Genomic DNA, 57671 nt, shown 5'->3' on the forward strand with positions numbered 1-57671 from the left:
GTGGTATGCCGTACATAGTTTAATGCTTTATATTGATAGTTTAGAAAAAATTTATTACTGCCCTTTAAAAAATAATCGGTTAGTTGATGATACATTTGCCAAAGAAAAATATAAACGTATTGAATTATTAGAATGGAGTTCTGAAGAGTTAGAATGTGGTAAAATCATAAAAATTAAAGGGTTTCCTGCTCAGAAAAAAGTGAAACTATTCCGGGTTACTGTTTCTACCAACAGAACGGATTATATCGTCACTAACGATTTATCTCAAAGCTCCACGGATGTTGTACAAGAGGTGTGTAAAATTCGTTGGAAAATCGAGGAGTTTCACCGAGAGATTAAACAACTAACAGGCATTGAATCTTGTCAGTGTCGTAAAGCTAGGCTTCAAAGAAATCATATTGCTTGTGCAATGTTGGTTTGGATTAGATTAAAGAATTTAGCCTATACCACTGGTCAAACTGTTTATCAAATCAAGCATAATTTGCTTTCTAATTATTTAATTCAGCAACTAAAACGCCCAAGTATTCTTATGTGCTTGGTTTGATTTAAATTGTCGTGTGGCAGGACTATACCCCGCCCGCTATTTGTGCCAGTTGCGTAAGTCCTGTTCAACTAAGTTTGGTATGCTCTGTTCTTAACCAATGGAAGAGGATGCCTATTTTGTAACAGAGCAAACAATAGCATGACCTCTACATTAAGAATAATTCTGCACTCGACGGATGAATGTATATCTAAATATAGTTCTGTGATTTATGGAAAAACAGTTTAACTGTAATATCTTTCGATTTCTAAACTAAAAATACCAGCTAAACTATTGTTCCATCTGTTGAAGGCGATTGCTACGACATGACTGATTCAATAGCCATAAAACTTCCTGTGTTTGGATTGTTCAACGGGCATCAACAAACGCTTACAATGCTTGTGCTCCTGAAAACACTACTTGTTAGCTTCGATCTCTACTTTATCACCCTGACCTTCACAAATTCGTTTGATGGATTCGAGGGTTTTAGCAATGCCTTCATTCATGGCAGACTCAAAGCTGTGTCCCGGCGAGCGCTCTGCCATCTTTTGTGCCATTTCAGGTCTAGGGGCAAAGTGAATATGCACCGTCACCTGAGACTGTGAATCTCCATTGCTTTGTACTTTCATCCATCCACCATAATCATTCTCACCATCAGACCCCCATTCGAGATGGTGTTCTGCCTGGTTGACTCGGAAGTGACCATCAGAGTCATAGGAATGATCTCCCGATTGTCCTTGAGTACGAATCCGATCGCCCTGTTGTGATTGAGCATTTGTTACAGTTGGCAAATACTGCGGCACATTTCTCACATCTGCCAAGAAATCAAAGATGCGATCAGCGGGTGCAGCAACAGTAATCGATTGTTCAAATTCAGTCGTTTTGACTGATTCTCTAGCTGAAGTCATGACTTGGGTTTAATAACAACGTACACACTCACGGTAGCGAACCTTAGACTGATACTGTTCTGTCGGAAGGCTGAAATCTAGATGTATTAAGGGTTACATGGAATGCCGTTACTTAACCAATACCGTAGCCAATTTCCGAGGGCGAATTGATGGTGCTTGAACTATTAACTCTCTTTTCTGTGAGACTTGGTAAAACTGGCGAGCGATCGCCCCAGTTTATAAGTCACCATTATCAGTGTGCAACGCTTTTAGTATCGCACCAACAGACCTAGTAGCTACTGATATAGTGTACCGCGATTACGTTGGTGAAACCTACTTAATAACCTATAACCCAACACATCAATGGTTCTACTTCCCCCAAATGCAACCCTCGGAAGCACTATTGTTTAAGTGCTTTGACTCGGCTATTGACGAACGGGCGAGGTTTGCTGCTCATACTGGGTTTGATGACCCAACAAGCCCACCAGATGCCCCAGCTAGAGAAAGTATTGAATTGCGGACGCTGGTTTTCTATCCTACATAAGAATGATGACGGCTGCTATCCTCAATTACAGATGCACTATTATCTGAGGCTGGGGCGAGGGCATTTTGCTAATCGTGACGTTAAACGACCTCTCGCCAATGGTTGAGGCTCTTGAAAATTCGATTTGTCAACCAGACTTTAACAAAGGACAGGTTTATCACTGCTTCACTTACTTATGAATCACACTCAGGCGCTTTGATGAAAAAAACTATTAATTACTTCATTTAAACCCGCAGTGTATAATCCAATATGTGTCTTTTTTCGCATTCCCTAAGTAATGCAAAAGTTATATTTTAAATTTACATACGTGTTTCATGCCTCGAAAAACTACAGTTTCATCGCAATCAATTAAAGTAACTCCGCTAGCTCTGTCTCAATTACATATCCGCTTAGAGTTTCTAGAAAAAGAACATCAATCACTACTCAAACAGATCAAGAGAAAGCGCACAGAACTGAAGAACTTTGTTGAACAGATGCGTTCTTTTGGCACAGAATTTCTCAATAAAGCTAGTCCCGGTTTCCGAAAAATGGCTGAGTTAGACCAGGAAATCCATGCTCTGTTTGAGGAGATTTTTACTACTAGAAAGTTCGGTAAACAAACCCTCAAAAATATACAAGCAGTTTACCGTAACCTACAGGTAACTGGAGCCATCAGTCTAAAACCCAACAGCCAACAGTTAGATACATTAGACGAATCGTTTGACAATGAAGATTCCCAATCAGATTTTTCAAAGGAAACTAGTGAAGAACAGCATCAATATTGGCAAGGACAACAGTCTGTAGACTCTGCCTCTGTAGCCAGAACAGATGATCAAAGAAAAATTCGTCAAACATTTCTGAAATTAGCTGAAATCTTTCACCCTGATAAAGCTAGAGACAGTGAAACACAAAAGTCTCACACAGAAATCATGAAAGAAATCAATAAAGCTTACCAAGAGGGGGATTTAGCAAGACTTATTGAAATTGAACGAAGTCAACAACCCTTAGAAATTATTGACAATAATAACGAGGATGATTTAACCCGTAGATGCCGAACCCTAGAACAACACAATCAAATTCTCCTGGCTCAATATGAAAAATTGAAACAGGAACTGCGTTTGACAAAAAATACTCCAGAAGGGACGATGGTTTGCGATTCTCGAAAAGCTACTAAAAAAGGCATTGACGCTATGGCTGCGATAGTAGAAACAATGGAATCTCAAATTAACGTCGTTTCTAAAATTCGGGATTTTGTTAAAGATTTTAGAGAACAGAAAATCACTATTAAAGAATTTCTAGCTGGTCCAACACCTCTGCACTCCTTAGATGAAGAAACTATAGAAGATATTTTGGAGCAGATGTTGTCAGAATTAATGAGATAGTAGTTTTTTTGAAAAAGTTTTCGCTTTATTTGTGAATGCTCTGCTCAACTTAAAATAATTTTACAGAACTATGCCAATTAAAAAACACATTAATCTGAATCTTGGAAGTTTCCTTAATCCCGTAGATAAAAAGATAGTTGTCAATTTAGCTACCGAAGATATTTTAACTTTAATCACGCAAGAATTAAAAACTCGTTACTCCCCAGAAACTCAAAAACAATTACTTGAGGAGAGTTCCCAGTTGTTGCCTGATTTCGTGCTACAAGAATTATTAAAGCGCCAAGAGCAGGTAGTAAACCTTAACCCCGATACATTAATAGTGGTTAACTGTCAAATAGCAGAGGTAGAGATCGATGACTTGGGATTTGATTTAAATGTCGAAGCATATTTTGTCATTGCAGACACAACAGGTCAAAATCATTTTCGGGCTAACAAGATAGTCCTTTGGTCGGATATATGGGGGGATGAACAACGGCTTTTCGATTTAGAAAATGAACTAGGTGACCAATTCTGGACAAATTATCAAATCCAGTTACTTTTTGATGAAAAAAATCAGCAAACAATTGAACTATCAGTATCTCAAACAGATGATTATACAGCGAGGTTAGAATTTTATCCATCCCTGAAAAGCTTTTTACCATCCATTGTTCCCTTTACTGATAATGACTTTTAAAATCAGCAATTAAACCAGAATGCGCCTAGCAATTCGGGCAGTAGCTTCTGGAACTGATGCGACCGGATATAGGTAATATTCGAGTCACAAAACTTCGTATTCTTTGGCAAGCTTCAGATTGCAATTAGTATTTGTTCTAATTTCGCGCACTTACTATCTTCTCACTTGATTCTGCGTTCCTTGTCCAGGAGTAATGAACAACATTGAACTTGGTCTATCAACTTTAACTGTATGCCATATTCCACGAGGGATAAGCACATAAGCGCCGGGAGTACTCAGACATATCCTATTTTCCGCTTCATCTTGCTCCAAGATTAAATCGACCTGACCCCAAAGCAGACAAACAAACTCTTCTCCAGCAGGGTGCATTTCCCAAGTATCCCAGTCTTCAGTAAACGTAAAGTGTGAAACTAACCGCTTTCCCTTGAAGTCACCAAATTTATTTTCCAAATCTGCAAAAAAGCGATCGCTTACTGGGATTGGAGTACTATCACCATTTTCTCCAAGAACAAGATAGGTAGAATCTATGCTAAATTGAGCAACTTTACTAGTCATTGGTTATTGCCTGGCATTGTGCTACTGCTTCGGTCGATAGTTTACTTTTTGGTTAGCAGACTACTAGGAACCGCGTGAAATGATGGAAATTTCAGATTTAATAGTATATAAATACTATCAGGTCTTGGCTGATTAAGGTTTTTAACTGACAAATCGACGCAAATGTTCTGTTTTGCTGGCTCTGCCCTACCGCAATGCAATAGCACTTTTAAATCCAATCTGCTCGGAGAAGGTATCGCTCTTAGCTCAAAACGGAAAATCACCCCGCTATATCTTTACCACTCTTGTAAGTCATAGCTCTAGGTTTTCTCTTCTTGAGAGGGACTACTGATTTCTTAGGTGCTTGTGGCGGACGGCATATTTCACAGTAAAGCGGTCGAACTCCAAAGGTTTCTCGTTGTGTGGGTTGTTCGCATTGCTTACATACGAAGTTGAAAACGCGAGTGTGAATTTCCCGCTTGTGCGCTCTGACGGTGTACTCTCGGACATCGATTGTTTTGCTGGGCATTGCTTATTGCAATTAGTAACTTTTTGGATCTTAGCCTTTGCTAAGAAGATTTCAATGCTCTGGGTAAACATAATCACCCGATTTGTGAATGGGAATTTTCATGGCTACGCCAAAGCCAGAATGAGAGTTGCAACGACCAAACCCAACTGCAACACCTCACTACATTGAAAAATCACAAACATTTGGAGTTAAGCATGGATATCCAAGCTACTCTCACCTTGACGATCCAAGCAGTCGTTATGAGCTTTGTTGCGCTGATGGTTTTCGATTTCATTGATGGTTTGTGGGTTGTACCCTTGCCGCCAATCGAATGGGAGCCATCAGTTATTGAACAGCCCACAGTTTCCGCAACTTCCCCACAACCTACTCTACAACAGGAAATTCAACAAGCCACTCCGAGGGCGATCGCATTTGAGAAGATTCCCGACTCTTGGACTTTAGAACCACAATCCCCTGATCATTCTGTTCCCACGCCAGCAGTTATAATCCCTTTGCCCAGACTCCGACTACTCCCACCTGCCTTTCTTTACAACCGACAAACCTAAGTGGGCTAAAGCAAAATCGTCCACGTCTAAGAAATTCGCCTCAACTAGTACTAAGCGCCAGTCCATCAAGCCACGCAAGATAACTGGAAAGTACCAAAAAAATTATAGTTAACCCGTCCCCACGGTCAAACAATTGTAGATTGCCGAGAAGATTTGAGATTGACGATAGCGACGCGGAAAGCGACTGTGCGTCGCGTCTTTTAGATTTATTCCACCCACTTTCTTGCTGGGTTTGTACCAAAAACATTCAATCTCCAATCTGCCCTATTCAATCTCCAATCTTCTCGGTCAAACGGCTACGCCAAAGCGAAAGTGATGTATTCATATATATAGATATGGTCAGCCTTATAGCCACGCAAGGAACTCTGTTTGACCTAGAAACAGTTCTGGATTATGGGCAATCAATCCTCAACGTTGCTCAAGAACTCACCAAATCACTGATCGAGCAACGGACTATCTCCACCAGGACAATCCAAGCCCAGATGAATCGCCACTTTCATGGCACGGCAGCAGAGGGCGCATGGCAGTGGAAAGATGCTTACGAATCAGTAGAAGTGGCGCAAATTTTATATCTGCGCCAAAAAGATTATAAACTTTTATTAGAGTCGCCGCTAACAGTATTATTGGAATTGCAGAAGTTAGTAGCCCTCTGCCCGACGCATACTCGCCGTAGTGAAGAGTCAGTACAGCTTCAGCAATTCTCCACCCCTTTGCCGCTTGCTTATCTGGTAGCCAAAGCAGGATTTATACAAGCTACTGATTTGGTGCTGGAGCCAAGTGCCGGAACTGGTTTGTTAGCACAAATGGCTAAACTGCACAGTGCAAGTCTGATGCTCAACGAGCTTGCACCCGATAGATCGAAGATTCTGCGTCGGTTGTTTCCAGGTACACCGCTATTCTCTGTAAACGCGGAACAAATTAACGACTATCTGGTTGGCAAGACTCAGCCCTCAGTTGTGCTGATGAATCCGCCTTTCTCCGCATCTCCCAAAATTAACAGTCGCAATCCCGATGCAACAAAGAGGCATATCAACTCGGCATTGCAAAGACTGGCTGACGGTGGACGGCTGGTAACAATCACAGCCAACTGGTTCTCTCCGGCTAACCCAAGCTGGCGTGAGACTTTTGTTAGGTGGCACTCGGAAGCACGAGTTTTAATGTCAGTCGGGGTTAACGGCAAGGTTTACTCAAAACATGGGACAACTATCGACACTCGGATTACAGTGATCGACAAAGTTCCGGCTGATAATCCCGGCAACATCCCCTGTATTCCCGAAACCTTGGACTTGCCCGAACTGCTGGCGTTGATTGAGCAGTTGCCACAGCGATCTTCGTGGGAACGCTCAGATATCAAAGCTACTGCGGCGAAGGCAATTGTTGTTCAATTGCCAAAACGCTCTGTGGTAGCTCAAGCAGAAACACTTTCTTCAATTCCAGATGTGGTTATTCTGGAATACGAAGTCGTCGAATGGTCTGCAAATGATGGACTCAAAGATACTTTATATGAAACCTATCGCCCACAACGAATCAGAATTAAAGATGCTTTACCTCATCCCTCGCTGCTTTGCGAAAGTGCAGCCCTAGCGCTTGTCTCGCCACCACCACCCACTTACAAACCGCATCTCCCGCGAAACATTGTCTCACAAGGATTGTTATCTGAAGCACAACTTGAAAGCGTTATTTACGCAGGTCAGGCGCACGGTGAATTTCTTTCTGGGTCTTATATTGTGGATGATTCATGGGATAATGTGACTGTAGCGGCAACTGGCGAAGAAAATGCCGTAAAATTTCGGCGTGGCTGGTTTCTTGGCGATGGGACGGGAGCGGGTAAGGGTAGACAATGTGCAGGAATCATCCTCGACAACTGGTGTCAGGAACGAAGAAAAGCAATCTGGGTATCAAAGAGTTCTGCCCTAATTGAGGATGCCCGTAGAGACTGGTGTGCGCTCGAAGGTAGTGAAAAAGACATTATCGACCTGAGCAACATCAAACTTGGCGACCCCATCCCTTTCACCCAAGGCATTCTGTTCTGCACCTACTCGACTCTGCGCTCTCAAAAGAACGGCAAAAGTCGGCTTAAGCAAATCGTTGAGTGGGCAGGCAAGGACTTTGAGGGAGCGATCACTTTCGACGAGTGCCACAGCATGGGCAATGCAATGGCACAAGAGGGCAAACTTGGTATGGTTGCAGCATCCCAGCAAGGTATTGTTGGGCTGCGGTTGCAAAACGCACTGCCATCAGCACGGGTTATCTATGTTTCTGCAACTGGTGCTACTATTGTCTCAAATCTCTCATACGCCAATCGTCTGGGGCTTTGGCAGACGGGCGACTTTCCGTTTACCTCCCGTGAGGATTTTGTGGAATCCATTGAGGGCGGTGGTATTGCAGCGATGGAAGTGGTCGCCAGGGATCTCAAGGCTTTGGGACTGTATCTGGCGCGATCGCTTTCCTTCGATGGTGTGGAGTATGAGATGTTAGAAATCGAACTCACTCCTACTCAAGAACGTATCTATGACAGTTATGCAGACGCTTTTCAAATTATCCATAATAACTTGCATAAAGCTTTAGAAGCCTGCAACATCACTGGTGCGAAAACATACAATCGTGCTGCCAAAATGTCTGCCATGTCTCAGTTTGAATCGCATAAGCAAAGATTCTTCAATCATTTATTAACTAGCATGAAATGCCCACAGTTAATTAAAGCAATTGAGAATGATTTAGCCCAAGGCAATGCTGTTGTAATTCAAATAGTTTCCACCAATGAAGAATTACTCAAACGCCGACTCAATGAAGTTGCGCCCGAAGAATGGCAGGATTTGAACCTTGATTTAACACCACGGGAGTATGTTCTTGACTACTTAGTAAGTGCCTTTCCGGTACATCTGCATTCCATTCACTCAGGCGTTGATGGAGACGAACGCTCCGAACCAGCCTTTGATGCCGATGGTTCACCGATTGTTTCATCTGAAGCTGTGGCTTTGAGAGATGCCTTAGTAGACAAACTCGCCAGCCTTTCACCAATTCCTGGTGCATTAGAACAACTGCTGTGGCATTTCGGTAACAAGCAAGTAGCTGAAGTTACTGGACGCAGCAAACGAGTATTGAAAGACGAAGCCGGACGCTTGTTTGTGGATTCACGGGGTAGTGGTGCCAATATTGCTGAGACTAACGCATTCATGGCGGGAGATAAGCAAATACTCATCTTCAGTGATGCAGGTGGTACAGGCAGAAGTTATCATGCTGACTTAAATGCTGTAAATCGTAGAAGGCGATCGCACTATTTACTCGAAGCTGGTTGGCGTGCTGACAACGCAATTCAAGGCGTTGGGCGCACTCACCGTACCAACCAAGCTTCTGCACCAGTCTTCCGTCCTGTGACTACTAACGTGCGCGGTGAACGCCGATTCATCAGCACGATTGCTAGACGGCTGGACAGCTTGGGCGCACTCACCCGTGGTCAGAGGCAAACTGGCGGTAACGGTATGTTTGATGCCAAAGACAATCTAGAATCGAACTATGCTGAATATGCTTTATACGAGTTGTTTAAGCAGATTTTTCAAGGTCGATTTTATCAAGTTCCTCTGGGGAAGTTTGAACAGATGACAGGACTCTCGCTCACTTCCACTGAAGGTGGAATGAAGATAGACCTCCCACCCTTGCGACAGTTCCTCAATCGCCTGCTGGCTTTGACAATCGGGATGCAAAATACGATTTTCGAGCGTTTCGAGTTGCTATTAAGTCAACAAATCGAGACTGCGATCGCAAATGGTGTGTTTGAAGTTGGAGTAGAAACACTTCGGGCAAGTCTATTTAGTATTGAAAGCTGTGAATCAGTTTATACTCATCCTCAAACTGGTAGCGTGACCAATTACTTAAAGATTGAGCGTGTCCAAAAGAACAACATCAAAACGGCTGATGAAATGCTTGAGTTTGTTGTTAAGTATCAAGGGCAACTCATGAGCAATGAGAAATCTGGTAATGCGGCTGTGATTGAAATCTTGGGATAAGTCAAATGATGTATCTAATAAATACATCAGCTTATTTTTGTGCCCTATTAAATTAAAAAGGTAGTAACAGATGCACTACAGCCTCATTTTCATTCTTAGGGCAATGCTTAATTTACACGACTTTCAGCCTTAACTGAACCATATTGGAAAATAAGGGGCTGTAATTTTTCTGTGTTTCCAAAAAAGGGCGGATGTTACCCGCCCCTGTGTAACTTGAATTAGGCTGCAACGAAATCGATCGCTGTAACTACGTTTGTTTGAACGCCGTTTAGGGTCGCCAGTAGCTCGTTGGTTTCTGTAACGCGGATTAGGGTGTTGTTGGCATTTCCCGCGATCGTCAGTTGACCGAAAGTTAGACCACCTGATAGAGCAATCAAATCTGCGCCGTCCTTGAAGTCCTGAATCGTATCTGAGCCTGCGCCTGCTACTAACACAAAGCGATCGTTGCCATTAGCGCCAAGCAGTGTATCCTTTCCTTGACCGCCATTGAGCAGGTCATCGCCATTGCCACCGTTAAGGATGTCGTTGCTGACTTGACCCAGCAAAATGTCGTTGCCATTATCACCGTTGAGAGTATCGTTACCATTGCCACCATTGAGGATGTCGGTGTCATTGCGTCCATTGAGTTCGTCTCTGCCAGAAGTGCCATTGAGTGTATCTTTGCCGTTGCTGCCGTTAAATACGCTCAGGTTACTCGCTAATTGGGCACCTATTAGCACAGGATCGTGATCTGAGGAGCGATAGGGCGTTGGCTCATACAGTCCAGGGGGGTTAAATTCTTGGTTGTAATCTAGAATTAGGGGTTCGTCAGCGTTGATATGCCATTCGGTAGCTCCCGTCACCTGGGCACTGAGGCTGGAAGTGCTTAGGGCATGATCCAATCGTCCAGATTGCCCATCAAAGACAAAGGAGTAGGGGTTTTCCATATATCTGCCGAGTTCATCTATTAATCCACCATTTCGCAACACATCAATCGGATCTTCTTCGCCATAGGCATTTAAATCTCCAAGGACTAATACATCGCTATCGCCTGTAGTCGTCTTCAACTCCTTAACAAAGCCAAGCAAGGCTTCTGCCTGCTGAACCCGCGTGAAGTTAAAAGCTCCTTGTCCATCACCCTGGTCTGCGTCTGCACCTGTGCCCGTACCACTTTTTGACTTGAAATGGTTAATCACAGGGGTAAAAGTTTCGCCGTTGGAGTTGAGTAGAAAGGTTTGAGCGACGGGTTGGCGATTGTAAACAGCGTCAGGATCGCTGAGGGAAGCACCAACTGGGGTTACTATTCCTGGCTTGTAGATGAAGGCGACTTTTATTTCGTCAGTTCCTACCCCTGTAGCAGGATCGCGAATATAGTCATAGATTTCTGCGCCTAAAAATGTATTTAGCCGATCTACCAGTTCTGCGATCGCCGACTCAGCACCATCGCCATCATTCTCAACTTCAATCAGACCCACTACATCGGCATCCAGGGCTGAGATCGCGCTGACAATCTTAGCACTTTGCCGCTCAAACTCTGTTACATTGTCCGCTCCCCGCGAAGTCGGGAAGCCACCACCCATGCCGTCGCCATTGAAGTAGTTCAGCACGTTAAAGCTCGCAACCTTAACGTTACCGCCCACCTGTTCGGGTGCAGCCGTCCGGGGATTAGAATCGACAAAATTGGGTGTTGCAGTAGGTTGCAGTCGGTAGCTGCCAAACCCGAACCCCAGCACACCTGTAAGAGATGTAACTGTGCTACCCACGCGCAATGTGCCATCCTCATTCAAAAAGGGAACTGTAGCGGGATTTTGGGTATTGCTGCCATCGTCAAGTAAAATCTGGCGCAGGTTGTTTGCGTTCTGCTGTGCTGTCACTGCGGCAACATTGTTTTCGTCGTTCTCGGTTTCAGTAGTCGGAATATCCGTCGGGTCAATGAAGTTTGTGGGGTTAAACAACCGTCCCTCTGAAGACAGCAACACCTCACCAAATCGACCGAGATTAAAGTTTTCAGTGACCGTCAAGGTTTCGGGAAAGGTGACTAACATTCCCTCATAGCGTTCCAAGTCTGTAGTTGCAGCCAAGGGCAGGTCAACAGCTATAGGGGCGATCGCTTCTGAACCCACCACGCTCAGTCCACTAATGTTGCTGAGTTGAGTTTGAGTAAAGTTTTCTCCAACTGTTCCAGTCAGGCGTACCGTTTGACCTACACTCACGTCTATGCTGTTAGGCGCAAAGATAAAAATACCGTCTGAGGTTGCGGCATTACCATCTCCAACTGCCTCCTGCACACAAAATCCATTCAAGCGACTGCTGCCTTGAAAGTCGCCAACCACAACTGCTTCAATTGTCACCGTCTGCCCAACAAGCGGACTGTCTGCACCACTCCCCTGAATTTCATAAACCTCTCTGAGAGCAACATCATTGTCAATTATATTGACGTTGAGGTTAGGAATCGGTGTGAGTGTGTTAGAGTATGCCGGGTCAGCACTGCTGGCGATCGAATGCGTAATTACTCCTGTATGAGGAGATCCTTCTACATCCAAGTCGTTTACTGCTCTAACGGTAATCGTCTTGGGGTTAGTATCCGTCAAGCTTAAAGTGACGGAGTTAAAAAAGTTTCTTCCATCAGTACTCAATTGAGTTTCGCCATCTGCGGCGATCGCTAGATTTACTCCACCCGTTGGTATAGTCGTGAGAGCGATCGTGTAGGTATCAGTTGTTTCACCCTGCTCATTCACATCGGTACTGTTGCCAGATTGAACGATAATTACTCCGGCTCCTGTTCCTGGAGCAGCAGTATAGCTTCCTAATCCGTCAAAGGTATCAGTAGCAAAGCCGTCCCACTGCACACTTGGATCAAACCCATCGTTGGGATTGGCATCACCACTAGTGATATTACTTTTGCGGCGCAAGGTATTGTCTGCTGTGCTGGTCAAACCAGTTCCCCATTCAGTGCCGGGGTCAACGCCAATCTGACCAATTGAATCAAGGATCGTCCCACTTGCACCACCCTGGCGTAGCACAATCGCATCATCTCCGTTATAGAAAGCAGCAGCACTTGTTTGATCGGCCTGGGCAAGAATGGTTGAATTGGCATTACTTGAGGCAAAGACAAACACATCTCCAGCTGCCACTGTACCTGTCAGGCTAAAATTGGTGGGACTACTGCTGCCATTGAAGTAAAACTGAACCACATAATTTCCAGCAGTTAAATCGATTGCTGAACCTGTGCTGTTGTATATCTCCAGGGCTTTATTGTTGCTGCTGCTTTCAATATATTCCGAGAAAAATAATGCCATTGAAATCTCCATAAAAGCTGCAAATTTCAGTACAAATATCACGGTATTATTAAGGGATTTATATCTCTGGTTTAAACAATACTTTTGCTAATAAGAGGCACATACAAAATGGTAAATACTATTGGGAGTTTGTCTACAGCTGGATGACTCCAGAAGAAAAAGCCAAGCTCGATATCGTTAATCCAATTTTGCCTAACGGGAGGAGAAAGTACAAAATACATCAAATGCTGTCGAAAGAAACAAAGGAAAGGTTATCTCCCCACGTGATATCAGTCCTGGTTCTGATGAAGTCGGCTAACTCGGTGGCAGAACTGAGACGGCTGGTGCAGGGGCAGTACGGAATAGATCAGCCAAAGAAAGTTTGATGGTTGGGAAATCAAGTAGTTAGCGTGAATTTGCGGTAAGCTGAAAATACCTTACCGCAACCAAGTTGCACGATAATGTGATTGAAGCATCTGTATCCGGCTATGTTCAGAAGACATCTATCGCTCCTTCTGCTCTGTTGGTAACTTTAGCTAGCAACCATCTAATATCTAGCAATAGCTCAACCCACCTCACTATTTTTAGTTAGGAGTAAGTGTTAATTCTTCACGCTTGTTATAGTTAAACTATGTTACAAAACCCAATGTAGTTAATCAAGCTTTCATCGTAGCATGGTTAAAAATAGCGTTAATAAAAAGCCAGATAAAACAATTAAAAAGCGGCATCGATTTTTTCTCAATCCTTATAGTGATTGTGCGTTCACTAAATGCCCCAAATGCGATACTAAAACTAGGTTACGCAAGTTCCCTTTGGTAATCCACATTGAACCTAAACAGCTATTTTTACTAAATAAACAATGTAAATATTGCCCAAGCTGCGACTTAATTATTGCTAAAAAACAGGAAATTGAGCCATTGATGGCTGCTACTTTTGTCCAAACAAATCCTCAAATTGTAGGTAATAACTATGTAGTCATGGGAACAGTTGATAAAAAAGATTGGAAGTCAGGCGACAAAAATTTGCTTTCCCCATCAGAAATGATCGGACGCATATACGTCTTCAAAGATGTTTGGAATTTTGAAGTTATTCCGGCAGGTTGGTATCCTAACGAAGAAAAATAATTCCAAAAAATTCTAAGTTTTTTATCATTATTAGTGAAGTTCAAAAAATTTTGCTAAGATTGATGACTCATTTCTTTTTAGAACGATTTTTTCTCCGAGATTGCTTTTGCATTTTTTTCTTATCCCTAGCTTTATTTTTAGATTTTTCAGATGTTCCAAGGCTAAATCCTTCTGGAATAAAAATATTATATGATGGCTCTCTCTCTTGTGGTTGGAAACAACTCCAACTCTCCATTTCTAAGATTATATCTTTAATAAAAGAATACTTTGTATTGTTACGTAGTCTATTTAAAGCTTCTTCTCTCTCTACTACTAGATAAGTGCTTACATCTTCTCGATCAATAAAAAACAAATCAACCAATTCTTCTTCAAATGCCCGATCTATTTGTTCTTGCAGTTCGACTGCACAAAGCTGTGCGCTATTGGTTACTAAAGTAGTTTGGATATAATAATCTTCTTTATCTAAAGTAAAGAACAGCTTGGCATAATATTGTATCACCTGTTCTCTAGTAAGGACTTCTTGAGCTATTAAAACCAATAATGCTTCTAATGCAGCACCCCTTACATATTCATTTGCTTTTGGATTTTCTATAAGTTGCTTTATTGGCTCAATATTTGAACCACTAACGGAAGCAAGTATTCTGCATAAATCTTCAGTTACTATATCTCCAGTTACATCTAATGCCACATCCCCAGGAACTGAAAAAAACTTGATAATTGTAGGATATGCTGCTACTTCTCTAAATTGTGCCAGTAAATATAAAGCATGGATATGTAAAATATAGTCTGATTTTTCTAGTAGCTCTTCTAAATTGTTACTCAGTTTGTCTAAAATTTCTATTAATATAGCTGTAATGGCTTCTCGCTCTTCAATGGCTTTTTCTAACGCTAAACGAGGAAATTCCTTAGTGTTATTTTCTAGTTGGGCTAAAATTTCTTCTATTTGCATCTGACTAAAGTTAATACTATTACTACTAATTAACTTGCTGATATTCTACATTCATGTTGATCAAATCAGCTGCAACAACCTCTGCCACAACCGTGTATATCTCTGCTGGTCATCTGTAGTCCGCATAGCCAAGGATATCGCTTTCTTCGAGCCAACCACAATGGCTAATTTTCTGGCACGAGTCAAACCTGTATAAAATAAGTTACGTGACAGCATCATATAATATTACATATACAAAGGCATAATTACTACAGGATATTCGCTGCTCTGGGACTTATGGACTGAAATAGACCACGCCAGCGTAATCTCATTCAAGTCAGCATAGTCGTAAACTACAGGGCGACCACCATAGTCAACTGTCACCTCTTGCTCCTCAGTATCAATCCCAGAGATAGTTACTAAGTCTCCATTAAACACTTCGCGGTCGTAATCATTAGTCTGCTGGATAACGCGATCTCCCACCCGCAGAGTCATCCCACCTCTAGCAATCTCTGCTTTATCGGGACTAGGACGTATTCATCCCGCTTCTAACTACCTTGTAACCTCGTAAATTGGCAGAGCTATTGAAGTTAACAAGTATGATTTTAAACATTCGTTTTTCTGCATCTTTAATCGCGACTGTGCAACCTTCTTGTTTAATCTAAGCATCAACTATCATCTCGAAACCGCCGTAGATCATACGTTTTGCATCGAAAGGCATTTCAGCAGTTGGATTGGTTTCTGGTTTCATACGTGGATCTGCCATGACTTGCTCCATAGCTTCGTCTCTAATTTGGCGTGAAGGCCAAACAATCCAAGAGAAACAGACAGTCTCATCTTCTTTTCACTTAACTGCCATAGGAAATGAACTAATTTCGCCTTCTGGAACATCATCGCCCCAACACTCAACCAACTTTAATGCAGCATATTCTTAAAACACAATAGCCGCAGCTTCTGCGTGTTGCTTGTAAATTTCTTTGTTGGCTGTAGGTACAGCTACAACAAAACCATCGACATAAGGCATTAAATTTAACCTTCCAGGTTTAGCTTAAACAAGTTGTCATGCTTCACGAAAATTGACTCTCTAGAATCGGCAACTTCCAACCACACTCAATATTTTGGGAGAGCGAGTTGTGATTAATCATCTGCTTCCAAAAGCTTGCCGAGAGCTTCGACCGACTGCCGCCATCCGCTTTCCATGCCGCTGGCAACCATGCCGTCACGGTCTGACTGGCTCATTGCTGTGCTATGCGTGCGAATCTCAGTTGTATGTTCGTCAATTGCTACAAACTCAGCTTTTTCCAGCATCACATGGCCACGTTCCGGCATCCCCAAGAATTCAAATGTCTGCACGATCCGTTCATGGGGAGCGACTTCATGAAAACAGCCCCTAAACTCATACTCGTTACCATCTTCTGATTGTTCAGCAATGTGCCAACTGCCGCCGTCTTGACAATCAAAGTCATACACTTTCATTGAATTACCGCGACACCACCACAGGGCAAACAGTTCTTCTTTGGTATATGCTTCAAATACCTTTTCTAATGGAGCGTTAATTGTGACAGTACCCAGGATATTTTGTGAATTTTCTGGAACTGTTACTGTAAGATGTGCCATACTTCCCTCCTCCTACTTTGTTATTTATCTTCTAGTAGCTTTTCCAAAGTATCGAAGCGGGCGTTCCAGATTTTTTCATACTCGCCCAGATATGCTGCGGCTACTTTGATATTTTTTGGCTGAATCTGGATAACTTTCTCCTTCCCACTTCGACGCTTGGTAATGAGTCCGGCTTTCTCCAACACACTGATGTGCTTGGCGATCGCTGCCAAGGACATCGCATAAAATTGTGCTAATTCGCTGATAGTATGTTCTGCTGTTGATATTCGTTCAAGAATGTCTCGACGTGTCACATCAGCAAGCGCACCAAAAATTTTATCAAGAGCTAAATTTGATTCAACCATTTGGTTGAATGATAGATGAAGATACAGATCATGTCAAGTGTCCTGAGCTTCTGAGGGATGATATTACTAAAACTCATGTGGCTAATACACGACGCTGATTAAGGTTTCGTAGTAGAAGGGGCGTATGCCGTAAGTCTCACGGCTGGTGGTTTGATCGCATTGCTTACAAACGAAATTAAAGGCTACCCAAAATGTTAGTAGTGGGTTTGTCACAGTGCGTTACAATTGCTCGATACTGCCTGAGTTTATTGCTCTTGTCTTACTACTAAGTCCACTTCTGTTTTCAATTTTTAACAATCGCTTCAAGCTGACTAAGCAGATTCTCTAGCTGTTGAGTTTTTTTCGGATCACTCCAAAGCATCTTGTTTTTCTTTGCCACCTCAATCGTGTTAGTTAAGCGTTGTTTCAGGCTTACAGGTTCGGACTCGGACAGTGCTTTTTTACTACCATTCAATGCTTTAACTCGTTGCTTGATTTCAGAAAGACTAAGGGAATTATTGATAGCTTCTTCTAAAACTTTTTGCCTGCTATCTTTGTCTTTGACACTAGCAATCATAATTCCTTTAGTGTAATGAATTTTACCTTGACGAATAGCATTCAATATCTCTACTGGTTTTTTAAATAAGGGAAGTCGAGTTGCAACGAATGATTGCCAAGTAATTCGCCCGAATGAATTAAATACCTGTTGAACAAGTTCAGCTTCTTGACTAACCAAAACGTTTTGGTTAACAGTATTTTTTGTCGCGTTGTTCATTCGGTAAAGAAAACTAACAACTTGCTCAGTTTCGTAGCCCAGTTGAATTTCAAGCACTCGCAAAGTGTTGTCTAATTCCTCTAAAGCACTGAAGTCACGGCGATTTGTATTTTCTGATATCGCAGCATAAAAAGCGGTTTGATCGTCCCAATCAAAAACCTTGACTGGTATGTCTTCCAATTTTAGTATCGCTGCTGCTTTTAATCGCCGAAGTCCTGCAACCAACTCATATTTTCCAGATTGAGTGGGATGGGGACGTACCCATAGAGGAGAACGAATTCCATTGGGTAGAATATCATTTAGCGCCCATTGTTGTAGCTCTTCTAAATCATAGTAATGCCGAACTGGTTTGCCATCTGGAATAAATGTGAATGTACAAACAATTGCGTTGTGCGGAATGATTTGTTCTTGAGCTATTTCCGCTATTTGTACAATTTCCTGAGTAGTGGCTTGTCCAAAGACAAAGTTCAGTTCTTCATTGTTAGCAATATTATCTTTGAGTTTTCGTCGAGTCATGATTCTGATTCAAATAACTTCAAAGCTTCTGTTAGGATTTTGACGTAAGCACTTGCCGCCGCTTTAGGAGCTTCTCCCTTCATCCGAAATACTGTACTACCTTGTCCAGGTGCATCCTTGATACATTGACGGTCAGGAAGGGTAGTATTAAGTAAAGGTATAATACCGCTTTGCAAAGCTTCTCTAGCTTCTCGTAACAAAATAGTATTGTCTTTTACTGCATTTAGATAAAGCGCTGCTATCGGCAGCCCTCCTCGAATTTCCTTTGCTTGACGCACAAATTGTACAATTTTACCTGTACTTGCTAAATCGATCATGGAGTCCCTGCAAGGAATAAGTACTAAATTAGAACGGATTAAAATTGCTTTTGTCACCTCACTTGCATTTCCTGGACCATCAACAATTACAACATCATAAGACTCTGCTAACTTTGGAAGTTCGTCAAATAAAACCTCTGGATCACCAATGACCTTACAAGGCAAGTTCAGATCCTTCAACCAACTTGATGAGCTTTCCTGCCCATCTGCATCAACTAGGATAGTGGAATGCCCCATCTGGGTAAACCAATCAACAGCATGAACTGCTCCTGTTGATTTCCCTGCTCCACCTTTCTGGTTAGCAAATGCCAAAATTTTAGGAAGCTTTTCAGATTTGGTCGTAGTCTTCGTAGGCTTGGATTTTACCATAGGAGCAATTCTCACTTTGCAACAATTGTATTAGTCTTTATCAAAACCTCTGGGTCTGAAACCCCGTCCTTACAGGACGGCTTTACAATTAATTTGCTATACGCCACGAGTTATAAGACAAAAACTTACAATCTGTGGGTAATGCATTTTGGGTTAACCGCTGTTCAGTCTTAATGGCTAGACACTGTTTTAGTCTTGTATTAAGAGATTGGTGAGTTCTCCTCTTACAAGCCCCATGCCTTTAGGCTGGGGTTTGTGACAGAATTATCATTTCTCAGATAATTTTCAAGTATTCTTTTAGAACAGATTCAGCAGAGTATCTATTATCAAATAAGTCAATTAACCCAAATATATGGCTTGATGTTATCACTGATTCAAAATAAAGAATAAAAATAAAGTTAACCAAAACGTTTTGGTTAAATAAAACGAATATAAATAACCCCCCTGACAGAAAGACTAATGAAATCTACTGAGCGTCCATCTAAAACACCAGAGAAACAAGAGCCAAAGCTCAACGGTCAAATTTCCAAATTTAGCCCTATCCCGGCTGATGACAAGTTGCCGGAAGAACTCACAACTGACCAAAAGCCTGGCATCCCCCTGTCGAGGAAAAACCCCTAGAGCCGCCAAAAGTTAAGCCGCAGGTGACTGGCAAGCGCAACAAGAAAAAAATAGATTCACCACCAGCAACCAAACCTTATATACCCTTCCAAGACCGGAACGAAGAACCAGAATTACCACCAGAACCCTGTCAGCACATGCAATTCCTGGATTGCAACTCGGAGTAGGGCGTGTGATATTCGAGTGCTATCATTGCCAGCAGGGGATAATCAGCGAGTACACCGGAGAACCCGTAATGGGCGAGTACAAAGGACGACCTTCAGTAATTTTCACAAAGGTAAAATGCCCTAACTGTGAGCAAACAGCGATTAGGCTGCAAGCAAGGGAAATGCTTTCGACGACAGCGATTCCTTCTCCTTGGCAGCAGCAATGATGGCATACACCAAGAGCAAGAGTGATTATTGAAAGATATTCATCATTGATAATGCAAAAGCTGAAAATTTTACCCTCAATAACTGCACTAATGGCACTGTTAACTAGTTGCAGCACTACTACTGCTGAACAGTATGAAGCTACAGCACTCACCAGTTACTCCTGGCAAGTCAAGTATGCGAATAACCTAACAAATCAACCACAGCCACGTATTGAAATCTTTGCGAATACTTCAGTGTTGAATCGGAATGGATTGAAACCGCCAGGAGCAGTTGTTGGCCCAGATGACCGAGGCTTATGGTGGCCTACTTTACCGCCACGACCAAGTGTTGATGAAGTTGAACAACGTAAAAGACCTCAAGAAGAGATAGGAAAACCTGAATTAGTGAAAGATGTAAAGTACAAGCTGACTTATGGAGTGGGTAATTCTCAGCAGACACTACCTACTAATTATGATGTTTATCGGCAAGTAGTAAAAGCTTACCCCCAAAAAACTCCTTTGGAATTGACTTTGGGTGTGAATGATAATTCAGTAGAAAAAGCTGAACCTGTAAGCAAGTAGTAACCCACTCGTTACGTAGTCAGCAAGAAGTTAAAGATCAAGAAGACATCTCTGAAAAAGAATTGTTTTGACGTAGCATTAGTACGTCTCTACAAGGGTTCTGGGTAACGCATATTTAATTTCTGGAGATGTTTAGACTGAATTGCTTTTCAACTGCCAGTATTGAACTTGCAAGCCCTCTCGACAATCTCAAGTTTTACAATCCCCTCGGAAAGCAACCAATTTTTCCTAGTAAATTCCAATTGAATAAGTGCTAGGGCTACATCTTGCGGGGAAGTAATTTGTTAATAAAAAGAATAAAAAAAACAGTCAACGATCTAATTTAATTTCTGCTACGTTGATAAAAAAAATTTCAAAAAATCCTGTTGGGGGCTATATGGGGGCTATATATACCCCAACAATAGTTCAAGACTTTAGTGACATTTTGACTCCTATATAGGGTATATATAGGTGCTAAATGGGGTACATTTAACTAGCTAAGATTTTGTACCCCACTTAGCCCCCAAGGGGTTATGATAAGCTCTTGAGTCTAGAGAAAAAAAGGGTGAAGTTATTTTATTCTTCTTTCTCTTGCTCTTGCAGATCACTTCAACAGATAATTTTCACGCATCAAAGTGTATTACCTTTGTATTTATGTCAAACATTCACACCTTACAAAAAATTTTTCCGGCGGGTTTCGATAACGGTTACGGAAGTCTCAAACTTTTAGTCGATGGCTTTGAAGTAGTTCGCGTGCCCAGCTATATAACAAATGCCGAGATGGAAGATGTACCAGGGCGTGTAGTTTTTAACGGTAGTGCTTACACAGTCGGAGAATCAGCTTTCCGTACAGGAAATTATTTTGACCGAAACACTGATAACAATGAAAACAAAGTCAACAACGCATTATTGACTTTATTGGGTGCATTGGCACATCTGCCACACCGTAAGGCTTGGCACTTAAAATTAGTCGTCAGTTTACATGATATTGGTCTGGCTGAAGAACTTCAAAAAGTACTCAATGGAGAATATAAGCCTTTACTTGCTGGCAAACAATCAGATGTAAAAGTAGAAGTCATCAAAGTTGTGCTAGAGGGTATGGGTGCATTGTTTGGGCATCCACTACCCAAAAAATTAACCATTTTAGACTTTGGCAATGGGACGACCCTGTATTCTCGTTACAACCGGGGTCAGCGAGAAGTTCACACTGCCTACCCTATCGGTGTAGAAGTTCTCATCGATGATATCTCCCAAAAAATGAAACATTTGAATGGTGGAAAAATCGGAGACCCATCAAAAATCCGATTTTGTTTGGAAATGGGGCATACCCGATACAGCCGTGACATCGATATCAAAGATATATACACCGCTTGTTTAAAAGATTGGTATGAAAAATACTTGAAGAAAATGGTGAATCTAACACTTGATGCCAAGCACCAAGGGGATGAAATCTGGGCGATTGGTGGAGGCTGTCTGTTACCAGGATTTAAAAAATTGTTAGAAAAGAATGGGTTCAAAATCCTGGACAATCCAGTAGAAGCCAATGTCTTTGGGCTTTTAGAGATGGCAAAGACCATCAGCAGTAAGAATCCAGCATCTACATCTATTAAGTAATCGCAATGGCAGACAAACTTGACTTAACCCCAGAAAAAGTTCGGATCAAAGATAGCTACCGAGAACGGATATTTGCCGAATCACAGCAACTAGGTAAAAGTTACCTAGAGACGCTTTACTTTATCATTGATTGTTATTTTGCTTTCAGAAAGGGTGCATTTCCCACACAACAAGTAGCTTTCACCCCGATTAATACTGAAGATAACAAACTCTCTTCAAGGACTCAAGAGCCATCTATTATCGAAAACCAAGAGGATTCTGATGACCAAACCTTCACTCTTGATTTTGAGTTGTAAGGGAAGTATAGGACTGCTGCCTCTATAGTGTGTAAGTCAAGCGATCGCACGATAGCGTCATCGCTTTCTTTTGCATAAAGAAGATAATTCTAGCACCTCTGTTTGCTAAAGTAATTCTAAGGCGCGTGAATTTTCTAACAATCCAGAGGCATTATAACTATGAGAATACTTCATGGCACCTGGATACCAAACGAGGAAACTGACTTTATTCAGTCAGGGTCTTTTTACTTGTGGGTAGAAACTCAATTATCCCAAAAAAGTCACACCAATACTCAACAAATTCATCCTGGACATTTGGTTAAATCCGAATTAATCGCCTTTTTAGTACAGGAATTGGGAATTAAAGAAGACAATACTCAATTTGTCCAACGCATATCTCCTAAATACTTTGCCTTACCAACGACCAATAATCAGCCCCTACCTTCACCAGAATTAACCAAGTATTTAGAAATTGAGTTGACTGATAGCTATGAAGAATTCCAATATTGGCAGGTAGATTGTTATGAAACAGTAGTATCTACCAAAAATGTCACAGCACTTAATATTATCAAACTACTTCAAGATATCCATTTTTTAGCAATATATAATGCCGAGAAATTTCAAATTGGTTCAGATTTATTATTTTGGTATCATTACACTCAAAGTTTTAAACAAGTAATCCTCAAAGACCAATTTATTCCCGCCCTAAAATATCGACAGTTATCATCGGAAAATCCGAAGAAAAAAGGCAAAAGCAAGATTGATAAAGTAGCATTTGAAATCTATGCCACCTGGGAAATTATTTCGGAACAATATGAAGCAAATATTCTGAAATATATTGACTATATGCCACTAATATGTGTGGCAGGTAAAGCAACAGTTAGCTATCCTATTGAGTTTTTTGATCGAGAAACACTATTGCGTCATTTTTCCGAATATGTACTTGATGATTTAGTGACTCACACCCCATCTACAGCCGCTTTTGACAAACAAATTGCTGATTCTCTAATTGAATCTTGCTTTTATCCTCGTCAGCATAACCCACTCACAACAAATACTGCCCTTGAGGAATATCAGCAATGGTTAGTATGGAAAACCAAAATTACTCGTACTCAATCTGATTCACCTTTTCATCTGTGCTTCCAGTTACATTCTCCTGATAATGAACAAATAGACAATTGGCAAATTCAATTTCTAGTAGCCAGTAAACAAGACCCTTCTTTGAAGTTAGCATTAGCAGACTACTGGACAATGAATCAATTTTCCAAAGCTGCTGTACATAAAGATTTTGGGAAAGATTTTGAAACAAATTTACTCCTGAATCTGGGGTATGCAGCCAGGATGTATCCCAAACTATGGCTTGGGTTGGAAACAGCGAGTCCAATCGCAATGCAAATTACCTTAGATGAAGCATTTGACTTCCTTACTGAAAGTGCTTGGGTACTGGAAGACTCAGGATTCAAAGTAATTGTACCTGCTTGGTATACTCCTACTGGTCGTCGTCGCGCCAAAATTCGCCTCAAAGCATCGGGTAGCAAACTTGCTGCAACGAAAGGGGAAACAAAAAGCTATTTCGGCTTAGACTCACTGGTGGAGTATCAGTATGAGTTAGCGATTGGGGAGCAAACTGTCACACCTATTGAATGGGAACAACTGATTAATGCTAAAACTCCCCTAGTGCATTTTCGCGGTCAATGGATGGAATTAGACCGGGATAAAATGCAGCAGTTACTCGAATTTTGGCAGTCCCACGGTAACGAACAACCCCAGATGACGTTACTGGAGTTTCTACAACGCAGTGCTGAATTGGGGTCAGAATGGGAAATTGAACATGACGAAGCTTTGTCAGAGATGATAGCAAAGCTACAAGATAAAAGTCGCCTAGAGCCAATTTCTGAACTTGATAATCTGCAAGGCACGCTCCGAGAATATCAAAAGCGTGGTGTTTCCTGGCTACAATATCTAGAAAACTTGGGATTAAATGGCTGTTTAGCAGACGATATGGGTTTAGGTAAATCCGTGCAGGTGATTGCCCGATTAGTGCAAGAGAAGAAGTTACATGAAGCGCTGAAAGTAGGGGAAAAAATTACTGACTTATCTCCATTACCAACATTATTAATTGCCCCGACTTCTGTTGTCGGCAACTGGCAGAAGGAAATTGCCAAATTTGCACCTCATTTAAAAACTCTGGTGCATCATGGTAGCACTAGGCTGCAAAATCTAGCTGATTTCAAAGCTGCTTGTGAACAAAACGATGTGATAATTAGCTCCTTTACCCTAGTCCGCAAAGATGAAAAGTTATTGAGCGGCATCGAGTGGCAACGTTTAGTACTGGATGAGGCACAAAATATTAAAAATCCGAAAGCTGCCCAAACTAAAGCTATTTTAAAATTAAGAGCTAAACATCGGCTGGCGTTAACAGGAACTCCTGTAGAAAACCGCTTACTGGATTTGTGGTCAATTTTTAACTTTCTCAATCCTGGTTACTTGGGTAAAGAAGCCCAGTTTCGGAAAATCTTCGAGATTCCGATTCAAAAAGACAATGACCGTGTGAAATCTGTTACCTTGAAAAAACTGGTAGAACCTCTAATTCTGCGAAGGTTAAAAACTGACCAATCTATTATTAATGACTTGCCAGATAAAGTGGAACAAAAACTCTACACCAACCTGACCAAAGAGCAAGCGTCGCTTTATGAAGTGGTGGTACTAGATGTAGAAAAAGAATTGCAATCAGCAGAGGGAATTCAACGCAAAGGATTGATTCTTTCAACCCTGATGAAATTGAAACAGATTTGTAATCACCCAGCCCAATTTCTGCAAGATGGGAGCGAATTTTCACCACTGCGTTCGCACAAACTCAGTCGGTTAGCGGAGATGGTTGAGGAGGCAGTTGATGAAGGAGAAAGTTTACTCATTTTTAGCCAATTTACGGAAGTGGGTGAAAAGATTGAAAAACATCTCAAACATAGTCTGCATTGCAATACTTACTATTTGCATGGTGGCACTAGTCGCCCACGCCGGGAACAAATGATTACCGAATTTCAAGACCCAAATACAGAACCATCGGTTTTTATCCTTTCCTTGAAGGCAGGGGGCGTAGGTATCACCCTCACGAAAGCCAACCATGTTTTTCACTTTGATCGTTGGTGGAACCCAGCAGTTGAAGACCAAGCAACTGATCGTGCTTTCCGTATTGGTCAAAAAAAGAATGTCTTTGTGCATAAATTTGTTGCTATTGGAACTCTAGAAGAGAGAATTGACCAAATGATTGAAGATAAGAAAAAACTTTCTAATGCTGTTGTTGGTAGCGATGAATCTTGGCTCACCGAATTAGATAATGAAGCCTTTAAGCGGTTGATTTCATTGAACAAGAGTGCAATTTTGGAGTAGATATTATGGCTAAATTTAGTCGAACTTGGTGGGGAGATCGCTTTATTCAAGCACTAGAAGCTTTTACAGATGATAACCGACTCAAAAGAGGACGTTCTTACGCTAGCGGTGGTAAAGTCAAAAGCTTTGAGATTGACTTAAATAAAATTACTGCCAAAGTCAGAGGCTCGGTTAATCCCTATTTTGGAGTCTACAAAGAACCAACTTATAATATAGAGATTCAGATTACACCTATTGCTAAAACCCGTTGTCATGAAGCTATCCAAAAGCTTTCTTCTAAAGCCAGTATTATTTCTCGATTGCTTCTAAATGAAGTCCCGGAAAATATTGAAGATACTTTCTCTCATTTGGGACTACATTTATTGCCCCATAGTAGTAAGGATTTCAAAACTAAATGCTCTTGCCCAGATTATGCTAATCCCTGTAAGCACATTGCTGGAGTTTACTATTTAGTGGCTTCTCAATTAGATAATAATCCCTGGTTGTTATTTGAATTACGGGGATTATCGAAAGCAGAACTTCAAGCCAAACTAGCTGATTCTCCTTTGGGAAAAGCTCTATTGTCAGAATTGAATACTAAGGAAATTCCTTTAGAACTTTCTAATTCGCTGTACACTAAGTTAGAAAAGCAATCTCTTAATCAAATGCCAAATGCCAGAGAATTTTGGTTAGGTACCAAGCGATTACCACAAACTATTGAAGTGGCGGCTCCAAGTAGTATCTGTGCAATTTTGATTAAGAAACAAGGAGATTTTCCTGATTTCTGGCACAATGATGCTTCCTTTATTGAAACAATGGAAGAACTGTATCAGCGAGTCAAAACCAAAAATCATCAGTTCTGATTTCAGGGCTGTTGAAGAAGAATTCAGCTATTCTGAATTAAGACGCTCTCTACGAAACGCTAAAAGCGTAGCTTGCAACTCTTACAGAGTACGTAGACTCGCTTTCCGCTTCGCTTACAAAGAAAGGCAGAAGTACGAAGGCAGGGGGCAGAAGGAAAGAAGTATTAACAAAAACTTTAGTTGTGGGTATAAAGCCCACTTTAAAAGAAATAATTATACCGAGTGGAGAGTGCAACAAGGTATAAAGCGTCCTTGTTTCAATCCCACCCTTTTAAGAGTGGGTTCCTTCTGCCTTCTGCCTCCTGCCCTCTGCCTTCTGAAAGTCGGGGATTCAGATCCGCAACTTTCTTGTTGACCAGTTAACTCAGAAAAATTATGCAAAAAATTCATATTTATGCACAGCAGGGAGATATTGCAGGAGTCGCACGTAAAATAGCCAATGGGGTTGATATTGAGCGCCTAGACGAGTATTCTCAGCAAACACCATTAATGTGTGCGGTTAGTAGCCCTAATGCAGGTATTGATATGATTCGCTTCCTCTTGGAACATGGCGCGAATGTGAATGCTGTTCAACAAGAATCTCAAAATACCGTACTTGGGTTGGCTGTGCAGTCAGGAAATCTAGATAAAATCCAATTGATTCTGGATGCTGGAGCAGATATTAACTATCAAAGCCCAGATGGATATGATGTCTTAATCAATGCTATGTATGGTCGAGATATCTTGCAAGATCAAAACTTAATATCAACTTTGAATTTACTCATTTCTAGAGGTGCTGCTGTCAATGGCATCAGTAGCTATGGTGAGTCTGCAATCAAAGTAGCTGCTCATCTTGGGAGATTTGATGCTGTCAAATTATTATTGAACGCGGGTGCTAACCCAGAGCAACTGGGATGGACAGAATTAATGCACGCTATAGTTTTTGGGAGCTTAGAGTTAGTATTGTTATTGCTAGAGCAAGGAGCAGATCGAGATGTGCGTGATTGTTGGCATAGAACCCCTTGGTTATTGAGTATTCAGGTGGGTGAACTACCTAAAGCCAAATTACTCCTAGCTGCAAGAGCAAATCACAACGATGTGGGAAACTGCGGAAAAACAGCCTTAATGTATGCAATAGAAAATAATAGGCTCGAAGTCCTACAGTGGCTAATTGCAGAGGGATTTGATATTGAAGCCACTGATGACTTTAGTAACACTGCGTTAATAATCGCAGCAGAGCATGGTGCTACTGATTGCGTCAAAATTTTACTAGAAGCTGGCGCAAACCCTAGCAGAATCAATAATTGCGATGACAAAGCCATCAAGATAGCTACAAACAAGGAAATTGTTAGAATGTTAATTGCAGCTGGCGAAGATGTGAGCAATATTAACGATGATATGCGGCGATCGCTCACTGGAATTGCCAACAGCAAATTTTCACTATCACAATTATCGCCGGAGCAATATTTTGCTGGCAAACATCCGCGCTTTGGTAAAGCCAATCCAGAATTGATGAAAATCCCTTTTTGGCAGGCGATGATTTGTGAAGGTTGTTCTGCTTATACAGCCAAAAATCTTTTTAACGATAGAGAGAATTGGCAAGAAAAAGCATGGTGCTATGAGCGATTTGGTAGAACAATTACACAATTACCAGATGGCAGAATTGTCGAAATTGCTGGTGAACATGAAGACTACTATGACCCGGATTTTTGTATCTATAACGATGTTGTAGTTTATCAAGGTGATGGGAATTTTCAGATTTTCGGTTATCCCAAAAATATTTTTCCGCCAACTGATTTTCATTCGGCTACATTAGTTGGAAAATATATATATATTATTGGTAATTTAGGATATACCGATGCAAGAATTTATAATAAAATTCCAGTTTATAGATTAGATTGGCATACATTTAAAATAGAAAAATTATCAACAACTGGTAATAAACCAGGATGGATTAGTCATCACAAAGCTTACTACAAAGAACAAAATAAAATTTATATTACTGGTGGTAAATTATGTGTAATGGGTAATGAAAAATCAGAAGATTATATAGAGAACTCGGATGATTACGTTTTAGATTTAGTTAACTTAACTTGGAGTCGCGCTACTATTTAAATATAAATCTATCTCTGACTACTGGAATTCATTTAATTTGGTGATATAAAGATTTCCAGAGAAGGAATTATCATTGCCTCAAACCTTCCAGATGTTGGCTAGGTGTTTGCTATTATCTAAGGCTTTCACACTTTCCTACATCCTTAACGCTTTTAAAGTCCCTATTGATTAGCTCTTTGTTCACTAGCTCGATTAACTCGCTGCCACAGTTCACGGTCTTCTCGATAAATAGCTAACGCTGCAATCGCATCTTTTGCATCAATGTCTTTTCCTTGAGCCACTAGTGAAATCAGGAAATCTATTGCTTTATCTTGTCGCAGCATCCCAATTGCTAGTAACAATGTGCGGCGAAGTTCTACGTTCCTTGTTTGCCCCCAGCAATTTCTGAGAAGATCGAATGCTTTCTCTAATCGTGATTCACCCAACGTCAATGCTGCTAACTCACAAATTTGCTCCTTTGGGTCAAAAAGAAAACCAGCAACTATTGCAAATGAATCAGCCGGAGCTAGTTGTAACAAAGCACTGAAGCACTCCGAAATCACCTCTGGTGCTCGATCGCCGATGCGGGTTTTTAAACGAAGTAAAGGTACACCTTGGGGATTTCCTGTGTAGGCGATCGCCTTTGCAGCAGCAACTCTTGCTTCTGGCTTGGGGTCAGCTAGTAGATCAGCTAATTCGTTCATTACGTCTGAGTAGTTCATTCTCACCAGACCTAAAGCACATATACCCCGAAGATGGGCAGCAGTATCTTCAGCTCCTCCCCATACTGGCTCCATCTGAACATGTCGAATCCCTTGCAGAAAAAGGTTTTCATCGCTGTATTCTAAGTGATACAGTGTTTGTGCTATCTCTTTCTTGGCAAGACAATTTTGGTCTACTTGTGCGGGTTTGACCATCATTCGAGCAAAAGCTTCTACAAGATCACCAACTAACTCAGTAATAGTGGATTCGCCGACTATCTTGGCTGCTTGAGCAACAGCTATAGAATATTTACTCTTAAGGCCTTGACGTAAAATTATGATCCCTTCTTCACTTGTCGGATGCCGTCGAATTCGGGCAAGAATAGATAAAGTTTCTTCTAGCTTTTGTGATTTTGGCATATACCATCCTACAACTAGGCGCTCTGTTTTGAATTAGAATTTGCCAAAGCGCATTCCTCACTTTTTAACTACGAATTATTAATAAATATTACTGCCCTAAATAACCACAAAGCTCTTGATAGTTCGCTTGTACTATAATACCATTAACCATTTCATTTTTTAACAAAGTTTGAGGGTTTAACTTCCCTGCTTCTATCAAGCAGCTCGTTTTGATGCTTAAGCTAAATCCCCGTTACTTTCACATAATTGCAAATTGTTTTAATGTCCTTGTGAATGGATGATTCAATGAGAGGGCAAATGCTTAGGTCTTAGCTGATAAACTAATGGATTATTCAATTGCGATTACAACTCTCAAGTATTCAGATCCTATCTTGGCAAGGCTAATAGAAATTATTGGAGATTGCAAACTCTATCAAGTACAACAAACTGGAGACTTGCTCTTTTCCCTATCTCGGTCAATTCTTTACCAGCAAATTTCCGGCAAGGCTGCTGGGAGCATTCATAGCAAATTTTTGCAACTTTATCCTCATAGCCCTTTCCCAACAGCTTTAGATATCCTCAACACCCCAGATGACGTTTTGCGAAAAGCAGGTATTTCACGACCCAAAGTTTTGTATTTGAAAGACCTTGCCCAAAAAGTTCTAGATGGATTGCCTACACTAAATCAATTGCAGGCAATGGAAGATGAATCAATTATCGAAGCTTTAACGCCAATAAAAGGCGTTGGGCGTTGGACGGTGCAGATGCTGCTTATGTTTCGTTTACATCGGCTTGATATTCTACCTGTTGATGACTTAGGTATTCGTGCAGGGATTCGTAGAGTTTATAATTTAGCAGAGCTTCCTAATAAAAAGACTGTAGAAGATTTAGGACAAATGTGGAAACCCTATCGTTCTATTGCCTGTTGGTATCTGTGGCAAGGTTTAGAGATAAAAAATAACTAAAATAGCAACAATAATCCACTGTTCCACAGATTTCCTCGCTCAACGTCCCTACTAAGCATAAAATTAAATTGTCAAGGGTTAAGAATTATGGGGTTGTACTCGCGAGTTATCTTTCCACGTCTTCTCGACTGGAGTTTGTCAGTTCCAAACTTAGCTAAATATCGTCAGGAATTGTTAGCTGATGTAACAGGAGAAGTTCTGGAAATTGGTTTTGGAACTGGATTAAATTTGCCTTACTATCCTTGTGGAATTCGCAAAATCACTACAGTTGACGTGAATCCTGGAATGAATGCTTTGGCAAGAAAGCGCATCAGTGACTCTGGCATTACAGTTGAACAACTCCTGCTATCAAGTGAAAATCTCCCGATGTCAGACAATACATTTGATAGTGTAGTCAGCACTTGGACTTTGTGCAGTATTGCAAATGTACAGCAAGCACTCCAAGAGGTTTATCGAGTACTAAAACCGGGTGGTAGGTTCTTTTTCGTGGAACATGGGTTGAGTGATAAGCCTAGCGTACAGGTTTGGCAGCATCGCTTGACACCAATTCAAAAAGTCGTAGCCGATGGATGTCACCTGAATCGAGATATTCAAAAATTGATAGAACAGCATTTTGACCATGTAGAGCTAAAGCAGTTCACACCTGAAAATTTTTCAGATTTGATAGCTCATCTCTACTTTGGATGTGCAACTAAGAAAGCATTGTAAATTTTTAACAGTTAGGCAATATCTAATAATTAGTTATGAAAGCCATTAATGCAATTCTATTATTTCTGTGACTTCGTGCCAGATTTTCCATCAACACTGCACTCCAATAACCCACATCAGCAGGGCTTTCGCCAATAAGAGAGAGAATCGATATGTAAGATCACATCAGACCCTACGTGAGAACGCAATTTAATACTTTGCATTACTGTTTTCCCCTACTTGCCGATTCATTGGAATTATCTAGTACATCATTAAGTTAAGGGCGAGACTGGTAAGTTTGTATCAATCTCAATCAAGGTAACTTTGGCATTTTCAACTACGGTATTTCCCAGCAGTGTGTCCTGCATTGCTTCAAATTTAGACTCTGCTATCCCAATCCGTTCATAATGTAAAATCACATGATAATGCTTTTGTATTACTTCTCCTGACTCAGAACGCTCTACTGCAAGCCAATCTTTATTTTGGCTTTGGCTCTCTTCGGCAATCTGACGATATTTACTGGCTAACTGCTCCAATGCAATGGCTATAGCGTGTTCTCTGGTTTGCTCAGAGCAACGAATTTCATCTGTGGGCTGGTCAACAGAAGACGATAATTGACAAACATACTGGTCATTGTCATCAGTTTCAACATTAATCGTAACTGTTTCGGTGATTGAACTCATACTTAGTTTTTTAAAAAAATAATTAGTCTTAAACTTCAAGACTGATACAATATTTGTTTTAAACACCTAACATCATAACTACCATATCCTGGCAATATTTTGGATGCTTAACTATTACTATACGCTCAAATCCAAATCTTTTATAATACTTCTCTAGGCTAGGATTATCAATAACACAATCTAAATATATTTTAGAAATATGATTATCAATAGCAGCTTGAATTATTTTTTTTATAACCTTCTTCCCTAGAAAAGTTAATTCTTGTAATTTTGTACATAAGCTTTTAACAATCCAAATATTTGTTTCTGTCTTTAGATATTCAGGATAATAGTCGGGTAGTTTTTCAGAAATAGCAAAAGTGCATAGTAAAACACCATTTTCACTTTTAATAATAAAAGTCTCTTTTTGAATGATATTATAATATATTTTCTCTAGATCATAGCCTTGATTCCATTGTTTAATTCCCTTAGTTCTATAGTAATCAGCAGCAGATTCAAAAAGCTTACATATTTCAAAGAAATCAGAAACTGTTCCTTGAACTGCAAACTCCCCAAAGAGATAAGTAAAACTATAGCTTGTGCTCGAAATTTCACAAGAACTAAATATCTTCATTGTATTAAAAATATAGTCTTGCTTTCATTTTTCCCGCAGTAACAGCTTTTCTACCAAAAGGATATGCAAAACCAATCTTAAAACCAAATTTTCTACTAGATCATACATAACTCCAATTACCTATACTCGGTGAATAACACCGATGCCTACGGCGGCAAGCTACGCATCGCTTTAAGCTTAGGAAAAACCAATATTGAACTCTGTTTACATAACTTGAAAAAAATCCCTAAGAAATGTTCAGTGCGGAAAAGAATTGTAATTTCTTATACTGCAACAACAGATGTAGCAACATGAAGCCATTGTGGAGAACTACCATAATCTTAACTGCGTAGTTTACCGCCGCAGGCATCGCTGGAGCTACCATCAGCGCTATCTCGATTTTCCAAAGAACTAAGCAGCCATCCATCGCGCTTACCGAAGAATGGATCGCTACCCAAGTAGCAGATGGGGACAGCATCACAGTTCGTCTTTCCTGATGGCAGCCAAATGTCAGTCGAGCTTTGTGGCATCGATGCCCCGGAACTGAAACAGGGTAAAACCCCAGGATAACCACTGGCCAATGAAGCAAAACAGAAACTAACTCTTGCTAATCGCGACTGCCCATAACCAACTGATGATCGTTCCAGTAGCAATTTTCAAAAATATACAAGACGAAGAGACGTTTGTAATTCATATTAGGCATTATTTATTAATGAAGAGAGGCGTTACGCTTGATGTAAGGAAATAAACTTAGTTAAGATCCCGAAATGTCCTCACCACAAATCCAATCCTACGATTATAACAACTCTCAAGACCAGCCTTTATCCACTCTGCCGTCGTGGAAAATCAAACTGCTGTATGACGGTCAATGTCCCTTGTGTCTGCGTGAGGTTAACTTTTTGAAGAAGCGGGACGCGGGTCGAGGGCTGGTGGCGTTTGTAGATATTGCAACTGATGACTACAACCCCCAAGCACATGGCGGTGTTAACTATGAAACTGCAATGGGGCGTATTCATGCTGTGTTGCCAGACGGAACGCTAGTTAAAGATGTTGAGGTTTTCCGTCGCATTTACGAAATTCTAGGGATGGGTTGGGTCTATGCTGCAACTTCCTTACCAGTTATCGGTACTATTGCCAACTTCCTATATGGGATTTGGGCTGATTGGCGACTTTTCTTAACAGGACGACCAGATTTAGCGACTATTGTACGAGAGCGTTCTTCTCGACTTGCTTGCAAGACCCAAAGCCGTTGTCGTTTAATGGATGGAGATAACTAAGCCTAGTTTCACAATAAGCGATATCTTACTAAAACTGAAACCATTTTCTCTTCCCCACACTTTTTTTCGTTCACCCATTACAATCAGTTGATTGTAAACCACCAAATCGAAAATTTGGCAAAAGCTTGCATTTCGATCTGGCTAATCTTTTTCCCTCTATTGGTTGCTAGAGGAACTTGAAGTAGAGGCTGCCGAAGTGCTGATTGCAGCGATCATTGCCGTTTGAGCAGTGGCGATGATTTGTGAGACAGCCTTACCCACTAATTCACCATTCGCGATCGCTTGAATCCGCAATCGCGCCTCTCGCTATTCTTCGGATGTAAAGACGGTATTGGTGAGATGACAGGTTTTCATCAAGCTGATTAGCACAGCTGTGCGGGAATCCAGTCGGATATTTTCTAAGACAGCTGCACGCACTTGATTAACAATCGCGCGTTGGATTGATTCATCGGTTAGAAAGTACCGCTGAACAGGAAAAAGCCAGAGTACGGTATGTTCTTGTTGCACCAAAACACCCAGATCAACTAAGGAATGCAACACCACCTTTGGAAAACTTGAATATTTTCGGCTCCAATGGCTAATCCAGAACTTCACGGTTCGACTCCGAGGAGCCGCCACAACTTCATTAAGACATTGATCCAAAAATTCATCGCCTGTTGTACTAGCATTCGCTACCATCAGATGATTGTTATCTATCGTGAGTTTGCCTTGCAGTACTAAATCCAATAGCACTGTACCTATTAAACTGTAGCGTAGAGCAGATGATGCAGCAAAGTGAATTTTTCCAGTTTGAGGATTGAGTGCAAGGAGCATTAAATCTTGTGCAAGATATTGCATGATTAATCTCTACTCTATCTATATTTCAAGATGGCTTTGTTCAACAGAATTACTAGACTCAAGTAGTCATTTACCAATATGGCATAAGGATTTAAACAGTTATCTCGTCCAAAAGTTGGAAATCAATGCTTAATCCTCATCACTGAAACTTTTGGTAGCTCCCATCTCCAAGTTAGTGCTACAAACTTTAGTTACTCTTAGAAATTGACATTGAATTGTATATATGGAATGTAATTATCAAACAAAATTCAGGAATCAGGAGCCAGAATAAGAAATTGAATTCTGTGCAAAGCCGCGGATCGTTCACAGGAGCGTTATCAAATTCATTGACGCTAAATCTGCATCTGTTAACGGGACATTACGTTTGAGAGGAGCGATCGCTATATGATTCTCATGTTCCCGGATGTATGCCTCTACTTCTTGCGGTACTGGTAAGGGCTGAAACTAGTTTTTTAGTCAAGCAGTCAATAGCTAGTTAGCAAAATAATTACAAATAAAGTTTCGCTCTCTTTGCGAAATCCACAACACTGATATTGTAATAATTATTACAACAACAAAGAGCTAATACAAAGCACAAATATTTCTCAATAATAGACTATGTTGAGTTTTTTTCACAAGCATTTGACTACCTGGACAGTAGGGGCTGCTAGTTTACTATCTGGATATATACTCTATCAAATTCCAGTATTTGCAAACACACCCAATACTAATAGGGTCTTACTTACCGCCCAGCCTAAGAAAGACCCTATCTATCGCGTCAAGTTTGCACCGGGCAGTTCATCTACTGTTATCAAAAGTTCAGTACGCTTTGGAAAAAAAGATACTTATGTTTTTCATGCGCGTAAAGGGCAAACAATTATTGCATTGGTAACTTGGAATGGCCAACGTGCTGATGGTAACAACGACGAGCAAGGGCTTTCCGGTTTCACCTTCGTCCCACCGAGTGGTGAGGCAATTGTAGACCCACAAGACGATCGCTTCACTGCCACATCTACAGGTGATTACAAAGTGATTGTTGCACAACCTTATCGGCTGACTAGTCCCAAATATACGTTTGAACTGGCTATTCGCTGAACTTTCGCTAACAAAGAAAATAGGCGACAATGGCTGTGAATTGATTAAGCCAACGCCATTGTCACGCCCACTCTCAAAGTTATACTCAAAGCACTACACCTAACAGATGTATTTCTAATTAAGAGTTCTATGCTAAAGCTACATTCTTCGATTAAAGTTTCTGCTTTTGCAATCTTATCAGCAATTCTCATTTGGCAGCATCCAGCTTATGCTTGGAATAAGGCAGGTCACATGGTATCAGGAGCGATCGCTTACAGTGAACTTCAGCAGAATCATCCACAAGTAATTGAGAAAATTGCGGCGATTTTAACAGAGCATCCTGAATACTCTAAATTTGAACAACAGTGGAATTCTCTCCAGCAATCTAATATTTCTGCTAAAGATAAAAATCTATACTTATTCATGTGGGCGGCAAAATGGCCGGATGAAGCTCGTGATAATCCCGCATTTAATCACCCAACTTGGCATTACATTAACTTTCCTTACCAACCAAGCAGTTCTTCAAACTCAATCCCTCGTGAAATTCCAGGTGAAGAAAATATTCTGTACGCTTTTCAAAAGAATTTCGATATTGTTCAAAGCAATGCCAGCAATAGTGAAAAAGCAGTTGCAATATGTTGGCTGTTCCATTTAACAGGAGATGTGCATCAACCATTGCACACTACTAAACTAGTAACTAATCAGTACCCACAGCCAGAAGGCGATCGAGGCGGAACACGTTTTTACATCAGGGTTAAACCTGATAGTCAAACGATTAGTTTGCATAAATTATGGGACGATCTAATTTTGGGAAGTGAAAGGTTTCAGACAGTTCGTAACACTGCTACTCGCCTGAGAGCATCCTATCAACGTAATAGATTACCCGAATTAAGAGAAACGAAATTTAATAACTGGGCAAAGTTGGAGAGTTTTAAAATCGCAAAACAACAAGCATATATCAATGGAAAACTTTCTGGCAGCACTGATAAGAATGATGGAAAAGCCTTACCACCGAATTATGCTGCTACAGCTAAACCTATTGCTCAACGCCAAATGAGTTTGGCAGGTTACCGACTAGCTGATGTGCTTAATCAAGTGTTTGGACAGTGATAAAAGATATACAATCTATTTTGTTCTCCACCTACATGATATGGGTGGTTTTTGATTTTACTAGAGCGATCGCTTGCTTCAAAGCAGTACACTGGTACTATGCCAAAACTTCCAGAGTGCGTTGGTTGCCAATTCTAAGGGGGTACTACGTTGTAGTCATTCCACACCCCAGTGCGATTTGCGATCGCCATTTGCTGTGACTGTTCTATCACTAGCTCATTTGGGCAGTTGTCACTATTGGGGATATGTCGGGCAAATCCAGCCCTGACCATTTCACCGTTTAAAAATATCTCTTCTTCGCTTCGGTATCCAGGCGTTCCGGGCCGCGGCTTGACAAATACTTCAGCAACCGTTCTCCCATACTTATCTTGTTCGATGGGAATAACCATAACAGCGCCATCTCCTTTGTCAATAAGAGATTGCAGGTAAGACTTGGCTTGTGGCCCCAGCTTTTGTTGCTTCTCGATTGCATCAATCCCACAGAACCGGATTTTTTTAGTTTCCCCGTCACGTTTAACTGTAATTGTGTCCCCATCGGCAACACTCGCAATTGTCCATTCTTGCGACTGCGGCATTGCATGGGGTGACGTGAAATTTGCCGCAGCTTCTATAAGCGATTTAGTTTTGGGGGAAAGTAGAACAGTAGCAATGAAAACAGTGACACAAGCAAGCAAGAAAGCTGGGCTATTTAGGATTTTTTTCCACATTGATAACTATTTCCGCTGTGATGGTTCTATAAGTCAGTTTGCCCAGTTCTCTTGACTTTGTTTTCACACTCAAAATTAAATCTAAAATTTCCATTGTTCTACTAAACTTTTCTTTGTTAAGGTCACATCTCCTCCAACAAATATAGGCAAACCTAGAAGTAAGCGATATTCATTAACAGTAATAATGCCTTGACCAAAAGCTTCATCTATTAAATTAGTGTTTTTGAGTAAGGGTTCAGGGATATTAGGAGATTGGTTATTAGGGAATTTTTCTAGCATCGCTTATTTATTGTTTAATAAGAAAAGGTGTAATGTTGTCACTATATTTAAATATTGCAGAACTAAAGAAACCGCCGCAGTGGTCTTCCTCAAGACAACCCTTACATTCTGGCATATATTCGTTTTTCCAGTCAGAGATGCTCTTGCGATTGTAAGGATAAAGACGTGGATCAAGTAAGCATAGCTGATGATTGTAAACTGAAATAACCATTTTGTTGTGTGCCAAAACTTCAACCGCTTCTACTAACTCTGGTTGATATTCAGTAGGGTCAATCCATAAATCATCAATGTTATAGCGCGTAAAGCCCATCATCTCTAAACCCATAAAAGCGACATGATCAACAAACAAAAGATTACGTGCAATAAATCTAGCCAACTCTGGCAAACGGGAATAAGTTTGTTTGTGAATAACAACTCTAATTTCTACTTTTTGTTTATAACGTTTTAAATTAAGAATTCCTCGAATTGTTTCATCGAAAGCTCCATCAGCCTGAACAACATAGTCATGAATATTAGAAATATCTGAATATAATGGTATTCCAATCATCAAATCAGAGTGCTTGATTTGAGCAACTTGACAAGCTAGTTGTTCTGAGGCAAACTTTCTACCGTTGGAAAGAATATGTACAGAAGTTTCTGGCAAATAGTTCTTTAATGTCCTTATCAGAGTCAATAGATCCTCGCCAAGAAGAGTGGGTTCACCTCCTGTAATACCCATTTCCTTGGTTTCTCTACTTATTAAAGGAATAGCAGTTAACAGATCCTTGACTAAGTATCCATCGTCTATATCTTTAGGAGGCTGAGAACACATCAGGCAATAGTTATTACAACGCTCTGTTACCAACAAAGAGTTAGAATTTGAATGACGGCGGTAAATAACACTTAGAGCAGGCTGTTTTGGGTCAAAGCGAACTACATCTTCAGCATTCAAGTAATGAAGTTCTTCATTTAGGCGAAAACAATTGTTAATCTGGCTAGTATCATATTCAGTATTGTCAAGTAACAAGTAAGCTCTGAAGCCTGTAGGTAATCCATCACATAGTGGTTGCTTCACCAAAAGGATGGCCTCAGACCTTAAAGGAAATGGAAGGTTAATATTATCAGTTAAACGACCGATAACAATTTCAGATGTCCATCTACTAAGATGTTCAATTTTACGAGAGTAAAGTTTCAGCATACTCAAATCCTTACCCAACTAAGTAGTATTTCTTTGGCTTCTGGCTCATCTTCTAGCAAAGTAATAATGTGCCGTAAAATCCCCATATTTTTCTTGCAAAAACCACTAAAAGCTTTATGTCCAACATAATCACCCTGTGTAGCGTAGTGATAAACCGGATCACTCCCGCAGTAAGGTTGAAAACCACAGTCTTGACACATAGGTGTACTTTCACACAATGATTCTTCCAGTGGGTCGAGAAGTGCATCTGAAAGCATCATTTGCTCATAGGTGTCAGTCTGTAAATTACCTAACCTAAATCTTTTATCTCCCATCTCTGCTAGCATTCTAGACTCATCAGAAGCATAAACCTCCCCATCATAATTAAAAATGATGGCACTAATGCCGATCCCAGCAGGAGATTGTAAATCGACATAGGAAGTCCCAAAAGGTGTCAGCATTTTGTTAAGAAGAATACTAGTATAATCCTCAACTAATTCGTATCCCTGTTTGTTGACTTGTAGAATATAATCAAGTCCTTTTTTATAAAATTCTAGCCACTCTAAACTGTTGTAAGCTTCATAAGTTTTGGTCTTGACCGCAAAGCCATAAGGACTTAAAGGACGTAGAAATATGTTGTGAAAATTCTGGCGGATGTACTCATCAATAATCTCTGTTACTCTGGGCAAGCTGGCTTTAGTTGTAGTCATAAGTGCGCCAACTTTATCTACACCCAAAACTGACCGTACTCGTTGAATCCCCTCAATAGCTAATTGGTAACTATTCTTTCCTGAACGGGGACGGTTAGCATTGTGCAAGTCTTCTGAACCATCAAGAGAAGTAGAAATTAATATATTGTGTTCCAGGCAAAATTGTAAGATTTCATCACTGATCTGTGACAAATTAGTAGCAATGACAAATTGCAAATTCTTTTGAGGAGTTAAGTTTTTTAATTCTGCTGCCAAAACAATCTCTTTGATCAAATCAAAGTTGAGTAGAGGCTCACCACCCTGAAACTCAATCTTAATGTTTGGTGCTGGACTTTGAAACGTAAACTCTAATGCTTTCTGGGCATAAGCAGCAGACATATCATAAGTAGTTTTATCATAGCTTTGACGGGAAACCTGACAATAAGGACAGGAGTGATCGCAGCGCAGGGTTACAACAAACATATGCAGACTAGTAAAGTTAGCTATCTGCATACTTTTGGTGCGGTATTTTAACGCAAGTAAATCCAAGGCAACTGATGAATCAGCATCCAAAAGAAAATGTTTCGATTTAAGCTGATTATAAACAATTGAGTTGGGAACTAGTCGTTTATGTACAAAGTCTTGTAATAGGTCTTGGGACAAGACAATATATTCTCCGACTTCATTGGTTAGCACATATCGCTTGGCATCAAGCCTAATGAAGCGAAATGGTAAGAGTTGATACCCTAATACTAAGCTCTGATTGTAAAAATCTAGAGGGTTAAAGCGTTGCGAAACGGGTACTCCCATTTTATATTTTTTAATTTATTAATGAAGTTTTAGAAAAAGCTTGAGCCAATATCAAGTTGCGTGCTGCCTCGGTTTCTTTAGCAATGATTTCTCGCAAGTCTTGATCTATTAGCTCATCACAGAAATCAGCAACAACCTGCTGTATCTTATCTGAAACTGTAGGTTCAAGAAAAGTAAATAAAATACATAGTTTTTGTTCATCTTTTCCTTCTAAAAGGATAGAACATTGAGAGGCAAACTTATAGGCCGTCTTTTTAACAGCATTGAGGCTGTACAACTCAAGATTGATAAATAGTTTTGCCTGATTGTCTTCTAAAATAAAACTTTTGTCTGATAACGACATATTTATTAAGGACTAGAATAGTAAGAAGGGTAAGAGCTATGAGAACTATGCAAACTGTGGGAGTAATATGTTGCTATTAGCTAGCCAATAAGCCTAACTACCAAAAACTTATTCGTCCTCAGTGATATCACTTAGCAGTAGTAACTTTGCGGCAGAATAAGGAGTCCAGTCTGATTTATAATTAATTTGAGCAATAAACCATAAATTACCTTGCTGTCAAGGCAAAGTATTTATATTTGCAAATCTTAGCAAGTACTAATGTTTCGGGCATTGCATAAATGCGGGATGAATAGGCGCTTAAAAGCATTGAAAACTCGTTCCAAATTGAGCGAAATCATCCCATAACTTAGCAACGCCATTTTTCGATGTTGCTGAATTCAAAGATGAATTATTTTTCGCAATTTCGCATATCTACGTAAAAAGTTCATAATTGTCAATCAGCAACACCGATTGTTCTAAATAAATTCTATTAGCATTATACTTACCTACTGCTGGAATAGTGAGAACTATGAGAACGATGAGAACTATGAGAACGGTGTGAATAATGTCTTGCTATTAACTGTTCCTTATTTATTCCTGTTGATGGTGCAATCAAAAGGGGTTCATGCAAGTTATCACTTTCACTAACTTGTGTGTTAGTTACGCTTACTTTACTAAGCAGATTACTCAAATGTATGTTAGAAGTCGCATTTGCTTGTAAAGGAGTTGTGCTAAGTAAAGCTGCCACTACTAACCCAACTGGCTTTAAAAATTCCCGATTCTTCTTACTCATGCTTAAATCACCGATAAAAAAGTTTATTGTATAAATATGCAACTTTAGAAAAAGTTTACGCTTGATTAGGTATCAGATCGTTTGCAATTTTATTTACTGATCACTTAGGCAAAACTTACACTATTTTCTGCTTATGCTTAAATTATACATTTAATAATTTAACTGTAATTAAGACAAGGCTACCTCAGTAATACTATTTAGGCTATTTTTAAAGGATAGTCCTCGATGGGGTTTAATACGGACATATTATACTTGTAAGTAATGTAAGGATTCAGGTCTAATATTTAGGAAGCAGGGATGGGACAGACAGAGTACTTTCCCAAAACCTTTACGCGTTTTTGCCTGATGTCCTGGCTGCCCGCCTGGTTTTCTTTTGGGATAATTTGATTCCTCTTGGGGGGGGAGCTTTTTTGTTTTCGCTTTTTTTCAGAATGTCCCTAGATGGTGGTTTCGATGAAGTCTTGCTGTCCAAATCTCTGCTGACTTTTAACTGTTCTACTTCTTGGTGTAGTTCTAAGATTATTTTCTGTAAATCACGTATTACCTTACTCTACTCAATAATGATATCCACCAGTTCTTCTTTTGATAACTGGTTCAAGCTTTCTCGCTCTAATTCTTGAGGCAGGTTTTGGTTCATATTTGCGATATTCCCCCTCAAGTGTCCCTTTTGTCAACACCCTGCCACCTGAATCCTTACATCAAATCAATGCTCCTGTTCCCGATTTAACCCAAAATATAATTTCTGATATTGAATCAAATCAAAAACAACATCTAATCAAATTAATGCTTCCATCACACATTTTGTAGAGCCATTAAAAAAGCAGTTACTAGATTCAAACAAAGATGCTAAAAATTCGGATAATCCAACATCATTTATGTTGAAAATTCGTAATCTTTTTAAACTGGGAAATCGTACTTAATATAAATTAATTAGCCATCAAAGTTCTATCTAAAATTCCAGCATACCCAGATGTAGTTACTACGCTATTGATTCAGACAGCAATCCTGACATATCTAATATCCGTTCTGACCAAGCACTAGATTGTTCAGACATTTTTTTCCGTTCAGTATCATCAGACCAAATACTATCAAAAGTTAATCTCCATCGTGCCAGTTGAACTTGAATGTTAACCAGTTCTTCAGCATATTCAGGTTCAATTTCTGCTGCCGTCCATTCGATAAAACACATAGTTTCATCTGCAACATTTTTGACCGCTTCAGGGTAAGAAGTGTCACAAAATGTTCTCAGCCTAGCTAAATTAGAAGCTATATGACCTAAGCGATGTGATGTATTTTCGCCTTGAAACCGTGCTTGTTTTTCATCTAAATTCTGGTTCATATCCACCAATTAACTCCTGAGTTATTTTTTTAACACGTTCTTGAATCGCTGGATCTTGAATTACCATTGAGCGATTATTTTGGCTTGGACGTATGTTAATAATCGATTCATAGGCGATTGATTGGTTAAAGGGAGTCCAATCCGCACCCCAGATATATCGCTGTTTACTACCGTCTTCGAGCAATGCTGCTTCACAGAAAGCGTGTTTCTCTCCTCCTCCAGCTAAAATCCCTCTTTCTATATCTACTGCCACTTTAATGTAAACTCGCAAAGTTTGCAGCATTAACTCCACTTGTTCGAGAGTTGCTCTTTCCCTAATAATCAGTACCAAAATCTCACCCCTACCTGTATAAATAAATGCACAAGTCAAAATTCTACTTTGTAGAATCCCTTGAATCCCAAACTTAATCACTTGCAGCATTATGGTATGATTTCCAACTCCAGAAGACTCAACACTTTCTCTTCCAAATCCGTCAAATAACCACGCTTCAGCTTCCCCAACGATTCCAAAAACCTCTGCACCGACTCCTCCAACTCACCCGAATACACCCGACTGATGCGATCGCAAATCACCCGCATCTGCTCACACTCGGCAGGCAAGTAATTGAGCGACTTCAGGTGCTGCAACCCAACTGTGTATTCGCCATCCCAGGTTCTGACAGTGCAACTGAATTGACCCACATGGTTGATTATGCCCCAACAGCCACCCTTGCCTCTGAGTTCGGGGTTGTCCTTTGCAAGTATTTGGCACACCTCCCCCAATTGGTAGGTGCTCGGTACTTGGGTGCGTTCCATTATTTGCTGCACTACGTTTTTAACGATTCTAGCTGGTGGCACTTTACCCCCTGCCTGCTCCACCGCTTTTAGCCACACTTCCTGCTGTTCTTGAGGTTCAAGCTTTGTCATCGGTCTGACTTGTCCCTCTGCTGTCGGCAAAATGTGATCAAATTGATCACATTTTTCCATCAAATTATCGAAAACAACCGCCGCATCCATTAAAAGATAAGACTGGCGACGGCTGTGACCAAACCTATCACGGCAATATTCTTCAAAAGTTTTGTGCGTGGATCGATACAGTCTGCGATCGCGTAATTGGGCCAGTGCCTTGCCAGCTTCAAAAAATGCACGTTCTACTTTGCGCTCTAGATGCAGGCGATCGCTAATTTCCTGCTCGGTTAACTCTGGAATTTCAACAGCAGTAACGTTAATTGTTGCTGAACCTGGGTCTACTTGCTGGGAGATATCCTCGTTTGCAGAGTTAGCTGCTGAAGTTGAATCGGTAGATGCGGCAGAGGTGGCTTTGTTGCGTCTAGAAGGTGGTTTAGGCATAATTCCACCTTTCTAGTTCAATAAGATTTTCTCAGAGTCAACTGCAACGTAAATTTTAGAAGTAGTTAATAACTGCTCCGGCATAGCCCACCACAGGCATCGCTTCTTTGGAAAAGCTAAAGGTAAGGCAAGAGGATTAATAGTCTGAAGGTTAATCGCCATTAGAACTTTCTGTTAAGTTAACCCCAGGAATATGCTGAATCCATTCACCTAAGCACTCTTTCAAATCCAGCCCTACAGCATTGGCTGCTCTGATGAGGGTGTCTAAAGGTACACCCTTTGTATCCTCGTTCTCAATTCTATTAAAATTTGCCCCGCTCATTCCGGCGTAATCACCAGCTACGGTTAAACTCATCCCCGCAGCTTCTCTTGCCTTTTTCAAAGCAGTTCCGATACCAGTAAACTCCACTTCAATAATAATTTTGGTTGTGCCAAGCCTACCTCGTCTTTTTGCTCCTCGGTTCAAAGGAGGATTAAACCAAGCAATCAAAGCATTCTCTACTATAGGAAGTAAATCTGCATCACAATGCAAATATGAAATCTTAATTCCATGCATCATTGCTATTTCAATTCCCTTGTGATGGGAAAGCCATCGTTTTCGAGGATTTTTAGTTTGTCCGATGTATTGCACTACACCTTGAGAATCGATAGCAAAGTAAATACAAGGCGTAGTCGGTAACTGCGATCGCTCGTGAAGAAATACTGAAGGTAAGGCAAGAGGATCGATAGTGGCAGGATTAATCGCCATTGTTCAACTCCTGGGCTGGTATCCATTTCAGTAAACTATCTGGTTGTATGTTGTATCGACTACAAATCGCGTCCATGACATCTCTGCCAAGATACTGAGCGGAATTGTTGTACAAGCTATACGCAGTAGTCCGGCTAATACCAGTTTCTTGCCAAAACTGATAAACGCTCATCCCTTTGCTGTCAACAAATTCCTTAATCCGATTTCTCATGGGCATACCTTAGATTGCCACTGATATATTCACAATTAACTGTTATTGCAAAGTAGTTAACACTATTATAGAGTAATTGTAGTATAAAGTTAACTAAGAATTTAAAGCGCTTTTATAACCACTGAGTGGAGTAACAGATTAGATAACTGTCTTTCTACAGTGAATTTTTGTAATATTTATAACAACAACCTTTAAAACTGCTCAAGCTAACCCATGTCGGACTCAGAAAACCCAAAGCAAGTTAATAAAAATGACTTACGAAATGCCCAGTTTGATGGTAGTTTGATTAATGCTGACACAGTAAACGCTGGGCAAATTGGGAATAATGTCTACAATATTCACTTTGGGCAGTCCAATCTTAAAAATATTCAAAATCTCAAATTAAAACCTAACACTCTCAATGAGTTGGTGAATTTATTGCGTCCTTTTTTGGAAGATGAGAGAAGCCGTCGCCCTTTTTTAGTTTTAGCTTTAGGTAATGATGCACCTGTATTGCAACATATTAATTGGAGTGGTGCTGTGGCAAGTTTTATTCCAGATATGTTGTGTAAGCTTGCTGATTATGGTGAAGTAGCACCAGGAAAACAAGCACTATGGACATTATTGGAATATGTGCGGCCGCAAGTAGGTGTAGATGTACAACAACGTATCGATAAACTTATTCGTCAAGTTAATTTACCAGCTTCTACAACAAACGATCTTGATGGGCTTGTGCAAAAAGTAAGAAAAGGTCTATATGATGAATGGCACTAAGAAAAGCTGAAACACCCGCGGGTTAGGCAGTTTGCAACTGCTTTCGTAATTCATGCCGGGGTTTCGTCATCAAGGGGTAAGCTTTTGGGCGACGTTTACGGACTCGTGGTTCATTTCTAGCAGGACGTGCGGGAACAGCCTTGTGAGCGATAACTTTAAGTAAAGTACAATAAATTTGAAGACGTTTTGTTGAATGAGCAGCTAACAATTCAGGAATAAAGTTATTTAAATGATGGCGAGTGCCTTGGAGTGATAAGCGCAACGGAGGAGTACCGTAAGTAGTACCTGCCGACCACATCAAACCACGCAGTAGATTGTAAGCAAGTAAATAAATATAAATTTCTTTGCGTACCATTGAAGGAGTTTTACAGCGCAAAACATCCATTCCTAATGTAGTTTTGAGATGTCTTAAATCTAATTCAACGTCCCAGCGCTGACCGTAAAGCCCAACAATATCCAGAGTTGAATAAGTTACTTTCTCTAACAAAGTAGTGATTAAGCTAACTCTTTCTGTACGAAAACCAGGAATAACAATGTAATAGTAAATTTCTCGCACAGTTATAGTGGGAGGTAGAGCATCAAATTCATCTTTACTCAATCCTGTTGGGCATTTTTTAGGTTTATACCAAGTTACCAACTTGTCACAGGCTCCAATAATTTTGCCTTTACGCATGGATGTTGTTCGAGCTTGATGTTTACGGAAGACTGCATCACAATTAAGTTTTAACAAAGCGACTATATCGGCGTAAGTGCAAAAAGCTCTATCCCCTAAAAGAATATCTAAGGGATTAAGAAACTGATATAGTTGGCGAGCTAGTTTAATATCGTGGGTGTTCATAACATCGATACATAGAGCAACAGCTGCTCCTGTTACTAAACTGAATATCACACCAATTTTCGCAATTGGGAATCCACATCCAGGCTTTTGGCTACTTGTTTGAGGGTATGCTTTCTGGTTCTCTACAGTGTCAGGCATTGAGACAGTTGAACCGTCTATTACTTTGACATTTCGACCACGCCATAAATATTCTATTGTCAGTTTATCTTCTAGACTTTGTGCAGCTTTGCCAAAAAGTTGTTCTAATAATTTCTCTGGTAATTTTACCCTAGCTTGGCAATAAGCGCTTGTATCAGTTGATGGAAGTTCTACTCCTTCACCTGCCAGTTGTGCAATTATTTTACTCACTGCATTATGGCAACTCTTATCAGTATCTAAAACTTGAGATAAAAATGCCCATAATGTTACTACTGGATCAAATAATCGTTTATAGTATCTAACTTTTAGTTCTGAAAGGGCTTGCTCAATTACAGAAGCTGGCAACAGTTCTTTAAAAGGTAATCCCAGAGATGAATTGAATTTATCCTTGAGGATTTGTACTCGTAGTGTCACAGTAGTATTTATGATGTTGGCTTGCTCGTCTTGAAAGAAAGTATTTCATGAACGAGTAAGCTTTTCCTACCTAAAAATTTTTTAGACAACCTGTACATCTTTGCACTGTCTAGAGTTAGGCATAGCGTAGTTTACCGCCACAGGCATCCCAACAAGGCTCCTGGTTACACCAGGAGCAAACTTCATTAGCGATCGCAACACTTCATCAAGGACAATCGCCTGCCCCATCCCGACACTGTTTATTAATAGCTTCAAAATCTGTAGCGCTTATCCTGTATAGCTTAGAGCTTTTCTTAGTGCCATTCGTCTATATGATAGAATCCAAAACTTGTATGGAACCATACAATTATTAGATATTGCCCATCCAGTAGAAATTGACCGTCTTTATGTTGATGTCAATATTCTTGAGGAACCCTGTAGTTACTCTCGTTTAGAAATTGATGAGTTATTAAGGGGTCGTGACCAAAGAGAAGATTTTAATCGTTTTGGTTTATCTAAAGTGCGCGAGCGAGTCACGGGACTTCAATCAGTGAAGAAATATGCAAAATTAATGATATTAGGAAAACCGGGATCGGGGAAAACTACCTTTTTGCAGCACGTTGTTATTGAATGTAATCAGGGCTATTTGCTAGCTGACCGTATACCAATTTTAATTCGGCTTAGGGATTTTGTAAGACAAGCCAAAAGAGTAAGTAATTTTAGTTTCGATTCTCATATAAGTTCCTACTTGCGGGAAGTTGCTTCTCAACAAGAAGTGACAGCGCTACTTTCAGCAGGTAAGTTTTTATTGCTACTGGATGGACTTGACGAAGTTCCGGAAGAAAACAGTGATGCAGTGGTAGATGAGATTGAGTTTTTTCTAGATAACTATGACCAAAATAACTTTATTATTACCTGCCGAGTTCAAGCGCAAAAATACAGACTCAAGCGTTTTAACTATGTCGAAGTTGCTGATTTTAATTCTGAACAAATAGTAAAATTTGGTCACAAATGGTTTGCTGCTAATTCTCGGAATGGATTACAGGAAGCCGAAGCAAAATCATCAAAGTTAATAGAGCTATTTAACTTGCCAGAAAACCAAAAAATTAAAGAATTAGCAGTTATCCCCATTTTGCTAAGTTTAACCTGTAGAGTATTTGATGACAAAGGTAAATTTTACTCGAAACAATCTGAACTTTATGAACAAGGATTAGAAATCCTACTGTCAAAGTGGGATGATTCTAGGAGAATTAAGCGTTATTCAGTTTACCAAAATTTATCTATCGAACAAAAGCGGAAACTATTAACTTATTTAGCTGCTCGTAAATTTGAACAAGAACAATATATGTTGTTTGAACAAGATGAAATTCAAAGTTACATAGCTGAGTATCTTGATATTTCGCTAGATGATAGTCAAACACTACTTGAGTCAATAGAAGCACAGCATGGTTTAATAGTAGAACGGGCACAGCGAATTTACTCTTTTTCTCACTTGACATTTCAGGAATATTTTGCAGCTAAATGGTTTATCGAACGTTCTAACTGGAAAAATTTGGTTAGTCATATTACTGATAAACAGTGGCGAGAAGTATTTTTGCTATCAACAGAGATGCAGACGAACGTAGATAGTTTTATTTTATTAATGAAACAAAAAGTTGATGCAATAGTTGCTGCTGATGAAAAATTACAAAACATTCTTGCCTGGGCAAATCAAAAATCTACTTTAGTCGATAAAGTTTGTAAATCAGCCGCAATTAGAGCTTTTTATCTGTCCATTGAAGTACAAAACTCATTTGACGACCATCTATCGCGTCTTATCATACCTTCATTTAATCCTGGTATATCTCGTTCCTTACAAGTAGATCATTTATTGTACCGTTGCGTCTTTCACTCTCGCAGCCCAGATTTTAGCCGACTGCTCTACAGTTCTGGCTCAAGCAGTTCATTCTGTATGTCTATAATTTGTATAACAACCACATATTTAGATTTTGAAATCTTTCTTGATGAACTTCTTAAAGACTCGCTTAACCTCCAACCACAACTAAAAGAAGAATTAATTAAACTCAAAAATAAATTACCCAATGGACAGGAAAGAATAAAATATGAATAATTCTGGAATGAACACAGCAAAGCTTGGATAGAAGAATTGATAATGAATATGAATAGTTATTGTCAAATATGTCAAAATTGGCAATTAAATAATGAGGAAAAAGAATTATTTAAACAGTATTATAATGCAAATAATTTGTTAGTGGATTGTCTAAATAAAGTTATTGCGATGAGTGACAATGTGAGAGAGCAAATTGAGGAAAAATTGTTTCTACCCATCGCCGAAATCGAAAAGTGCAAACATGAAAAATGAACGCTACTCATCATCTTCTACTTTATTTCGTAGATGCAGATGGTGTAGATTAACAACACCATAACGGTTTCAAATACAAAGCTTTAACCGTTGCTCGACCACAAAATGTTTGCTTTAAATTAAAAGTTTAGTAATAAGTTTTATAGGATACAGTAATCGTGACCGTACAATTATCCACAACTGACTTCCAACGCCTTACCCGCATTATTCAAAATTTACCCGACTTTGCTAATGTACGCGATCGCCGCCGTCTAGTGGCAGGTGCATTGCAAGGTGTAGCCCAAGCAGATGTCATGCTGGCGCGTTTAGATTTGGATGGTACGCCGATGGGTGTTTCTGTGGAAGTAGTGCGATTTTTAGCTCAATTTGGACGAGTCGCTTACGATAAAGAAGCCCTCGCTGTCTTCCTCAATTGTATTCAGCCTTACACTGGGGATGAAGATAAAGACTTTATCGTAGAACTATTTCGGAACTACCCGCTTGATGTTCCAGTCAGTCCTAGCCGTGGAATTGGCAAGTGGAAGGGAGTAGATAGTACAGCTGATATCAAAGAAAAGATTATTGGGGAAAATACATTACGCGATATATACATTTTAAACTTGGCTCTGGAAGCTTCAAAAGCCGTGGTTCGGATCGCCACTCCAGACAGTTTAGGCACAGGATTTATGATTGCGCCTGATTTACTAATGACGAACAATCACGTTATTAATAGTCAAGAAGTAGGAGAGAAAAGTGATTTTAGTTTTAACTATCAACTGGATATCAACGCGCAAGAATGCCCAACACAGATTATTGGGGCTTTAGCTGGAGGTGCTTTTTATACTAATGAAGAATTGGATTATACAGTAGTAACCCTGCAAGACGTACCAGACTTCGGCAAGCCTTTAATCTTCAAAAGTAAGTCGATGCGGCGAGATGAGCGTGTGGCAATTATTCAACATCCTGGCGGTCATTTAAAGAAAATTTCGATTCAGAATAATTTTGTTGCTTACGCCGATAATAGCGTATTACAATACACTACCAGTACAGAACCAGGATCATCTGGTTCACCTGTGTTTGATGATACTTTTCAAGTAGTTGGTATACACCATAGCGGAGGGATGCTTCCAGAACCTAATACTCAACGCCGATATCTACGCAATGCGGGAACAAGTGCGATCGCTTTGTTGAATGACCTTCAGAAAAATGCACTAGAGATTTATAAATGTTTATCGAGATAGTTAGGCGATGGCGATCAGTAGCGATATTATCCACAAGTTATTGCCTCTACTCCGACCCTTAATGGAAGATAAAAAAGAGCGTCGAGCATATTTGAGTAGAGCATTAATTAATGCACCTGTTTTAAATCGCTTAGAGTGGGATATGTCCGTGGATATTTTTATTACTGATATGCTTAAAAAACTCCATGAGTTTGGAGAAATTAGTCTTGGAAAGCCTGCTATTTGTGCATTATTAGCAGAGATTCGTCAAGATGTCGGAGTAGATATCCAGATAAAGATTGATGAAATTGTTAGAGAGTTTCGAGGTTTTCAAACACCACCAGATTTACTGTTTGATTTGCTATTACAAATTGACTTTAAATCGCAGGCACGGTTAGTTAAAAAAGTTATGGAGTTACACCGGACAGCTGCCTTTTTAATTCACGGTGAGCCTTATTGCGGACAACAACTTTTAGTAAATCGATTGTTGCGATTGAAGCCAGAGTGGAAAAATATTTCGCCAATTAAAATCGATGTCAGCCACAACGGAGCAGGCAGAAGTACTCTTCACCTATGGCGGCAGCTAGCATCTTGGTTTCGTTTACCGAAAGACGTAGAATCAAAAGAAATTACTCATAGAATTTGTGAACGGCTTTGTACTCAAGATGTTATTTTGATATTTTCCACTGTGGATTATATGCTGCCAAAAGTGCTATTAGCATGGCTGCAAGAATTTTGGCAACCACTGGTAACACAAGTTGAAGTCAGTTCTTTTGCTAATCAAGAAAATACACATTTATTAATGTTTTTAGTAGATAATAGCGGCAGTGTTTGTCAATCAAATATTCTGTTATCAAAGCAATTCGATGAATCAGAGTATCCACGTATCCCACTGTATTTACCACCTGCTAGTCCTTTTCCATTGGATATTTTAGATGATTGGATTGATATGGTTACAGCTATGGAAAGCCTAAACATACCTACTGGGTTAACAGCCAAAATATTGTTAGAAAAAACCGAAAATGGAATCCCAGAATTTGTTTATGAAGAAATTTGTTGTCATTGCGGTCACAGTTGGGAGGGAGGGTTAGCAAAATGGCTGATTTAGCAAGTGTACTAACTGCTAATGGCAAGCAGTATTATGCAGGTAAGCCAATCTCACCCGAAGATGGCCAAAAGTATGGATTAGCCCCATATATCGCATCAAAAGAATTAATCAAAGCTGTTAATCTCGCAATTTTCTTAGAGAAACGCCCGTTATTGCTTAAAGGTGAACCAGGGTGTGGTAAAACCACCTTAGCGCAAGCAGTTGCTTACGAATTAGGTTTACCCTACGAATCTTGGTATATCAAATCAACAACTAGAGCAAGGGATGGGCTTTACACTTATGACGCAGTTGGTCGTTTGCACGATGGTCAACTTACTCAAATAGGTGAAACAAATAATTACAAAGTCAAGAATTTAGATAATTATATCAAGCTTGGGCCTTTGGGACGTGCTTTTAAAAATGAAAAGCGTACTGTCGTTTTAATTGATGAAATTGATAAAGCAGATATTGACTTCCCTAATGATTTGTTGCGAGAACTAGACGAGCAGAGATTCACAATTGAAGAAACAGGGGAAGAAATAAAAGCAATTTATCCTCCCATTGTCTTTGTTACTAGCAACGATGAAAAAGATTTACCAGATGCATTTTTGCGTCGGTGTTTGTTTTATTATATTGAGTTTCCATATTCACAGTTAGCTAACATTGTTCAATCACATTTTTCGGCATCCTCTCCTGATTTAGTAGAAGCTGCGGTACAGCGTTTTAGTGAACTGCGACAGAAAATGGAAAAAGGAAAAGCTGGGAAAAAAGTTACTACAAGTGAGTTACTAGATTGGTTTACCGTGTTGCGGCAATTCCCTGAAGATGAAATGCTAAAGCAGTTAAAAGGAGAAATACCTTTTCCTGAAGTTCTGTTAAAGAAATGGGAAGACCATTTACGGTATTTGAAGTATGAAGCTTAAAGAACTACCACTGCTAGATATTTTTAACAGCTTGCAGCGACATGGTTTGCCGTTGGAGGTTGAAGAATATTTAGTACTTATGCGTAGTTTAGAAGGTGGTTTCGGAATTAGTGATCGTCAAGAATTAGAACAGCTTTGTTGTATGCTATGGGCAAAATCTGAGGAGGAAAATCGCCTGATTCGTCGGTTATTTGACCATCTGTGGAAGCAAATTGAATCGCACTCAGTCAATTCAGATTTCTCTACACGAAAAATTTCTGAATCTTCTTCAATAGAAACATCAATATCTAAAGCATCTTCAATTGATGAATCGTTACCTGATTTAGAGACAACTCCCACTATTACCCCAGAACCAGTGCAAGCTGTCCAAGCTGTGCGGAGCAGTCGCGGTGATAGACAGATGAAACGACCGCGCTATATGCTTTTGACAGAATATTTTCCCGTTACCAAGCGACAAATGAAGCAATGCTGGCGTTATCTGCGCCGTCCGGTGAGCCAAGGAGTACCCACAGAGTTAGATGTTGAGGCGACGGTAGCAAAAATTGGACGTGAGGGTATTTTACTGCAACCTGTGATGATGCCACCGTGTACCAATCGCACAGATTTGGTTCTACTAATTGACCAGGAAGGTTCAATGGTGCCATTTCACGATTTATCGCGGCAGTTGGTGGAAACAGCAGAAAGGGGAGGACAATTGAGAACAACTAATGTATTTTATTTTCACGACTACCCAGATGAATACTTATACCGTCATCCAGCAATGCTTGATGCCAAGGCTGTTTCTGAAGTGTTGGAGGAAATTGGCGAACGAGCGGCAGTATTAATTATTAGCGATGCCGGAGCAGCACGGGGGAATTTTGACCAAGAACGGATTGATAGTACTAAGGTATGGATTGAGCAGTTACAAAAGTCGGTACGTTATTTCGCTTGGTTGAATCCGATGCCTAGTGAATGCTGGCGGCAAACTACTGCTGGAGAAATAGCTCGTTTTGTACCTATGTTTGAGATGAGTCCGCAGGGAATGAATGCAGCAATTAATCTATTGCGAAGTCGGTATGTTAGTGGGGAGGTTGCGTACTCATGGCTGATGTGAGCGCCGACATTAATCAAAACCGCGCAATGAGAATTTCCCAGCGGCGTATTGAAGGGTTTGCCCAGCAATTTGGAGAAGCACACCGGAACTTGGCTCGTAATGCGGCGTTTCCATTGGTGCTGACACCCGATTTACTTTACCAAATTTGGGCAAACTTTGTCCCTGAAGCCCCTTGGACGGCCGTTACTCATGTGCTACTGTCGCGTTTGTGTCGGCAAGTGGGTTATGAGATGTTTGAGATGGATATCGCTGATCGAAATTTATTGTTGAGGGAACTTAAGGAAGCTCTGGGACAGGAACGCTTTAATGATTTAGGAGAGTTTTTACTAGATTACGTAGCACAGCGATTGATTGATGATGACACAGATACAAGGGATCTGCGAGAAGCACAAGAGTGGACAGCGTTGGTGTATACTAAGCCGGATGTAGCAGCACAGAAGTTGGCGCAGAGTTTAAGTAAGCGAGTGCAGCAAAAAGATATACAGGAGTTATTAAGGTTGGCTTCGTTAGTGAAAATTCTTGCACAACCTTTGGTAGAGGCTGGTTTTAAGCAGTTGTTAGTTTACTGTCAGGGGATGGAAAGTTTTGCTCGTGGCAATTTAGAAGAGGCAAAACTTCAATTTAAAAGTTTATCTGGACAAGATTCTCAAATAGAAATTGCTGGGATAAATCTAGATTTTCCAATAAAAAAAGAAGAAATTTATAAGGGCGATAGAACTTTACCCTCTAAAATAATTACCCTTGATAGTCTGTTTGAGATTGTTGACCGCCTACTAATTGAGAGCCACAATCGCCCCCTTAATTCCACAGAAAATCTGATTCTGCGTGGGATTTGGCAGTATAAAACTTATAACCAAATAGCTATAGAGGCAGGTTATAGTCCTGGCTACTTTACCAATGTTGTTGCCCCAGAGTTGTTTGGGCGACTCTCTAAGGTCATTGGCCAGCGCGTGACGAAGAAAAACTGTCAAGTGCTGCTGGAATCTTATGCCATTGTTGAAGCAGCTCCAAATACAAAACTTTTGAAACAAGACCTGACGCAATTTCCTCCCACAGTTAATCAGGATACATCACCAAGCTACCCCAGTGGCTCAGTTCCTCTCGCCTCTCCCTTTTACCTCAAACGTTCTTACCTTGAGGAACAAATCTATCAAGAAATTAAGAAACCAGGAGCGTTAATCAGGATCAAAGCTCCCAGAGAAATGGGCAAAACTTCACTGCTGCTGAGGATTCTTGACTATGCCAAGCACCAGGGTTACTGTACTATCAGCTTGAATCTAGAACAAGTCGAGCAGACAATTCTGAGCGACTTGAATCAACTTTTGCGCTGGTTGTGTGCCAATATTGCTCGCCAGCTTCAGCTTAAACCAATGTTAGACGAGTATTGGGATGAAGATTTGGGAAGTAAAGTTAGCTGCACCGTCTACTTTCAAGAATATCTACTAGAGTCAATTAATACTCCCCTGATCTTGGCGTTGGATGAAGTAAACCATATTTTCGAGCATCCCCAAGTAGCTAAGGATTTTCTACCTCTGTTGCGTTCTTGGTACGAAGAAGCGAAAAGACTGCCCATTTGGCAAAAGCTTCGTCTAGTCGTGGTTCATTCAACAGATATTTATGTTCCTCTTGAACTTAATCAGTCTCCTTTCAATGTAGGGTTACCGATTCAGTTAGACAACTTTAGCCAAGAAGAAGTACAGCAGTTAGCTCAATGCTATGGACTCAATTGGACAGATGGAGAAGAAGCTAGAAAATTAATAGCAATGGTCGGGGGACATCCGGCACTAGTAGATTTAGCTCTCTATCATCTGAGTCGAAACGAGCTAACTCTGTCGCAACTGGTAGAAACTGCTCCCACTGCTAGCAAAATTTATTCAAATCACTTGCAACGTCATTGGACAACCTTGCAAGAGCAGCCTGAATTAGCTATTTCTCTTGCTACTGTGATAAATTCTACTCAACCAATACAATTAGAACCTATAATTGCTAACAAGTTAAGCAGTATGGGGCTTATTAAATTAGATAATAACCTAGCCATACCTAGTTTTCGGTTATATCGACAATTTTTTCAGCAAAAGCTGGCCATTAAATCAATACGGTTGCCAAAATAAGAGCATGAAGAGGTAGGGCGTTTCGTAGTAGAGTTGTTGTCTTTCATAACGAAAACTCAAAAACTACTTACCGATATACATTTGTTCTCCAAAAAACTCAAAAGCTTTTCCTCAACGCAGTCAAATACGGTCGCCTCAGTTCCCTCCAAACACTTCAAAACTGCCTCTGCTGGTGCTTCCAGTTGCCACTACTAAGTAACCTACGAATGCGATCGCAAAGGAGCTGCATCTGCTGACATTCCGATTCCAGGTAATTCAGTGGCTATTTCCTCTTTTTGTAAACCATTGGTTAACAAATTGTCCATGACTGTCGCTGCGGCAATCTTGTAGCTGGCTGCTATCCGCGTGTAACCAAACCTTTGCTTGCAATATTCTTCAAAGGTTTTGTGAGTTGAACGGTAAAATTTGCGGTCGCGTAATTCCGCCAGCGCCTTCCCCGCTTCAAAAAACGCCCGTTCTACCTTCCGTTCAAGATGCAAGCGATCGCTAATTTCCTGCTCGGTTAATTCGGGAATTTCAACAGCAGTAACAGTAATTGTTGCTGTAGCTGGGTTTTCTTCTTGGGTCAGGTTATCTGGTGGCGTGTCGTCACTGGATGCGGTAGAGGTGGTTTTGTTGCGCATACTTACAGATTAACTTACTTTCAAAGATGTCTAGTTGCTCTTTTAATAAATCAAACCAAGCAATTTTGGATTGTAATAACCCACTGTTTAAAACTTTGTGATTTCTCCACCTTTCCCGAAGGTTAATAGCTTTACCTATATACCGAACTTTGTTTTGTATATCAATTACAAAATAAATACCAGAAGTAACTGGTAATTGCGATCGCTTTTCTAATGTTACAGAAGGTAGAAAAAACGGATTTATAGTCTGAGGGTTAATCATCAAACTTTACAATCAAATTTATTTCAAGAGTGTTCTAAATATCCTTAACTTCCCATGCTCTTAAACCGTCATAACTAAAGCCCAAATAAAAATCAACAGGTTGATTTTCTGATCGACCACGACTGTGATGACTGCGTGCTGGAACATAAAAGGCTAACAAACCTCCTTTTATTTCGATATAACCCTGTTGTGGTGCTTCAACTTTACTTATACGACCTTGAACTCGCACTAACCTATCAGTTCTTTCCCAAAACTCAATATTTGTTTTCCACTGCCCTAATTCTGAATGATGAATAAGACTATTCATCCCAGCACCAGAGCCAAGCCACTCAAAACTATTAGTTCGATTTCTACGGAACCGTGCCATTTGGCGACACTCTTCTATATAACGTTCTGCATTGTCTTTAGCCTGTGCAGATCCTTGTAATGCTGAAAGCACATAAAGTAAATATAAATAATAAACCGAGTCAAGTGTTCCAGAGTTAGTTTTCCAATAACTGACCCGTTCAATAATAAATTCAAGACTGTACGGAGACTTAGACCAACGTATTGCTTGTATCCATAATCTAAGGTCTTTATCATTACTAGGCTCTTCTTGTAGATTTGCTTCTAAAAGAGATGCAATCTTTTGTAAATCATGTGCAGGTA

Annotated in this window: 60 protein-coding genes and 4 pseudogenes (1 of these 64 running past the window's edge); 30 read left to right on the forward strand and 34 right to left on the reverse strand. The window is 40.3% G+C overall.

The window, feature by feature from the left end:
• Positions 1-544 (forward strand): transposase (locus RM049_RS10705; RefSeq protein ID WP_322704147.1); only part of this gene is annotated, 544 nt, incomplete at its 5' end.
• A gap of 392 nt (positions 545-936) precedes the next feature.
• Here the strand turns inward: RM049_RS10705 and RM049_RS10710 are convergent.
• A complete protein-coding gene (locus RM049_RS10710; protein ID WP_322704148.1) occupies positions 937-1428 on the reverse strand; it encodes an SRPBCC family protein in 492 nt (163 codons plus the stop codon).
• Between the two features lie 205 nt (positions 1429-1633).
• Between RM049_RS10710 and RM049_RS10715 the strand changes: the two genes are divergently transcribed.
• The 3 genes from RM049_RS10715 to RM049_RS10725 all read left to right on the forward strand — a co-directional run bounded on the left by RM049_RS10715 (position 1634) and on the right by RM049_RS10725 (position 3985).
• A complete protein-coding gene (locus RM049_RS10715) occupies positions 1634-1951 on the forward strand; it encodes a CmcJ/NvfI family oxidoreductase (protein ID WP_322704259.1) in 318 nt (105 codons plus the stop codon).
• 314 nt (positions 1952-2265) lie between these two features.
• Entirely contained in the window at positions 2266-3312 is a 1047-nt protein-coding gene (locus RM049_RS10720; RefSeq protein ID WP_322704149.1) for a J domain-containing protein, read from the forward strand.
• Positions 3313-3382: 70 nt separating this feature from the next.
• Positions 3383-3985 carry a hypothetical protein gene (locus RM049_RS10725; protein ID WP_322704150.1) on the forward strand — a complete coding sequence of 201 codons (603 nt, stop codon included), beginning with the start codon at positions 3383-3385 and terminating at the stop codon, positions 3983-3985.
• Positions 3986-4138: 153 nt separating this feature from the next.
• Here the strand turns inward: RM049_RS10725 and RM049_RS10730 are convergent, their stop codons facing one another.
• Complete coding sequence (locus RM049_RS10730) at positions 4139-4540, reverse strand: hypothetical protein (RefSeq protein WP_322704151.1); 402 nt, start codon at positions 4538-4540, stop codon at positions 4139-4141.
• 259 nt (positions 4541-4799) lie between these two features.
• On the reverse strand, positions 4800-5048 hold the full coding sequence (locus RM049_RS10735; RefSeq protein WP_322704152.1) for a hypothetical protein: 249 nt from the start codon (positions 5046-5048) through the stop codon (positions 4800-4802).
• A gap of 194 nt (positions 5049-5242) precedes the next feature.
• On the opposite strand from RM049_RS10735, the gene RM049_RS10740 reads away from it, so the two are divergent.
• The gene (locus RM049_RS10740; protein ID WP_322704153.1) at positions 5243-5593 is read left to right on the forward strand and encodes a hypothetical protein; all 351 of its coding nucleotides are present in this window, start codon (positions 5243-5245) and stop codon (positions 5591-5593) included.
• A gap of 335 nt (positions 5594-5928) precedes the next feature.
• Positions 5929-9600: a strawberry notch-like NTP hydrolase domain-containing protein gene (locus RM049_RS10745; protein WP_322704154.1), complete on the forward strand. Its 3672-nt coding sequence runs from the start codon at positions 5929-5931 to the stop codon at positions 9598-9600.
• A 218-nt stretch (positions 9601-9818) separates the two neighbouring features.
• Here RM049_RS10745 and RM049_RS10750 read toward each other — a convergent pair whose 3' ends face one another.
• Positions 9819-12878 carry an ExeM/NucH family extracellular endonuclease gene (locus RM049_RS10750; protein ID WP_322704155.1) on the reverse strand — a complete coding sequence of 1020 codons (3060 nt, stop codon included), beginning with the start codon at positions 12876-12878 and terminating at the stop codon, positions 9819-9821.
• 143 nt (positions 12879-13021) lie between these two features.
• On the opposite strand from RM049_RS10750, the gene RM049_RS10755 reads away from it, so the two are divergent.
• A complete protein-coding gene (locus tag RM049_RS10755; RefSeq protein WP_322704156.1) occupies positions 13022-13243 on the forward strand; it encodes a hypothetical protein in 222 nt (73 codons plus the stop codon).
• Positions 13244-13531: 288 nt separating this feature from the next.
• Positions 13532-13981 carry a hypothetical protein gene (locus RM049_RS10760; protein ID WP_322704157.1) on the forward strand — a complete coding sequence of 150 codons (450 nt, stop codon included), beginning with the start codon at positions 13532-13534 and terminating at the stop codon, positions 13979-13981.
• Between the two features lie 67 nt (positions 13982-14048).
• Here RM049_RS10760 and RM049_RS10765 read toward each other — a convergent pair whose 3' ends face one another.
• The 7 genes and pseudogenes from RM049_RS10765 to RM049_RS10795 form a co-directional block, all read right to left on the reverse strand.
• Complete coding sequence (locus RM049_RS10765) at positions 14049-14930, reverse strand: DUF1186 domain-containing protein (RefSeq protein ID WP_322704158.1); 882 nt, start codon at positions 14928-14930, stop codon at positions 14049-14051.
• Positions 14931-14990: 60 nt separating this feature from the next.
• Positions 14991-15440 (reverse strand): annotated as a pseudogene (locus RM049_RS10770) (ATP-dependent DNA helicase); the annotation flags it as partial.
• A gap of 130 nt (positions 15441-15570) precedes the next feature.
• Positions 15571-15933, reverse strand: a pseudogene (locus tag RM049_RS10775) (DUF1428 domain-containing protein).
• Between the two features lie 113 nt (positions 15934-16046).
• Complete coding sequence (locus RM049_RS10780; RefSeq protein WP_322704159.1) at positions 16047-16526, reverse strand: SRPBCC domain-containing protein; 480 nt, start codon at positions 16524-16526, stop codon at positions 16047-16049.
• 20 nt (positions 16527-16546) lie between these two features.
• A complete protein-coding gene (locus tag RM049_RS10785; RefSeq protein WP_322704160.1) occupies positions 16547-16870 on the reverse strand; it encodes a metalloregulator ArsR/SmtB family transcription factor in 324 nt (107 codons plus the stop codon).
• A gap of 283 nt (positions 16871-17153) precedes the next feature.
• Positions 17154-18140, reverse strand: a complete 987-nt coding sequence (locus RM049_RS10790) for a ParB/RepB/Spo0J family partition protein (protein WP_322704161.1) — start codon at positions 18138-18140, stop codon at positions 17154-17156.
• Complete coding sequence (locus RM049_RS10795; protein WP_199339887.1) at positions 18137-18826, reverse strand: ParA family protein; 690 nt, start codon at positions 18824-18826, stop codon at positions 18137-18139. Before RM049_RS10795 ends, RM049_RS10790 begins: the two co-directional genes overlap by 4 nt.
• A gap of 459 nt (positions 18827-19285) precedes the next feature.
• Here RM049_RS10795 and RM049_RS10800 point away from each other — a divergent pair, with 459 nt between their 5' ends.
• From RM049_RS10800 to RM049_RS10840, 9 genes are all read left to right on the forward strand, one after another.
• Positions 19286-19447 (forward strand): hypothetical protein, encoded by a 162-nt coding sequence (locus RM049_RS10800; RefSeq protein WP_322704162.1) that lies wholly within the window; start codon positions 19286-19288, stop codon positions 19445-19447.
• A gap of 23 nt (positions 19448-19470) precedes the next feature.
• Positions 19471-19614, forward strand: coding sequence for a hypothetical protein (locus tag RM049_RS10805; RefSeq protein WP_322704163.1), 144 nt, complete (start codon positions 19471-19473; stop codon positions 19612-19614).
• Entirely contained in the window at positions 19599-19820 is a 222-nt protein-coding gene (locus RM049_RS10810; protein WP_322704164.1) for a hypothetical protein, read from the forward strand. The genes RM049_RS10805 and RM049_RS10810 overlap by 16 nt, the downstream gene beginning before the upstream one ends.
• A 90-nt stretch (positions 19821-19910) precedes the next feature.
• Complete coding sequence (locus tag RM049_RS10815; protein WP_322704165.1) at positions 19911-20381, forward strand: hypothetical protein; 471 nt, start codon at positions 19911-19913, stop codon at positions 20379-20381.
• 633 nt (positions 20382-21014) lie between these two features.
• Positions 21015-21974: a ParM/StbA family protein gene (locus RM049_RS10820; RefSeq protein ID WP_322704166.1), complete on the forward strand. Its 960-nt coding sequence runs from the start codon at positions 21015-21017 to the stop codon at positions 21972-21974.
• Between the two features lie 5 nt (positions 21975-21979).
• Positions 21980-22270 (forward strand): hypothetical protein, encoded by a 291-nt coding sequence (locus RM049_RS10825; protein ID WP_104900811.1) that lies wholly within the window; start codon positions 21980-21982, stop codon positions 22268-22270.
• Between the two features lie 159 nt (positions 22271-22429).
• The gene (locus RM049_RS10830; protein WP_322704167.1) at positions 22430-25639 is read left to right on the forward strand and encodes a DEAD/DEAH box helicase; all 3210 of its coding nucleotides are present in this window, start codon (positions 22430-22432) and stop codon (positions 25637-25639) included.
• Positions 25640-25644: 5 nt separating this feature from the next.
• Positions 25645-26481, forward strand: a complete 837-nt coding sequence (locus tag RM049_RS10835) for an SWIM zinc finger family protein (protein WP_322704168.1) — start codon at positions 25645-25647, stop codon at positions 26479-26481.
• Positions 26482-26856: 375 nt separating this feature from the next.
• Positions 26857-28575, forward strand: coding sequence for an ankyrin repeat domain-containing protein (locus RM049_RS10840; RefSeq protein ID WP_322704169.1), 1719 nt, complete (start codon positions 26857-26859; stop codon positions 28573-28575).
• A gap of 161 nt (positions 28576-28736) precedes the next feature.
• On the opposite strand, the gene RM049_RS10845 is transcribed toward RM049_RS10840, so the two are convergent.
• Positions 28737-29675, reverse strand: a complete 939-nt coding sequence (locus RM049_RS10845) for a HEAT repeat domain-containing protein (RefSeq protein ID WP_322704170.1) — start codon at positions 29673-29675, stop codon at positions 28737-28739.
• 323 nt (positions 29676-29998) lie between these two features.
• Here RM049_RS10845 and RM049_RS10850 point away from each other — a divergent pair, with 323 nt between their 5' ends.
• Both RM049_RS10850 and RM049_RS10855 read left to right on the forward strand, forming a co-directional pair.
• Positions 29999-30619 (forward strand): DNA-3-methyladenine glycosylase, encoded by a 621-nt coding sequence (locus tag RM049_RS10850; protein ID WP_322704171.1) that lies wholly within the window; start codon positions 29999-30001, stop codon positions 30617-30619.
• An 87-nt stretch (positions 30620-30706) separates the two neighbouring features.
• On the forward strand, positions 30707-31327 hold the full coding sequence (locus RM049_RS10855; protein ID WP_322700457.1) for a class I SAM-dependent methyltransferase: 621 nt from the start codon (positions 30707-30709) through the stop codon (positions 31325-31327).
• Between the two features lie 251 nt (positions 31328-31578).
• On the opposite strand, the gene RM049_RS10860 is transcribed toward RM049_RS10855, so the two are convergent.
• The 3 genes from RM049_RS10860 to RM049_RS10870 all read right to left on the reverse strand — a co-directional run bounded on the left by RM049_RS10860 (position 31579) and on the right by RM049_RS10870 (position 33111).
• Positions 31579-31989 carry a hypothetical protein gene (locus tag RM049_RS10860; RefSeq protein ID WP_322704172.1) on the reverse strand — a complete coding sequence of 137 codons (411 nt, stop codon included), beginning with the start codon at positions 31987-31989 and terminating at the stop codon, positions 31579-31581.
• A gap of 58 nt (positions 31990-32047) precedes the next feature.
• Positions 32048-32602 carry a GNAT family N-acetyltransferase gene (locus tag RM049_RS10865; protein WP_322704173.1) on the reverse strand — a complete coding sequence of 185 codons (555 nt, stop codon included), beginning with the start codon at positions 32600-32602 and terminating at the stop codon, positions 32048-32050.
• Between the two features lie 320 nt (positions 32603-32922).
• The gene (locus RM049_RS10870) at positions 32923-33111 is read right to left on the reverse strand and encodes a hypothetical protein (RefSeq protein WP_322704174.1); all 189 of its coding nucleotides are present in this window, start codon (positions 33109-33111) and stop codon (positions 32923-32925) included.
• A 237-nt stretch (positions 33112-33348) separates the two neighbouring features.
• Here RM049_RS10870 and RM049_RS10875 point away from each other — a divergent pair, with 237 nt between their 5' ends.
• Complete coding sequence (locus RM049_RS10875) at positions 33349-33858, forward strand: DUF393 domain-containing protein (RefSeq protein ID WP_322704175.1); 510 nt, start codon at positions 33349-33351, stop codon at positions 33856-33858.
• 156 nt (positions 33859-34014) lie between these two features.
• Here the strand turns inward: RM049_RS10875 and RM049_RS10880 are convergent, their stop codons facing one another.
• Both RM049_RS10880 and RM049_RS10885 read right to left on the reverse strand, forming a co-directional pair.
• Positions 34015-34152 carry a hypothetical protein gene (locus RM049_RS10880; protein ID WP_322704176.1) on the reverse strand — a complete coding sequence of 46 codons (138 nt, stop codon included), beginning with the start codon at positions 34150-34152 and terminating at the stop codon, positions 34015-34017.
• Between the two features lie 12 nt (positions 34153-34164).
• Positions 34165-34695, reverse strand: coding sequence for a GOLPH3/VPS74 family protein (locus RM049_RS10885; RefSeq protein WP_322704177.1), 531 nt, complete (start codon positions 34693-34695; stop codon positions 34165-34167).
• Positions 34696-35292: 597 nt separating this feature from the next.
• Here RM049_RS10885 and RM049_RS10890 point away from each other — a divergent pair.
• Together RM049_RS10890 and RM049_RS10895 are read left to right on the forward strand one after the other, a co-directional pair.
• The gene (locus tag RM049_RS10890; protein ID WP_322704178.1) at positions 35293-35769 is read left to right on the forward strand and encodes a hypothetical protein; all 477 of its coding nucleotides are present in this window, start codon (positions 35293-35295) and stop codon (positions 35767-35769) included.
• Between the two features lie 129 nt (positions 35770-35898).
• On the forward strand, positions 35899-36858 hold the full coding sequence (locus RM049_RS10895; protein ID WP_322704179.1) for a S1/P1 nuclease: 960 nt from the start codon (positions 35899-35901) through the stop codon (positions 36856-36858).
• Positions 36859-36992: 134 nt separating this feature from the next.
• Here RM049_RS10895 and RM049_RS10900 read toward each other — a convergent pair whose 3' ends face one another.
• The 12 genes and pseudogenes from RM049_RS10900 to RM049_RS10955 form a co-directional block, all read right to left on the reverse strand.
• Positions 36993-37565: a thermonuclease family protein gene (locus RM049_RS10900; protein ID WP_322704180.1), complete on the reverse strand. Its 573-nt coding sequence runs from the start codon at positions 37563-37565 to the stop codon at positions 36993-36995.
• Between the two features lie 81 nt (positions 37566-37646).
• The gene (locus tag RM049_RS10905) at positions 37647-37844 is read right to left on the reverse strand and encodes a hypothetical protein (RefSeq protein ID WP_322704181.1); all 198 of its coding nucleotides are present in this window, start codon (positions 37842-37844) and stop codon (positions 37647-37649) included.
• Between the two features lie 7 nt (positions 37845-37851).
• On the reverse strand, positions 37852-39021 hold the full coding sequence (gene hxsC, locus RM049_RS10910; RefSeq protein ID WP_322704182.1) for a His-Xaa-Ser system radical SAM maturase HxsC: 1170 nt from the start codon (positions 39019-39021) through the stop codon (positions 37852-37854).
• A 2-nt stretch (positions 39022-39023) separates the two neighbouring features.
• Positions 39024-40499 (reverse strand): His-Xaa-Ser system radical SAM maturase HxsB, encoded by a 1476-nt coding sequence (gene hxsB, locus RM049_RS10915; RefSeq protein WP_322704183.1) that lies wholly within the window; start codon positions 40497-40499, stop codon positions 39024-39026.
• 10 nt (positions 40500-40509) lie between these two features.
• Entirely contained in the window at positions 40510-40842 is a 333-nt protein-coding gene (gene hxsD, locus RM049_RS10920) for a His-Xaa-Ser system protein HxsD (protein ID WP_322704184.1), read from the reverse strand.
• Between the two features lie 481 nt (positions 40843-41323).
• Positions 41324-41614 (reverse strand): His-Xaa-Ser repeat protein HxsA2, encoded by a 291-nt coding sequence (hxsA2, locus tag RM049_RS10925; RefSeq protein ID WP_322704185.1) that lies wholly within the window; start codon positions 41612-41614, stop codon positions 41324-41326.
• Between the two features lie 312 nt (positions 41615-41926).
• Positions 41927-42155, reverse strand: a pseudogene (locus RM049_RS10930) (DUF6444 domain-containing protein); the annotation flags it as partial.
• 438 nt (positions 42156-42593) lie between these two features.
• A complete protein-coding gene (locus tag RM049_RS10935) occupies positions 42594-42953 on the reverse strand; it encodes a hypothetical protein (protein ID WP_322704186.1) in 360 nt (119 codons plus the stop codon).
• Complete coding sequence (locus RM049_RS10940) at positions 42934-43374, reverse strand: DUF5674 family protein (RefSeq protein WP_416212631.1); 441 nt, start codon at positions 43372-43374, stop codon at positions 42934-42936. Before RM049_RS10940 ends, RM049_RS10935 begins: the two co-directional genes overlap by 20 nt.
• Positions 43374-44282, reverse strand: a complete 909-nt coding sequence (locus tag RM049_RS10945) for a hypothetical protein (protein ID WP_322704187.1) — start codon at positions 44280-44282, stop codon at positions 43374-43376. Before RM049_RS10945 ends, RM049_RS10940 begins: the two co-directional genes overlap by 1 nt.
• A gap of 151 nt (positions 44283-44433) precedes the next feature.
• A complete protein-coding gene (locus tag RM049_RS10950) occupies positions 44434-45030 on the reverse strand; it encodes a helix-turn-helix domain-containing protein (RefSeq protein WP_322704188.1) in 597 nt (198 codons plus the stop codon).
• Entirely contained in the window at positions 45020-45241 is a 222-nt protein-coding gene (locus RM049_RS10955) for a helix-turn-helix transcriptional regulator (RefSeq protein ID WP_322704189.1), read from the reverse strand. Before RM049_RS10955 ends, RM049_RS10950 begins: the two co-directional genes overlap by 11 nt.
• Before the next feature lie 213 nt (positions 45242-45454).
• Here RM049_RS10955 and RM049_RS10960 point away from each other — a divergent pair, with 213 nt between their 5' ends.
• A complete protein-coding gene (locus RM049_RS10960; protein ID WP_322704190.1) occupies positions 45455-45994 on the forward strand; it encodes a hypothetical protein in 540 nt (179 codons plus the stop codon).
• A 22-nt stretch (positions 45995-46016) separates the two neighbouring features.
• On the opposite strand, the gene RM049_RS10965 is transcribed toward RM049_RS10960, so the two are convergent.
• Together RM049_RS10965 and RM049_RS10970 are read right to left on the reverse strand one after the other, a co-directional pair.
• Positions 46017-47384: an IS4 family transposase gene (locus RM049_RS10965; RefSeq protein WP_322704191.1), complete on the reverse strand. Its 1368-nt coding sequence runs from the start codon at positions 47382-47384 to the stop codon at positions 46017-46019.
• Positions 47385-47465: 81 nt separating this feature from the next.
• The gene (locus RM049_RS10970; RefSeq protein WP_322704192.1) at positions 47466-47639 is read right to left on the reverse strand and encodes a hypothetical protein; all 174 of its coding nucleotides are present in this window, start codon (positions 47637-47639) and stop codon (positions 47466-47468) included.
• A 73-nt stretch (positions 47640-47712) separates the two neighbouring features.
• Here RM049_RS10970 and RM049_RS10975 point away from each other — a divergent pair, with 73 nt between their 5' ends.
• The 7 genes and pseudogenes from RM049_RS10975 to RM049_RS11000 all read left to right on the forward strand — a co-directional run bounded on the left by RM049_RS10975 (position 47713) and on the right by RM049_RS11000 (position 56138).
• Positions 47713-49473, forward strand: a complete 1761-nt coding sequence (locus RM049_RS10975) for an NACHT domain-containing NTPase (RefSeq protein WP_322704193.1) — start codon at positions 47713-47715, stop codon at positions 49471-49473.
• A 12-nt stretch (positions 49474-49485) separates the two neighbouring features.
• A pseudogene (locus tag RM049_RS39250) lies at positions 49486-49725 on the forward strand (NACHT C-terminal helical domain 2-containing protein); the annotation flags it as partial.
• A 158-nt stretch (positions 49726-49883) separates the two neighbouring features.
• Positions 49884-50945 carry a trypsin-like peptidase domain-containing protein gene (locus tag RM049_RS10980; protein WP_322704194.1) on the forward strand — a complete coding sequence of 354 codons (1062 nt, stop codon included), beginning with the start codon at positions 49884-49886 and terminating at the stop codon, positions 50943-50945.
• Positions 50946-50952: 7 nt separating this feature from the next.
• A complete protein-coding gene (locus RM049_RS10985) occupies positions 50953-52032 on the forward strand; it encodes an XRE family transcriptional regulator (protein WP_322704195.1) in 1080 nt (359 codons plus the stop codon).
• Positions 52020-52934 (forward strand): MoxR family ATPase, encoded by a 915-nt coding sequence (locus RM049_RS10990; RefSeq protein WP_322704196.1) that lies wholly within the window; start codon positions 52020-52022, stop codon positions 52932-52934. Before RM049_RS10985 ends, RM049_RS10990 begins: the two co-directional genes overlap by 13 nt.
• Positions 52924-54027, forward strand: coding sequence for a hypothetical protein (locus RM049_RS10995; RefSeq protein ID WP_322704197.1), 1104 nt, complete (start codon positions 52924-52926; stop codon positions 54025-54027). The genes RM049_RS10990 and RM049_RS10995 overlap by 11 nt, the downstream gene beginning before the upstream one ends.
• A complete protein-coding gene (locus RM049_RS11000; protein ID WP_322704198.1) occupies positions 54015-56138 on the forward strand; it encodes an AAA-like domain-containing protein in 2124 nt (707 codons plus the stop codon). Before RM049_RS10995 ends, RM049_RS11000 begins: the two co-directional genes overlap by 13 nt.
• Before the next feature lie 200 nt (positions 56139-56338).
• Here the strand turns inward: RM049_RS11000 and RM049_RS11005 are convergent, their stop codons facing one another.
• The 3 genes in view from RM049_RS11005 to RM049_RS11015 are tightly spaced (at most 34 nt apart) and all read right to left on the reverse strand, a layout consistent with a single transcriptional unit that may run on beyond the window.
• Positions 56339-56761: a hypothetical protein gene (locus RM049_RS11005; RefSeq protein ID WP_322704199.1), complete on the reverse strand. Its 423-nt coding sequence runs from the start codon at positions 56759-56761 to the stop codon at positions 56339-56341.
• Positions 56727-57023, reverse strand: coding sequence for a GIY-YIG nuclease family protein (locus RM049_RS11010; protein WP_322704200.1), 297 nt, complete (start codon positions 57021-57023; stop codon positions 56727-56729). Before RM049_RS11010 ends, RM049_RS11005 begins: the two co-directional genes overlap by 35 nt.
• A 34-nt stretch (positions 57024-57057) precedes the next feature.
• A protein-coding gene (locus tag RM049_RS11015; RefSeq protein WP_322704201.1) for an ATP-binding protein crosses the window boundary here: on the reverse strand, positions 57058-57671 show its final stretch. Its footprint extends 3109 nt past the window's final position; only the last 614 of its 3723 coding nucleotides appear in the window; its start codon lies off the right edge, out of view; it ends in the stop codon at positions 57058-57060.

The organism is Nostoc sp. DedQUE04 (assembly GCF_034530995.1).
GTDB lineage: Bacteria > Cyanobacteriota > Cyanobacteriia > Cyanobacteriales > Nostocaceae > Nostoc.

Excerpts from the sequence above, each read along its gene's own strand:
- RM049_RS10895 (WP_322704179.1), top strand. The coding sequence starts at position 35,899 with ATGCTAAAGCTACATTCTTCGATTAAAGTTTCTGCTTTTGCAATCTTA.
- hxsD (WP_322704184.1), bottom strand. The coding sequence starts at position 40,842 with ATGTCGTTATCAGACAAAAGTTTTATTTTAGAAGACAATCAGGCAAAA.
- RM049_RS10960 (WP_322704190.1), top strand. The coding sequence starts at position 45,455 with ATGTCGGACTCAGAAAACCCAAAGCAAGTTAATAAAAATGACTTACGA.
- RM049_RS10940 (WP_416212631.1), bottom strand. The coding sequence starts at position 43,374 with ATGCTGCAAGTGATTAAGTTTGGGATTCAAGGGATTCTACAAAGTAGA.
- RM049_RS10745 (WP_322704154.1), top strand. The coding sequence starts at position 5,929 with ATGGTCAGCCTTATAGCCACGCAAGGAACTCTGTTTGACCTAGAAACA.
- RM049_RS10835 (WP_322704168.1), top strand. The coding sequence starts at position 25,645 with ATGGCTAAATTTAGTCGAACTTGGTGGGGAGATCGCTTTATTCAAGCA.
- RM049_RS10890 (WP_322704178.1), top strand. The coding sequence starts at position 35,293 with ATGTTGAGTTTTTTTCACAAGCATTTGACTACCTGGACAGTAGGGGCT.
- RM049_RS10830 (WP_322704167.1), top strand. The coding sequence starts at position 22,430 with ATGAGAATACTTCATGGCACCTGGATACCAAACGAGGAAACTGACTTT.
- RM049_RS10730 (WP_322704151.1), bottom strand. The coding sequence starts at position 4,540 with ATGACTAGTAAAGTTGCTCAATTTAGCATAGATTCTACCTATCTTGTT.
- RM049_RS10905 (WP_322704181.1), bottom strand. The coding sequence starts at position 37,844 with ATGCTAGAAAAATTCCCTAATAACCAATCTCCTAATATCCCTGAACCC.
- RM049_RS10850 (WP_322704171.1), top strand. The coding sequence starts at position 29,999 with ATGGATTATTCAATTGCGATTACAACTCTCAAGTATTCAGATCCTATC.
- RM049_RS10840 (WP_322704169.1), top strand. The coding sequence starts at position 26,857 with ATGCAAAAAATTCATATTTATGCACAGCAGGGAGATATTGCAGGAGTC.
- RM049_RS10710 (WP_322704148.1), bottom strand. The coding sequence starts at position 1,428 with ATGACTTCAGCTAGAGAATCAGTCAAAACGACTGAATTTGAACAATCG.
- RM049_RS10985 (WP_322704195.1), top strand. The coding sequence starts at position 50,953 with ATGGCGATCAGTAGCGATATTATCCACAAGTTATTGCCTCTACTCCGA.
- RM049_RS10750 (WP_322704155.1), bottom strand. The coding sequence starts at position 12,878 with ATGGCATTATTTTTCTCGGAATATATTGAAAGCAGCAGCAACAATAAA.
- RM049_RS10760 (WP_322704157.1), top strand. The coding sequence starts at position 13,532 with ATGGTTAAAAATAGCGTTAATAAAAAGCCAGATAAAACAATTAAAAAG.
- RM049_RS10845 (WP_322704170.1), bottom strand. The coding sequence starts at position 29,675 with ATGCCAAAATCACAAAAGCTAGAAGAAACTTTATCTATTCTTGCCCGA.
- RM049_RS10785 (WP_322704160.1), bottom strand. The coding sequence starts at position 16,870 with ATGGTTGAATCAAATTTAGCTCTTGATAAAATTTTTGGTGCGCTTGCT.
- RM049_RS10765 (WP_322704158.1), bottom strand. The coding sequence starts at position 14,930 with ATGCAAATAGAAGAAATTTTAGCCCAACTAGAAAATAACACTAAGGAA.
- RM049_RS10815 (WP_322704165.1), top strand. The coding sequence starts at position 19,911 with ATGGCACTGTTAACTAGTTGCAGCACTACTACTGCTGAACAGTATGAA.
- RM049_RS10795 (WP_199339887.1), bottom strand. The coding sequence starts at position 18,826 with ATGGTAAAATCCAAGCCTACGAAGACTACGACCAAATCTGAAAAGCTT.
- RM049_RS10885 (WP_322704177.1), bottom strand. The coding sequence starts at position 34,695 with ATGCAATATCTTGCACAAGATTTAATGCTCCTTGCACTCAATCCTCAA.
- RM049_RS10740 (WP_322704153.1), top strand. The coding sequence starts at position 5,243 with ATGGATATCCAAGCTACTCTCACCTTGACGATCCAAGCAGTCGTTATG.
- RM049_RS10945 (WP_322704187.1), bottom strand. The coding sequence starts at position 44,282 with ATGCCTAAACCACCTTCTAGACGCAACAAAGCCACCTCTGCCGCATCT.
- RM049_RS10955 (WP_322704189.1), bottom strand. The coding sequence starts at position 45,241 with ATGAGAAATCGGATTAAGGAATTTGTTGACAGCAAAGGGATGAGCGTT.
- RM049_RS10735 (WP_322704152.1), bottom strand. The coding sequence starts at position 5,048 with ATGCCCAGCAAAACAATCGATGTCCGAGAGTACACCGTCAGAGCGCAC.
- RM049_RS10855 (WP_322700457.1), top strand. The coding sequence starts at position 30,707 with ATGGGGTTGTACTCGCGAGTTATCTTTCCACGTCTTCTCGACTGGAGT.
- RM049_RS10725 (WP_322704150.1), top strand. The coding sequence starts at position 3,383 with ATGCCAATTAAAAAACACATTAATCTGAATCTTGGAAGTTTCCTTAAT.
- hxsB (WP_322704183.1), bottom strand. The coding sequence starts at position 40,499 with ATGGGAGTACCCGTTTCGCAACGCTTTAACCCTCTAGATTTTTACAAT.
- RM049_RS10875 (WP_322704175.1), top strand. The coding sequence starts at position 33,349 with ATGTCCTCACCACAAATCCAATCCTACGATTATAACAACTCTCAAGAC.
- RM049_RS10860 (WP_322704172.1), bottom strand. The coding sequence starts at position 31,989 with ATGAGTTCAATCACCGAAACAGTTACGATTAATGTTGAAACTGATGAC.
- RM049_RS10990 (WP_322704196.1), top strand. The coding sequence starts at position 52,020 with ATGGCTGATTTAGCAAGTGTACTAACTGCTAATGGCAAGCAGTATTAT.
- RM049_RS10865 (WP_322704173.1), bottom strand. The coding sequence starts at position 32,602 with ATGAAGATATTTAGTTCTTGTGAAATTTCGAGCACAAGCTATAGTTTT.
- hxsC (WP_322704182.1), bottom strand. The coding sequence starts at position 39,021 with ATGCTGAAACTTTACTCTCGTAAAATTGAACATCTTAGTAGATGGACA.
- RM049_RS11000 (WP_322704198.1), top strand. The coding sequence starts at position 54,015 with ATGGCTGATGTGAGCGCCGACATTAATCAAAACCGCGCAATGAGAATT.
- RM049_RS10755 (WP_322704156.1), top strand. The coding sequence starts at position 13,022 with ATGACTCCAGAAGAAAAAGCCAAGCTCGATATCGTTAATCCAATTTTG.
- RM049_RS10995 (WP_322704197.1), top strand. The coding sequence starts at position 52,924 with ATGAAGCTTAAAGAACTACCACTGCTAGATATTTTTAACAGCTTGCAG.
- RM049_RS11010 (WP_322704200.1), bottom strand. The coding sequence starts at position 57,023 with ATGATTAACCCTCAGACTATAAATCCGTTTTTTCTACCTTCTGTAACA.
- RM049_RS10780 (WP_322704159.1), bottom strand. The coding sequence starts at position 16,526 with ATGGCACATCTTACAGTAACAGTTCCAGAAAATTCACAAAATATCCTG.
- RM049_RS10935 (WP_322704186.1), bottom strand. The coding sequence starts at position 42,953 with ATGAACCAGAATTTAGATGAAAAACAAGCACGGTTTCAAGGCGAAAAT.
- RM049_RS10825 (WP_104900811.1), top strand. The coding sequence starts at position 21,980 with ATGGCAGACAAACTTGACTTAACCCCAGAAAAAGTTCGGATCAAAGAT.
- hxsA2 (WP_322704185.1), bottom strand. The coding sequence starts at position 41,614 with ATGAGTAAGAAGAATCGGGAATTTTTAAAGCCAGTTGGGTTAGTAGTG.
- RM049_RS11005 (WP_322704199.1), bottom strand. The coding sequence starts at position 56,761 with ATGCGCAACAAAACCACCTCTACCGCATCCAGTGACGACACGCCACCA.
- RM049_RS10820 (WP_322704166.1), top strand. The coding sequence starts at position 21,015 with ATGTCAAACATTCACACCTTACAAAAAATTTTTCCGGCGGGTTTCGAT.
- RM049_RS10720 (WP_322704149.1), top strand. The coding sequence starts at position 2,266 with ATGCCTCGAAAAACTACAGTTTCATCGCAATCAATTAAAGTAACTCCG.
- RM049_RS10950 (WP_322704188.1), bottom strand. The coding sequence starts at position 45,030 with ATGGCGATTAATCCTGCCACTATCGATCCTCTTGCCTTACCTTCAGTA.
- RM049_RS10900 (WP_322704180.1), bottom strand. The coding sequence starts at position 37,565 with ATGTGGAAAAAAATCCTAAATAGCCCAGCTTTCTTGCTTGCTTGTGTC.
- RM049_RS10790 (WP_322704161.1), bottom strand. The coding sequence starts at position 18,140 with ATGACTCGACGAAAACTCAAAGATAATATTGCTAACAATGAAGAACTG.
- RM049_RS10800 (WP_322704162.1), top strand. The coding sequence starts at position 19,286 with ATGAAATCTACTGAGCGTCCATCTAAAACACCAGAGAAACAAGAGCCA.
- RM049_RS10870 (WP_322704174.1), bottom strand. The coding sequence starts at position 33,111 with ATGCCACAAAGCTCGACTGACATTTGGCTGCCATCAGGAAAGACGAAC.